Source organism: Pseudomonas gingeri (genome assembly GCF_013385635.1).
Classification (GTDB): domain Bacteria; phylum Pseudomonadota; class Gammaproteobacteria; order Pseudomonadales; family Pseudomonadaceae; genus Aquipseudomonas; species Aquipseudomonas gingeri_A.
The window spans coordinates 1-56,652 of the sequence record NZ_JACAPR010000010.1; the positions used below are offsets into that span (position 1 = coordinate 1).

The window sequence follows — 56,652 nt, forward strand, 5'->3', positions numbered from 1 at the left end:
CGGGCGCCCGTCACGGTCCAGCGGCAGCAACTGTGTACCACCAGTGCCTTTGCCGCCGTAGAGCTTCTGGGAAAAGGTGCCGAGCAGATCGAGACCGAAGCCGACCGTACCCTGGGTAAAACCGGATTTCGCATCGAGGATGAAGTTCTGGGTCCATTCCTCGGCCCGACCCTGGGCGTTCGCCGGGTTGGTGAAGTTGCGATTGAAGTAGGCGTTGCGCAGGTTCAGGTTGGCGCTGGCGTCATCGACGAAACCGGCGGCGGTGGTCAGGGAGGGTAGCGTGAGAGTGAGGCTTGCGATGCCGAACAGCAGCACGGATCGAGAGGGACGATTCATCATGAATAGGCAGCTCCAGGTGTTTTTATTGTTATTAGTGTCATACGTTGTCGTACAACATTGATCGGATTATCGACAGCAAAAAAGCGCGTTGTCAACGCTTTGGTCGGCTCGGGGTCTGCTGGAGTCCGGCGGAAAATCGGCTCTGGCGATGAGAGGAGGGCGTGAAGGCTCGATCTAGAGCTATCGGACGCTGGACGGGAGGAAGGTGATTTTTTTGATGTTGTGTGATGACGTTGGCACGTCGGGTAAACAGGGAGCCCGCCGGGCTCCCGTCTATTCTCAGAAGTGGTATTTGACCAGCAGGCTCGCGGTGTCCTGGTTGGTCTTGAAGGCGCCGGTGTCTTCGATACCGTACTTGTTCTTCCAGTAGTCGTACTCGATACCGACGTACAACTGCTTCTCGCTCCAGTGCAGGGCCTTGCCCAGGTCGTACTTGATCTGCGGGTTGAAGTGCAGGTTGGCGTGGTAGGTGCCGCGCGCGGTCTTGTCGTTATCGACCACCCAGTCCATGAAACCGTCGATCAGCACATTGGAGTCGCCCACGGGGATGGTGTAGGACCACACCGGAGTGATCTGCCAGACGTTGTCGCCGGGGCGGTTGCCTTCGGTCTGACGCTGATAGAAGTTCAGCTGGAAATAGTCGAAGCCGGGGATCGCCAGATCGAAACCCGGACCGACCAGGTAGGACTCGTTGTCGCCTTCGCCGAACTCATAGGTCAGGGCCAGCAGGACGTCCTTGATCGGGCCGAACTCGAGCTTCCGGTCGAGGATCTTGCCGAACGACAGGCGTGGGCTGAACTCGCCGTAGTAGGTGCTAGGGCCGACGTTGCCGTCTTCCTTGCCGTTGTAGAAGATCCGGTCGACGAACAGGAAGTTGTCGCCGTACCTCCAGGCATCGGCATGTTCGAAGGTCACGGTCTGCTGGATCTGCGGATTGACCGTGAAGTTCTTGCCCCACAGGTAAGTCAGGCTGTTGTTTTGCCACTGCAGCAGGTCATCGGCCATGGCCTGTCCCGCGCCCAGCAGTGTTCCCGCGAGCATCAGGCTCGTGCAAGTAGATTTCATCTGGTTGCTCCCAAAGTGAAATGATTCGACGGTGTTGTCGTTTTGGCGCTCTGGTGTGGCGCCTTTTTTTCATTGCGGTAAAACGATCCAATCGGTCAGCGTCATTGCTGTTGGCAAGTGCTGCGCCAAGGCCGGAAAAACCCCAAAGCACACCCGTCCTGCTGTTCGGGAACAGTTGGGCTGGGGGTGTTTCAGGGGGCCTCGAAGCCGCCAGTAACCGGGGGTAGGTTGGCTAAATGGTCAGCTCTTGAATCCGGTCTTGTTCAGACCGCAAGCGAGCGGGCGCGCAGGATACAGAGGCGCGTCCACTGTCTCAAGTGCTCCGCGGGGAGCTGGTCGGCAACGATGGCGCAGGCTGCCGGGCTATTCCTCCGAGATCACTCAGTGCTGGTGTACATGTCCGCTGAGGGTGGCCCGTTCGGCACCGCCGAGCACGTTGAACAGCAGGTTCAGGGACACCGCGCTGAGGGTCGCCATGGCAATCCCGCTGTGGGTGATGGGGCCCATCCACAGCGGCAGGTGGGCGAAGAACTCCGGGCGGACCACGGGGATCAGGCCCATGCCGATGCTCACCGCCACCAGCAACTGGTTGCGACGGTCGGAGATGTCGGCTTCCTGGAGGATCTTGATCCCGGTCGCGGCGACCATGCCGAACATGGCGATGGCCGCGCCGCCGAGTACCGCCGGTGGGATCGAGGCGACCAGGAACGCCGCCTTGGGCAGCAGGCTGAGGATGATCAGGAAACCGCCGGCGACCATGGTCACCGAACGGCAGCGCACGCCAGTCATCTGCACCAGGCCGATGTTCTGGGCGAACGAGGAGTGGGTGAAGGTGTTGAAGAAACCGGCCAGGAACGACGCGCCGGCATCACACAACAGGCCACGACGGAGCATGCGGGGGGTGACTTCCTGGCCGGTGATCTTGCCCAGTGCGAGGAACATGCCGGTGGACTCGACAAAGATGATCACCACTACCAGGCACATCGAAAGGATCGGGGCAAGGTGGAATTGCGGCATGCCGAAATGCAGCGGCGTGACCACCTTCACCCAGGGGGCCTGGGCCAGGCCGCCGAGGTCGACCATGCCGATGGCGCCGGATAGCACATAACCCAGCGCCATACCGATCAGCACCGAGATATTCACCCAGAAACCGCGCATGAAGCGGTTGATCAGCAGGATGGTCGCCAGCACCAGGGCGGCGACGCTGAGGTAGATCGGCGAGCCGAACTGCGCTGCGGCACTGCCACCGCCGGCCCAGTTCACCGCGACCGGAAACAACGAGAGCCCGATGGCGGTGATCACGGTGCCGGTGACCAGAGGGGGGAAGAACCGCACGACCTTGGACATGAAGGGCGCGATGAGCATGCCGAAGAAACCGGCGGCGATGGTGGCGCCGAAGATCCCGGTCATGCCGATACCGGGCATGCCGGCCATGGCCACCATGCTGCCGACGGCGGCGAAGCTGGCCCCCATCATCACCGGCATGCGGATGCCCAGGGGACCGATGCCGAAGGATTGCACCACGGTGGCGATACCGGCCACCAGCAGGTCGGCGTTGATCAGAAAGGCGATTTCTTCACGACTCAGGCCTGCGGCCTGTCCGATGATCAGCGGTACCGCGACGGCTCCGCCATACATCAGCAGAACGTGTTGCAGACCCACGAGGATCAGTTGCAACAGGGGCAGACGTTGAATAGTGGGTGCGGCGGGGATGCGCGGTTCGGATAACTCGGACATGCAACACCTCGGATCTTTTTATTCTTGTGGTTTTAGCGCTGTGTGGTTGCGGACAGCGTTTTTGAATCGGTTACATCCTTGTGGCGAACGGACCCCTTGTGGCGAGTGGGCTTGCCCACGCTGGGTTGCGAAGCAACCCTGAAACCGATAACTGCGGTGCTCCTGTCAGAACGCAATGACTGGTTTTGCGACTGCTGTGCAGTCGAGCGTGGGCAAGCCCACTCGCCACAAATAAAGCTCGTCACCCGCAGCTCAGTTGGTACGTGCTCCCTGGTTGATCCAGGCGCCGATCAGGTCTCGTTCCTGCTGGGTCATCTGGGTGATATTGCCCAGGGGCATGATCTGGCTCGCGACGGCCTGGGCCTGGATCCGCGGGGCCAGTTGCTGGATCTGTTGCGGGGTGTCGAACATCACGCCAGCCGGGGCGGTACTGAACAACGGGCTGGTGGGCTTGGCCGAATGACACACCGCGCAACGTTCTTGGATCACGCTGTGGACCTTGTCGAAGCCGATATCACCGGCCGTGCCGCTTGCCGCATGCTCCTGTGCCGGCGTCGGTGCTGGCGCAGCAGGTGTCGCCGGAGCGCTCGGTTCAGCCGCTGGCGCCGGCTTGAGCCCACCACCGAGGGCGGTTTCCGGTAGCGGCTGGTATTCGATCTGCGCCGGTGCCTTGGCCACTTCCGGTGCGCTCGGGCTCGACGCGGGACCGGTGACATAGGCCAGGCAGATCATGCCCAGCGCGGCGACCGGCAAGGTCCAGGCGAACCTGTGGCTGTCGTGGCGGGTGTTGAAATAGTGCCGAACCAGCACGGCCAGCACCGCGATCCCGGCCAGGATCAACCAGTTGTACTGGCTGCCATAGGTGCTCGGGAAATGGTTGCTGATCATGATGAACAGCACCGGCAGGGTGAAGTAGTTGTTGTGCCGTGAACGCAGCAGGCCCTTGGCCGGCAGCGCCGGATCCGGCGTGCGGTTCTCGGCGATCGCCGCCACCAGGGCGCGCTGGGCCGGCATGATGATGCGGAAGACGTTGCCGACCATGATGGTGCCGATGATCGCGCCGACGTGCAGGTACGCCCCGCGTCCGCTGAACACCTTGCTGAAACCGTACGCCGCGGCGATCAGCAGGACAAACAGGATAAAGCCGAGCAGGGCCGGGCGCTTGCCCAAAGCCGAGTCGCAGAGGAAGTCGTAGACGAACCAGCCGGCGATCAGCGCGCCGATGCCGATGGCGACGCCTTCGGGACCGCTCAGGCCGCTGCCGGGGGCCACGAGGTAGAGCACGGGGTTGGAGTAGAACACCACGCAGAGCAGCGCGATCCCCGACATCCAGGTGAAGTAGGCTTCCCATTTGAACCAGTGCAGGTTGTCCGGCATGGTCGGTGGGGCCAGCTTGTATTTTTCCAGGTGGTAGATACCGCCGCCGTGGATGGCCCAGAGGTCGCCGGCCAGGCCCTCCCTGGGGTTGGCCCGGTTGAGGTTGTTCTCCAGCCAGACGAAATAGAACGACGCACCGATCCAGGCGACGCCGGTGATCATGTGAACCCAGCGCACGCTCAGGTTCAGCCATTCCAACAGATGTGCTTCCACAGTCGTTACCTCTCGCCTGTCACTCTTTTTCGGGAGTGATCAGACCTTCTCTTATTGGTGGGGGGCGAGGATCAGGTATTCGTCCTCTTTGAAGAAATGCTCATCGCAGTTATTGCCGTTGCCACTGCGATCAACCACCAGGAAGTCATCCCGCTTTTCGATCGTCAGCACCGGGTGGTGCCAGACGCCGCGATGGTAATTGATGCCCTGCCTGCCATTGCTGACGAAGGCGCGGACCAGACCTGATACAGGTGCATCGCCAAGGGGCGCGACCACGATCAGAAAGGGGTTGCCGAGCAGCGGAATGAAAGCCTGGCTGCCCAGCGGATGGCGTTCGAGCATGCGCACGGTCAGCGGCATGTCCAGCGCGTCGGCGCGGAAAATGCTGATGATCGCCTTGTCGTCGGGCGTTGCGGTTTCTACCGTGGCCAGACGATGGAAGCGCTGGGTCGAACCGTTGTTGATCATGAAGTGATCGCTGCCGTCGGTTTCGATCACGTCACCGAAAGGGGCGAAGGCTTCTTTGCTCAGGGGTTCGATCATCAGTGTGCGCATGGCTGTCTTCTTATCCGGATGCTGTGTTGTTTGTTCTATCGTCATCGCTGGCAAGCCAGCTCCCACATCTGCAACGCGTTCTCCTGTGGGAGTGGGCTTGCCCGCGAAGCTTTGAAGCGGACGCGGAGCGTCCAGTGATTCATTCCCGCGCGGAGCGTGGGAACGATCAGTACGGGGTCGGTTCAGCGCTTATTTGGCGACCTTGCCCAAGACCCGCAGGCGACTCACGCCACCATCCGGGAACACATTCAGACGGATATGGGTGATCGGTCCCAGGGCCTTGATCTGCTCGGCGAAAGTGTGTTCGGCGTGCATTTCCAGTTTCTGGCTTGGCAGCAGCTCGCGCCAGAACAGGCTCTGGGTCTCGATCTGGCTGTCGGTGCCACCCTTGACGAAGGCCGCCTGGATCGAGCAACTGTCGGGGTAGTTGCCCTTGAAGTGCAGGGTGTCGACGATGATCTTCTCGATCTCGCCCGGATGACCCAGGGCGACGATCACCCAGTCATTGCCCGGGGTACGACGACGGGCGGTTTCCCAGCCGTCGCCCATGTTGATGCCGCGGCCCGGGTTGAGGATGTTGCTCATGCGCCCGAAGTGTTCGTCGGAGCAGGCCAGGGCACGCCCGCCGTTGAGGGCGGCGGCGAGGTCGACCTGTTCGTTGTCGCCCACGGCCGACCAGTCGCGGTACGGGATGCCGTAGACGCGCAGACGGGCTACGCCGCCATCCGGATAGATATTGAAACGCAAGTGGCTGAAGGCCTGGTCGTTGCCGATTTCATGGTAGTGATGGCTGTTGCCTTGCAGCTCGACAGCGGACAGCACTTCGACCCACTGGGTGTTTTCGTCCGGCTCGCCTGCGGCAAGGAAGCAGGCTTCCAGCGAGGCCGACGGCGGGTAGTTGCCGGTGAAGAATGAGGTGTCGATGTCCACGCCCTTGATCGCGCCGGGCACGCCCAGGCGGATCACCGCGCTGTCGTAGCCTTCGAAGCGCTTGCGGCGCGATTCCCAGCCGTCCATCCACTTGCCGTTGTCATCGAACACACCTTCCTTCCAGACAGCCGGGGTCGGCTGGAACAGGCGGTTGGCGTCGGCGAACCAGTCGTCGGTGACGGAAATGATTTTGGTACCCAGGCGGGCGTCGGCCAGGTTGACGAATTTCTCGAAAGGTACGGCGTAAGCTTTCATTCTTCTTGTCTGCCTTTGAATAAGTGGCTGGGGATGCTCGCAGGGCCCTGGGCACCTGCGGTGCTCGGGCCAAGGTCGCTATAGGGTCAGTAGTCGGAACAGGGCGATCTTGTTGATCTCCGCCAGGGCGCACTTGAACTCGGTGTCCACCGGGTTGTGGATGCGCGTTTCGAACGCTTTGATGATCTGATGCCGGTTGCTGCCTTTTACCGCCATGATGAAGGGAAACTTGAACTTGGCCTTGTAGGCCTCGTTCAGCTCGGTGAAGCGCTGGAACTCTTCGGCCGTGCATTGGTGGATACCGGCGCCCGCCTGTTCATGGGTGCTGGCTTCGGTAAGCTGGCCCTGGACGGCGGCTTTGCCTGCCAGGTCCGGGTGGGCGTTGATCAGTGCCAGCTGGCTGGCGTGATCGGCGCTCAACAGGATGTCGCTCATGCGCTGGTGCAGGGTTTCGATCTGGTCGATACCGCTGTCCTGGCCGAGCTCAAAGGCCTTTTCGGCGACCCATGGCGAATGTTCGTAGATATCGGCGAAGGCCTCGACAAAGGCCGCGCGGCCCAGGGTCGAGGGCTTGAGAGTCTGGAAAGCGCTCATTGCGCCGGCTCCTGGCAGGGCTGCTTGTAGGGCTGCTTGTCGGGATGAGCGGCGTGCCAGTGACGGGCGATATCGACCCTCCGCGTGAACCAGACCTGGTCGAAGCCCTTCACGTATTCGATGAAGCGCTGCAGCGAGGCTAGGCGCGCCGGGCGGCCGATCAGCCGGCAGTGCAGGCCGATGGAAAGCATTTTCGGCGCCTCGGCACCTTCGGCGTAGAGCACGTCGAAGGCGTCCTTGAGGTACTGGTAGAAATCGTCGCCCTGGTTGAAACCCTGCACCTGGGTGAAGCGCATGTCGTTGGTGTCGAGAGTGTACGGGATCACCAGGTGCGGCTTGCCGGTCGGGTTGTTCGGTTGCCAGTAGGGCAGGTCATCGTCGTAGGTGTCCGAGTCATAGAGGAAACCGCCTTCTTCCATCACCAGCCTGCGGGTGTTCGGCCCGGTACGGCCGGTGTACCAGCCCAGCGGCCGCTCGCCACTGACTTCGGTGAGGATGCGGATGGCTTCGAGCATATGCTCGCGTTCCTGCGCCTCGTCCATGTACTGGTAGTCGATCCAGCGGTAGCCGTGGCTGCAGATCTCGTGGCCGGCCTCGACCATGGCGCGGATGACGTCCGGATGACGCTGGGCGGCCATGGCCACGGCAAAGATCGTCAGCGGGATGTCGAAAGTCTTGAACAGTTTGAGAATCCGCCAGACGCCGGCACGGCTGCCATACTCGTAGAGCGACTCCATGCTCATGTTGCGTTCGCCTTGCAGTGGTTGCGCCGCGACCATCTCCGAGAGGAAGGATTCGGATTCCTTGTCGCCATGCAGGATGTTGCGCTCGCCACCTTCTTCGTAATTGAGCACGAAAGACAAGGCGATGCGGGCGTTGCCCGGCCAATGGGGGTGAGGAGGGTTACTGCCGTAACCGATCAGGTCGCGTGGATAGTCAGCGCTCACTGCAGTCTTCCTTCTTGTTCGTGGTGACGGTTGCGTGGCGTCCCGTCAAGGCGGGTGGCGTCACAGCGATGGAGAGATTGTATACAACTTTATAGTCACCTTGTAAGCCCGTTTTTTTCCATTTCTGCCAGAAAAAGCCCGTTGGATTCACTGCAAGAAACCTGCCTAGTCGGTCAGCTAATGGATGAAAGGTCTTCTGTTCACGGGCCTTCTGTCGAGATTAGCAGTGTTGGGGAAGTACCGCGGATAACGCCAAATTTATTGTGTACAATTTTAGTTAAAAATGTCTTAATCATTTCATCGTCGTACATCCTGGTGCTTTTCCGCACCGTACGGCATCTCCTTTATCCACTGACTCCGGGAGGCGCGAGGCCCGGTCTGCCAGCAGGGCAGGCGGGCACGCAGAAGCAATGGGACGTTTGACTACGCATGTTTTGGATGCCGCACATGGCTGCCCCGGCAGTTCGATCAAGGTCGAGCTGTATCGGGTCGAGGGCGCACGGCTGGAACGGGTCGCCAGCACCCTGACCAACAGCGACGGACGCTGCGATGCACCGCTGCTGCAGGGGGACGATTACCGTTCCGGGGTCTATCAGTTGCAGTTTCATGCCGGTGACTACTATCGGGCCCGTGGCGTGACGCTGCCGGAGCCGGCCTTTCTCGACGTGGTGGTGCTGCGCTTCGGCATCAGCGCCGAGCAGGAGCACTATCACGTCCCCTTGTTGATATCGCCCTACAGTTATTCGACCTACCGAGGAAGTTAGATCCCCCAAAGCGCTGCACAAAACTTCTTTGGTCTCCTTGCCCGCTCACACTGCGGGCTTTTTTATGTCTTGCCGAATGATCGTATCCCTGCGCCGCGTGGCAACGACCGATCAATGTTCTCCGGGGGCTGTGTCGCCAGTCCCGGCCCTTTCGCGGGCAAGCCCGCTCCCATAAGTGTGGCGCCAGGCACCTGTTCTGTGTGCATCGCGAACCTGTGGGAGCGGGCTTGCCCGCGAAGAGTCCGGTATCGTCTGCATCAATCTAACGGCTCAACAACGACGCCGCTCCCGCCCCGCTGAACAACCCGGCACTGATCCGGTTGAACCAGCTCTGTCCCCTGCCGCTGCGCAGATAACGCGCCGCGCCGTGGGCGCCAAGGCCGTAGGTCAGCTTGCAGAGCAGGTCGAGAACGGTCCAGGTGACGATCATCACCAGCAACTGGCCGAGAAACGGTTCATCCGCCTTGAGAAACTGCGGCAGGAATGCGGCAAAGAACAGGATGTCCTTGGGGTTGCTCGCACCCAGCACAAAAGCGCGCCCGAACAGGGCACGAAAGCGCGGTACTGGCGCGGTTTCGGGCACACTCGCCGCCTGGGCCGGCTGGCGCGACTGCTGCCAGCTCTGCCAGGCGAGGTAGAACAGGTACAGCGCGCCGATGATCTTCAGCGCGCTGAACAACTGTTCCGAGGCCAGCAACAAGGCACCGAGGCCCAGGGCCGAAGCACTCAACAGGCAGATCGAGGCGCTGACGCCGCCGAGAAAGGCCGGGTACGAACGACGCAATCCATAGTTCAGACTGTTGCTGATCATCAGCAGCGACAGCGGCCCTGGGATAAGGATTACCACCAGGGCGGCGGCGCTGAACAACAACCAGGTTTCCAGACTCATCAGGTTTCTCCCTCATGTACAAAAGCCCCGCCGAAGCAGGGCTGGCTACTATCGCCCGGGTCTTCCTAGAGGAAGATGAACTTGGCGATAAAAATGGCGCACAACACCCACAGGCTGATGGAAATATCCTTGAACTTTCCGGTTCCGGCCTTCAGCGCGACATAGGTGATAAACCCCAGGGCGATTCCGTCGGCGACCGAAAAAGTCAGTGGCATCATGATCGCGGTGACGATCGCCGGAATGCTGTCCGTCGCGTCGTCCCACTCGATATGCGCCATGCCACTCATCATCAGCATCGCTACGTAAATCAGTGCGCCCGCGGTCGCGTAGGCAGGGATCATGCCAGCCAGCGGGGCAAAGAACATGGCCGCCACAAACAGTATGCCTACAGTAACAGCGGTCAGACCAGTCCGACCACCCGCGGCGACACCGGCAGCACTTTCCACGTAGCTGGTGACGGGTGGAACACCGACTACCGCACCGAATACGCTGGAGACGCTGTCAGCCTTCATCGCCCGGGACAGGTTCTCGATACGACCGTCGGTGTTGACCAGGCCGGCACGCTGCGCGACCCCCATCAGGGTGCCGGCGGTATCGAACATATGGACGAAGAGAAAGGCCAGCACCACGCTGATCATGCTGACGTTGAACACGCCCGCCAGGTCCATGGCCATCCAGGTCGGGGCCAGGCTCGGCGGGGTGGAGAAGATGCCGTGGTACTCCACCAGGCCCAGGCCCCAGCCGGCGAGCGTCACGGTGATGATGCTGATCAGGATGGCGCCGAATACGCGGTGGTAGCTGAGGATCGCGATCATCAGGAAACAGATGGCGGCCAGCAGCGGGCCGGGCTCATGCAGGGCACCGAGCCTGATCAGTGTGGCGGGGCTGGCGACGACGATCCCGGCGGTTTTCAGGCCGATGACCCCGAGGAACAGGCCGACGCCGGCGCCCATCGCGTGGCGCAGGCTGACCGGAATGCTGTTGAGCAGCCATTCGCGGATCTTCGACAGTGTCAGCACCATGAACAGCACGCCTGAGATAAACACCGCGCCGAGGGCGGTCTCCCAGTGGTAACCCATGGTGCCGACCACGGTATAGGTGAAGAAGGCATTGAGCCCCATGCCCGGGGCCAGGCCTACCGGCCAGTTGGCGTAGAGCCCCATCAGCAGGCAGCCGAGGGCGGCGGCGATGCAGGTGGCGACAAAGGCCGCGCCGTGGTCGATGCCGGCGTCGGCCATGATGTTGGGGTTGACGAAGATGATGTAGGCCATGGTGATGAAGGTGGTCACACCGGCGATCAGCTCGGTTTTCACCGTGGTGCCATGGAGCCTGAGTTTGAACAGGCGTTCGAGCAGGCCAGTGCTCGTAGGCGGCGAGAGATCCAGCGTGGGGGCTTCGGATTTGCGGCTTTCCACAGCGAGTACTCCTCAAGAGTTTTATTGTTATTTCCAGAGCCGGACACGTGATCGTGGGCAGCGGCTCTTTGAGGCGGTACGGGTTTTGTTGACCGATAGGTCAAGAACTCGCACGAGGCGAATTATGCTTTTGTATACAAAGAAAGCAAATAATGTTTTTTAATTTGTGTTCGATACTTCGCGCGGACGTGCTGTTGTGACGAGCGGGCTTGCCCGCGCTGGGGTGCGAAGCGCCCCTGAAATCAGCGACTTCAATGGGTCAGGCAACGCAGTTGATCGTTCCCACGCTCTGCGTGGGAATGCCTCACTGGACGCTCTGCGTCCGCTGTTGTGGCGCGGAGCGTCACGGGCTGCATTCCCACGCGGGAGCGTGGGAACGATCGAGGTGGGTGCGTCCAAGGAAAGAGGGTGGGGCGGGCTTCAAGCCGAGCGGCTGTCACCCAGTGCCCGGTTGACCGCCAGCCAGCCATCCACGGCGGCTTCGCCGGCCTGGGCAAAGGCTTTCTGCAACAGCTTGACCTGCTCGCGGCGCAACGATTCTTCCAGGCTGATCCCATCGGCGGTCAGGCACAGCAGACGCTTGCGCTTGTCCGTGGGTGACGCGACGCTTTGCACCAGGTCCATTTCGGTCAACTGGCGCAGCGGCATGTTCAGCGCCTGCTTGCTCACCCCCAGTTGACCCAGCAGTTCCTTGACGCTGAGGTCCGGGTAGCGAGCGATGAAAAACACGATCCGTTGGTGCACCCGACTCAAACCACGGCGTTCGAGCATTTCGTCGGCTTTGGCGGTGAATGCCTGGTAGCCGAAGAAAAACGCTTCCATGGCATCTTGCTGGGTATTGGAATTTTTAAGGTCAAGCATATTGACGTATTGGCTCGCGGCGTCGTAATTTCGGTCAAGTAGTTTGACGTATTTGTCTCCCGCTTTGCTACTGGTGACTCTTCATGGCCTTCTCCGAACGTGTTACGCGCCTCAAAAGCTCCCTGATCCGGGAAATCCTCGCCGCCGCCCAGCGCCCTGAAGTGATGTCGTTCGCCGGCGGGCTTCCGGCCGAGGCGATGCTGCCGACGCTGGAGTGGGATGCAATGCCGCTGAGCATGGGGCAGTACGGCATGAGCGAGGGCGAGCCGGCCTTGCGTGAAGCGCTGGCGGTCGAGGCACGTGCGCTGGGGATCGACTGCCAGGCCAGCCAGGTACTGGTGGTCAGCGGTTCCCAGCAGACCCTCGACCTGGCGGCGAAGCTGCATATCGACAAGGGCACCGAGATCTTCCTGGAAGCGCCAACCTATCTGGCGGCCTTGCAGATTTTCCAGCTGTTCGGTGCCGACTGCCTGACCATCCCCCAGGAACAGGACGGGCCGGACCTGCTGCAATTGCGTGCCCGCCTGGAAAAACACCGTCCGGCGTTCATCTACCTGATCCCGACGTTCCAGAACCCGTCCGCGGTTTGCTACAGCGAGGCCAAGCGTGCCGGTGTCGCGGCGTTGCTGGACGAGTTCGGCGTGACCCTGATCGAAGACGAGCCCTATCGCGAACTCAGCTACGATGGCGTCAATGCCGTACCGATTGCCGGTCGCCTGCAACGGGCGAGCTGGATCTACACCGGCACCGTGTCCAAGACCCTGGCCCCGGGTCTGCGTATCGGCTACCTGATCGCCAGTCCGGACCTGTTCCCGCACCTGCTCAAACTCAAGCAGTCGGCGGACCTGCACAGCAATCGCGTCGGGCAATGGCAGGCGCTGCAATGGATCGGCACGGAAAAGTATCGGCGGCACCTGCTGGCGTTGCGCGACTTCTACCGGATCCGACGGGACGCCTTTGCCCTGGCCCTGGAAAAACACTTCGCCGATCTCGCCGATTGGCAGGTGCCCCAGGGCGGATTGTTCTTCTGGCTGACCCTCAAGCAGCCTTTGGACACCCGCACCTTGCTCGATGCGGCGCTGGCCCGGGATGTCGCCTTTATGCCCGGCGAACCTTTTTTTGCCGAACCGGAGCGTAATCCGGGTAATCTTCGTCTCAATTTCAGTCATATCGCGCCGGAGCGCCTGGACGAAGGTCTCAGGCGTCTGGCCGCTGTCGTACGTCACGCACAGGCCGCACAAGTGGCTTAAGGGGAGGGCCATGTACAAGGTTTATGGCGATTACCAGTCAGGCAATTGCTACAAGATCAAACTGATGCTGCACCTGCTGGGGCAGGAGTATCGCTGGCACCCGGTGGACATCCTCAAGGGTGACACCGAGACGCCGGAATTCCTGGCGATGAATCCCAATGGCAAGGTGCCGGTACTGGAGCTGGAAGACGGCACCTGCCTGTGGGAGTCCAATGCGATTCTCAACTTCCTCGCCGATGGCAGTGAATTCCTGCCGACGGAGCCGCGCCTGCGTACCCAGGTACTGCAATGGCAGTTTTTCGAGCAATACAGTCATGAACCCTATATCGCGGTGGCGCGCTTTATCGAGTTCTACCTGGGTTTGCCGGAGGAGCGTCGGGAGGAATATCTCAAGTTGCAGAAGCGTGGGCACAAGGCATTGAAGGTGATGGAGAAGCAACTGCAGCACACCCCGTACCTGGTGGGTGAGCACTACTCGATCGCCGATATTGCCCTGTATGCCTATACCCATGTCGCCCATCAGGGCGGCTTCGACCTGAGTCTCTATCCGGGTATCCAGGCCTGGTTGCAACGGGTGGCCAGTCATCCGAAGCATGTCGGCATGCTGGATTGACGATCTGGCGTATGGCGCACGTTTTTTTTGGGAGCCGGCTTGCCGGCGATAGCGGCCGATCAGATGATGCAAGACTGACTGGCCCATCGCCGGCAAGCCGGCTCCTACAGGACGTGCGCTCTCTGTTTATTCACCGAACAAGGAATACCGTATGAAGTATCCAGTCGTAGCGGTTTTGACTTTCGGCTTGTTGAGCCTGGCTGTCGGCGCGCAGGCGGCCGATGATTGCGATGCCAACCAGGCGTCGATGAATGAGTGTGCGGGCAAGGCATTCAAGAAGGCCGACGACGACCTGAACAAGTACTACAAGACCCAGATGGACTACCTGAAGACCCAGGCTTCCAGGGATGCGCTCAAGGATGCCCAGCGCAAGTGGCTGGCGTTCCGCGATGCCGACTGCCTGTACCAGACCGGCAAGCCGGAAGACGGCGGTTCGATGTGGCCGATGGTCAACCTGCAGTGCAAGGCCGAACTGACCAAGCAGCGCGCGGCGCAGTTGAAGGCCTACACCGAATGCCGGAGCGAATACGACCAGTGTCCGAATTGACCGGCGCGGTCGTCAGGCTGCGGCAAAGCGCTTGTCCAGGTAGTCGATGATGACCTTGGATTCATACATCCAGGTGGTCTGGCCGTTCTCTTCGATACGCAGGCACGGCACCTTGATCTTGCCGCCTTGTTCGAGCAGGGTCTGGCGATCCTGTTCGTTGTTCTTCGCGTCACGCAGCGCCACCGGCACGTTCAGGCGGCGCAGGGTACGGCGGGTCTTCACGCAGAACGGGCAGGCGTGGAACTGATACAGCGTCAGGTCCCGGGCGGCGGCATCGACCTTGGCCTGGTCGGCGGCGGAGCGCTGCTGCTTGCGTGGGCGGGTGAGGAAGTCGATGAAGATGATGAGCTGGCCGAGGCCGACTCGAAGTGCTTTGACGAACACGGTATAGCCTCGTGGGTGGATGAAAAAGATTACGGGTCAGGCCGCGCCCGGAGAGGAGCACTGTCTGTGGGAGCGGGCTTGCCCGCGAAGCTTCTAGCGGCCTCAGGGACCTCTTCGCGGCCAAGCCCGCACACACAAAGCACCGATCTCACGCAGCAGTGTTACTTGATCAGCGCCAGGAACTCGCTGCGGGTCGCGGCATTTTCGCGGAACTCACCGAGCATCACCGAGGTGATCATCGACGAGTTCTGCTTTTCCACACCGCGCATCATCATGCACATGTGCTTGGCTTCGATCACCACGGCCACGCCCAGGGCACCGGTCACCTGCTGGACGGCATCGGCGATCTGGCGGCTGAGGTTTTCCTGGATCTGCAGGCGCCGGGCATACATGTCGACGATCCGCGCGACCTTCGACAGGCCCAGTACCTTGCCACTCGGGATATAAGCGACATGGGCCTTGCCGATGAACGGCAGCAGGTGGTGTTCGCACAGCGAGTAGAGCTCGATGTCCTTGACCAGCACCATTTCGCTGTTGTCGGAACTGAACAAGGCACCGTTGGTGACTTCTTCCAGGGTCTGTTCGTAACCGCGGCAAAGGTACTGCATGGCTTTGGCGGCGCGCTTGGGCGTGTCCAGCAGGCCCTCGCGGGAGACGTCCTCGCCGAGTTGGCCGAGAATCGCCGTATAGTTTTGTTCCAGGGACATGAAGCTACCTGTGGGAGTCTGCGCAAAGGAGCAAGGATACGGCGGCTGGCAGCCGCCTGCAAATTCGATGACAGTCCGGTTACTCGTCGCGACCTTCCATCATGGTGCGCTTGAGCATCACATACACCGCGCCCGCACCGCCGTGCCTGGGCTGGCAGGAAGTGAAACCGAGCACCTGGGCATGCTGGCGCAGCCAGGTGTTGACGTGGCTCTTGATCATCGGGCGCTTGCCGTCCAGGCGCACGGCCTTGCCATGGGTGACGCGCACGCAACGGATTTCGAATTTTGTCGCTTCGGCAAGAAATGCCCAGAGGGTTTCCCGGGCTTTTTCCACGCTCATGCCGTGCAGGTCGAGGCTGCCTTCGAAAGGAATCTGCGCGGCCTTGAGCTTGCGCATCTGGCTTTCCTGCACGCCGTCGCGGGACCAGTGCAGGTCGTCTTCGGGGCCGACATCGATGACGAACTGATCGGACAGGCCATCCACCGTGGTGGATTCGCTGCGCACCGTCGCCGCCTGGCGTAGCTTGGCCAGTTGCGCGCGGTCGGACTTGGGTTTGCCGGTATCGGCACGATCGTGCTTGATCGGCTTTACACCGCGGATTTCGCTTTTGAACAGGGAAAAATCGTCGTCTTGCATGTCAGTCTCCGCAGGAACCGCCAGTTTACCCAAGTCACAGGGCTCAAGTCACAGGCAGATTCCCGGGGGCGCTTATCAGTCGTGCTCTGTCAGTCGTGCTTTTTCATCAGGTGCGGCGCCATGTTCAGCGCCTGGTTGCGGCGTGTCCGGCGACGGCTGCGACGCCAGAGCCAGACGCCGCAGTACAGCACCAGCAGGCCCACCACCAGGATCACCGCCGAACCGGTCGTGGTGGCGTTCAGGTCAGCCATCGCCGGTGCGTGTCCCAACAGGCTGGCGGCACCGGCCATGGCCAGCAGCACCCCGAAGGTTGCCAGGAGCGCCGCGAAACCGGCGCCCAAACGCGAACGCCAGGTGCTCTGGCCCTTGGGGCGCAGTCGGCGAGCGTCAAAACCATCGGATATCTTCATTCCGATTTCCTCTATGAGTATCGGCCCTTCGACCGGGAGATGATCGGCTTGTTCCTGACGCGGTTGGGAAATCGGCAAATGGTGGGTGGTTCGGCACCTGTAACAGATGGGCGGTCGCAAGGACGACCCATCCTGTGCGGGTTCAGATCAGGTCTTTGGTCAGGGCCAGGGTGGCGAAGTTGTCGGCCATGATCGCCATTTCAGTGCGCTGGACCTGCTCGGCACTGATGATCTCGCCCTTATAGGGCAGGTCGCGGGTGGCGCAGGCATCTTCCACCAGGGTGCAGCGAAAGCCCAGGTTCTTGGCGGCGCGCACGGTGGTGCTGACGCTGGAGTGGCTCATGAAACCGCAGACGATCAGGTCCAGCGAGCCAAGCTCCTGCAGGTGTTTCTCCAGGCCGGTGCCGTGGAAGGCGCTCGGCAGCAGCTTGCCGATCAGGGTTTCGTCGCCCTGGGGTTCGAGGCCGGGAATGAATTCGCCGCGTTCTCCCTGCGGGTCGAACAACCCGCCGACCGTGCCCAGGTGACGGATATGCACGATCGGCCGGCCGGCCGCGCGGGCGGCAGCGACCAACTGCTTGATGTTGTCGACGGCCGCCTGCATGCCGGACAGCGCGAGCGGGCCGCTGAGGTATTCTTTCTGGGCATCGATGATCAACAGGCTGGCATGGTTCAGATTGGCTGCTGCATAACCACGGCCGCTGAGTTGAAACATCGTCTTTGGAACGGACATTCTGGGGCTCCTTTGAGTGGGGCTTTTGCCGCATTGTCCTCCGGCTGAGCGCGTATGTGAATCGCTACCCGCGCAGGCGGCGTGGTTCCTGGCCTGTAGCCATGTCAAGGGGTGTTTGCCGGAGGTCGAAAAGGCCCTCCATGATGTCTTTTTGCCTTGTTTCCACCCGATGTCCGTTTGGCTGTTAGAATCGCCCGTCGTTTTTTCAGGAGTCTACCCGTGATCACTTCCCGCCTGCGCACCCTGCGCGACCACATCCGTTGGGCTGTCAGCCGTTTTCATGGCGCGGATCTGTTTTTCGGTCATGGCACCGACAACGCCTGGGACGAAGCTCGTCAACTGGTGCTGGGTGCGCTGCACCTGCCCTGGGAAATCGCCGACAGCTACCTCGACTGCCGCCTGGAGGACGACGAGCTGACGCATCTGCAGCATCTGCTCAAGCGTCGCATCGAGGATCGGGTGCCGACCGCCTATCTGTTGGGCGAGGCCTGGTTCTGCGGGATGTCGTTCATTGTCGACGAACGCGTGCTGATCCCGCGCTCGCCGATCGGCGAATTGATCGAAAGCCGCTTTGCACCCTGGCTGGGCGCGGAGCCTGCGCGAATACTCGACCTGTGTACCGGCTCGGGCTGTATCGGCATTGCCTGCGCCTACGAGTTCCAGCAGGCGGAAGTGGTGTTGGCCGACCTGTCCTTCGAAGCGCTGGAAGTGGCGAACCAGAATATCGAGCGCCATGGCGTCGATGAGCGGGTGTTCACGGTCCAGGGCGATGGTTTCGACGGCCTGCCGGGGCAGCGCTTCGACCTGATCGTGTCCAACCCGCCCTATGTCGATGCCGAGGATTTCGCCGACATGCCGGACGAATACCAGCATGAGCCGGAACTGGGCCTGGCCTGCGGTGAAGATGGTCTGAACCTGGTACGACGGATGCTCGCCGAAGCGGCCGATCACCTGACCGAGAAAGGTTTGCTGATCGTCGAGGTGGGCAACAGCCAGGTCCACGTCGAGGCCCTGTACCCGGAAGTGGACTTTGCCTGGCTGGACTTCGAGCGCGGTGGGCACGGGGTGTTCATGCTGACGGCGCCACAGTGCCGTGAACACCAGGCGCTGTTCGCCTCGCGGGTCTGATCGCGGAGCGCTTTGTGGGAGCCGGCTTGCTGGCGATAGCGGTGCTTCAGGCGCCGCTGATCTCATTGAATGGCCGCCTACGGCGGATCGCCGGCAAGCCGGCTCCCACGGGTTCGCTGGAAAACTTGTCTAGCGGTGCGTGGCGATCCAGATCAACAGCCCGGCCTGGAACATTGCAAAGGCCACCAGGCAGGTGATGGTGAAGCGCAGCCCGCTGTCTTCGCGCTTGAACTTGCTGACCCGTTCTTCCTGCTGGCGCAGCTTCACTTCCTGCTCCATCAGGTTCTGCTCGGCGTTCTGCAGCATCTGCGCGGCTTCGAGAATTTCCACGAATTGCAGCTTCTCGGTATTCCACTGTGCCAGCAGTTCGCCGACCTGCAGGTCCTTGTAGCTACCCTTGAGGTGTTGGGGATCGGCGTAGACCACGTCGAAACCCTGCACCCGCAGGAAGTGATCGCGGCGCAGGCGGGTGTCTTCGTTCAGCGCGTCCTTGTTCTGCAAGGCCGCGCCGTCGACCCGGTAGTGCGACCATTTCTTCTGCGCCCAGATCGCGGCCTGGGCCACCAGGAAGCGGCCGATGCCGCGGTTCCACGGCTCCACCTGCAAGCCGCTCTCGGGCCCGAAGTGCACGCGCTTGGTGGTGTGGTCGACCCACATGTCCAGCTGGTTCTGTTCCTTGCGTACCCGTTGCGCCGGCAACTGGATACTCATGCGCAGCAGGCTGCGCTCCTTGTTGTTGCGCTCGGCATAGCCGAACTGGACAAACCGCAGCGGCCGTCCGCCGGTGGCGCGGTCAGTGGTCAGCGGCGCCAGACGCAACATCTTGAAGTGCTCGGGCTGCACATCCGCCCACGGCAGATCCACCGGCGCGGGTTCGGCGGCTGCGGCGTTGCTTTCGGGTGACGCTTGGGTATCAGTCATTCGGCGAGATCCTGTCCGTGTCCAGCTTGCCGGCAACAATATCGATACCGGCAATGGCCTTATCGGCCGTTTCTGTCAGGACTGGAGGGCAAAATCATCTCAATGGCGAGCAAGTCCGTCGATAAAGGCGGTAATCCGTCCTTCCAGCTCGGCGGCCAATGGCAGTTGCGGGTCATTGTAGGAGGCCAGTTGGCGCTGGACATCGGCGGGCACGATGCGCAGGACGTGATTCATGCCATCAACCAGCACCAACTGTGCATCCGGCTTGGCCTTCTGCAGGTCCCGGGCGTCGGCGATGCTGACCTGGATATCGTTGCGACCCTGGATGATCAGTGCCGGCATTTTCAGTTTGCCGAAGGCTGCCGCCGGGTCCTGGCGGAACAGGCTGATCAGGTAGGGCTGGACGCTGGGGCGGAAGATCGGTTCCAGTGGTAGCGGGATATCGTTGTCCGGACGCCCGGCCTTGAGACTGTCGAGCAATTCGTTGCTGCGCAGCATCAGTGCCGGTGGCAGTCGGTTGGCCAGTTGCTGGCGGATCACCTGGTCGACCGGGCGACCGCTGCCGGCCAGGGAAATGACTCCGTCGGCATCCAGCTTCGGCGCGGCGAGGGCAGCGATCAACGCACCTTCGCTGTGACCGAGCAGGATCAGTGGTCCCAGGCGCGGGTCGGCCTTGAGCTTCTCGCCCCAGGCCACGGTGTCGGCGACGTAGCCTTCAATGCTCAGGTTGCGTTCATCGGGGGCGGCGGCCAGGCTCGCGGCCACGCCGCGCTTGTCGTAGCGAACGCTGGCGATATTGTGCCTGGCCAGCAGCCAGGCCAGGCGCTTGAGGCTGTCATTGCGCGCACCGTCCGGGTTGTTGCCGTCGCGATCGGTGGGGCCGGAGCCGGCCACGATCAGCACCACCGGTACTGGCTTGGCGGACTGGGGCAGCAGCAGAGAACCGAACAGTTCGCCGCTGCCGGTGTCCAGGCTGATGGGGCGTTGCAGCACTACGCCAGCCTGGGTGAAACCGCTGAACAGGGTCAAGGTAAGGAGCAAAACACGTAGCATCATCAAGCCATTATGGACAGGGTGTCGGTTGGACTCGCAACCGTCGATAAGGTTCGAGGATGAACTACTTGGACAGCCTGCGTATACTGGGCCGCTCGGTTATCTAGATCTGATTCGCGGAGCACCCTGCATGTCCGGCAATACCTACGGCAAGCTGTTCACTGTCACCACCGCTGGCGAAAGCCATGGCCCGGCGTTGGTCGCCATTGTCGATGGCTGCCCGCCGGGCCTGGAGCTGTCCCTGGAGGACCTGCAGCGTGACCTCGACCGCCGCAAGCCCGGCACCAGCCGGCACACCACCCAGCGTCAGGAAGCCGACGAAGTGGAGATCCTCTCGGGGGTTTTCGAAGGCCGCACCACCGGCTGTGCCATCGGCCTGCTGATCCGCAATACCGACCAGAAGTCCAAGGACTACTCGGCGATCAAGGACCTGTTCCGTCCGGCCCATGCCGATTACAGCTACCACCACAAGTACGGCGAACGCGACTACCGTGGCGGCGGCCGCAGTTCGGCCCGGGAAACCGCGATGCGCGTGGCGGCCGGTGCCATTGCGAAGAAATTCCTGGCGAGCCAGGGCATCGTCATCCGCGGCTACATGAGCCAGCTGGGCCCGATCGAAATCCCGTTCAAGACCTGGGACTCGGTGGAGCAGAACGCCTTTTTCAGCCCGGACCCGGACAAGGTGCCCGAGCTGGAAGCCTACATGGACCAGTTGCGTCGCGACCAGGATTCGGTCGGCGCGAAGATCACCGTGGTCGCCGAAGGGGTGATGCCGGGTCTCGGCGAGCCGATCTTCGACCGCCTCGACGCCGAGCTGGCCCATGCCCTGATGAGCATCAACGCGGTCAAGGGCGTGGAAATCGGTGCCGGTTTCGCCTGCGTGGCCCAGCGTGGCACCGAGCACCGTGACGAAATGACCCCGCAAGGATTCCTCAGCAACAATGCCGGCGGCATTCTCGGCGGTATCTCCTCCGGGCAGCCGATTGTTGCGCACCTGGCGCTCAAGCCGACCTCGAGCATCACCACGCCGGGCCGCTCCATCGATATCCATGGCAATCCGGTGGACGTGATCACCAAGGGCCGCCATGACCCGTGCGTCGGCATCCGTGCTACGCCGATCGCTGAAGCGATGATGGCGATTGTGCTGATGGATCACCTGCTGCGTCATCGCGGGCAGAATGCGGATGTGCGCGTGAGCACCCCGGTACTGGGCCAGCTGTAATGTTGGGAGCGCCGCTCCCTTACTGGCGGCTGTCCGGCTTCTACCTGTTCTACTTTGCCCTGTTGGGGGCGACGGCACCGTTCCTGGCGCTGTACTTCCATCACCTGGGTTTTGCCCCGGCGCGGATCGGTGAACTGGTGGCCATTCCCATGCTGATGCGCTGTGTGGCGCCGAACATCTGGGGCTGGCTGGGGGACTACACCGGCCGCCGCCTGGTGATCGTGCGCTTCGGTGCGGTCTGCACCCTGTTGGCGTTCTCGCTGATCTTCTTCGACAAAAGCTACGCCTGGCTGGCCCTGGTGATGGCCCTGCACGCCTTCTTCTGGCATGCGGTGCTGCCGCAGTTCGAAGTCATCACCCTGGCGCACCTGCAAGGCCAGGCCGCGCGCTACAGCCAGATCCGCCTGTGGGGCTCGATCGGTTTCATCCTCGCCGTGGTGGCTCTGGGGCGGTTGTTCGAGTGGCTGAGCCTGGATATCTATCCGGTGGCCATCGTGGTGATCATGAGCGGTATCGTCCTGAGCAGCGTCTGGGTGCCCAATGCCCAGCCGCTGAGCCAGGCCAACCGGCCGGCGGGCGAGGGCTTTCTCAGGCAGTTGCGCAGTCCCGGGGTGCTGGCGTTCTATGGCTGTGTCGCGCTGATGCAGATGAGCCATGGCCCTTATTACACTTTCCTGACCCTGCACCTCGAGAGCCTCGGCTACAGCCGTGGCCTGATCGGCCTGCTCTGGGCCCTGGGCGTGGTGGCGGAAGTCTTGATGTTCCTGGCCATGAGCCGGATTCTCACGCGCTTCTCCGTGCGCCGGGTGCTGCTGGTCAGTTTTCTCCTGGCGGCCTTGCGCTGGCTGCTGCTGGGTTCGTTCGCCGAGCACCTGTGGGTGCTGTTGTTCGCGCAACTGTTGCACGCCGCCACCTTCGGCAGCTTTCACGCCTCGGCCATCCATTTCGTGCAGCGTAGCTTCGGTGCGCGCCAGCAAGGGCAGGGCCAGGCGTTGTACGCGGCCCTGTCCGGCACCGGCGGAGCCTTGGGCGCCTTGTACGCCGGCTACAGCTGGAATGCCCTGGGGCCGACCCTGACGTTCAGTATCGCCAGCCTGGCGGCCCTGGCCGCCGCGATTATCATTGCCACACGCATGCAAGAGGATCGGCCCTGAGTCCGACCCGAGGAAAGAGAGCCCCATGAGCAGCCTGTCCGTTTACCCCGTTGCCACTCCGGACCTTCCCAACAAGGTCCTGACCCATGTTGACGATATTGCCTCGACCCTGGCGGACCACGGTGTCCGTTTCGAGCGGTTGTCAGCCGCGATACCGGTTCGTGCCGGTGCCAGTCATGAGGAGGTGATAGCTGCCTATCGTGGGCAGATCGACCAACTGATGAGCGAGCGCGGTGGTGTTGCCGTCGAGGTCATCAGCCTCGACAACGACCATCCGCAGAAGGCCGAGTTGTGTGCGGCACTCTTCGATGAACAACATCATGCGGCCAACGAAGTGCGCTTCTTCGTCGCCGGTCGCGGCTTGCTCAGCCTGCATATCGGCGACTACGTCTATGCCGTGCTGTGCGAGAGGAACGATCTGGTTTCGCTGCCGGCCGGTACACGTCACTGGTTCGACCTGGGCGAGAACCCGCGCTGCGTGGCGATTCGCCTGTTCGACAAGTCTGAAGGACGAGTAGTCAGTTTCACCGGCGAAGAGATCGCCGGCCACTTCCCGCGTCTTGACGACTGAATCTACAAGGAAGCGACATTAAACAAGTGTTGGCCGGCAGGAACGATTAAAGCTTGAGTCAGAGTTGCATGTTTCAAGTTGTAGGACGTTGCCTATTGAAATGTCGGCCATCCCTGTTTGTGTTTGTAGTTGGTTGTTAAATCCCGCTTCTGTGTAACTCTCTGTTTTTTGATAGTTGTTCATTTGTTGCCGGAAAACCCTGGCGGCGGTCGTGCGACTTATTGAAATTCACAGGGAGGAACAGACATGAGCATTCCCAAGATGCCGGGTGCCGCTATCGGGCATACGGTCCGGCACCGACCGGTCGACAGGGTGGATCTGGGGGAGCCGCTTAAACAGGATGTTGTCCAGGTGGTGCTCCTGCCGGGTTTGAACAAACCCAGGAGAAATCGTCTCTCCAAAGCCAAGACCCTGAGCGAAAAGGAACTGGAAGTACTCCGGTGGGCGAGGGCGGGCAAGACGGTCTGGGAAATCAGCGTGATTCGCAATGTGTCGGAAGCCACCGTGAAGTTTCACTTGCGCAACATCTATCACAAGCTGGGGGTGAGCAATCGTGCGCATGCGGTCGGCGAGGCGGTCAACCGTGGCCTGGTGTAATGGTTTTGTAGCGCGGGGATTGAAGGGGATGGGCCGCGGGTGGCAGGTCGGAGCGCCGGTCCCCATGATCACCACCCGCGGCTGAACCTCTGCCGAGACCTCAGTGATAGGTCGGCAGGGCAAAGCGGTTCTGGCTCTGCAGCAGGGAAATCGACGGCAGTTCGCTGGCCTCGCCGGCCAGGTCGCGACGAATCGCGCTGATCACCCAGGTCAGTTGTTCCGCGGTATGCAGTTGGGCATAGGAAATCGAGCGTTTGACCTGCTTGCCATCACTGCCACGCAAGGTCAGTAACACACCACCGTCAGGGCGCGGTTGGGTGGTCACTTCGTAGTTGGAGAACACAGAAGAGAATTTTTCCTGGATCAGGTTCATGTCGATCAGCTCCGTCAGCTCATGAATGGCTAGGCATGGACTGATAGGTGCAGTGATTGTGCCAGTATGTTTGTTTTTAAAAACTCATATTAATCAATTGCTTATGTTTATTTGAACTTTAGGGGATCGTGCAAATTGCAAGAATAGCCATCGTGCATCCTGCATTTTGCCCATTGCTTGCCAAGGCGTGCGGCAGCTGTGATCGAGGATACAAAACTTTTCAAAACCTTCGTGTACAGCCTCGCGCGGGGTGACGTATTTTTTGCGCTGAGGCAGGCCTCAAGGAACTGCTCGAGTCCTGCGGTTGTGACAAGGAAGGTTGGCGAGGTTGTCCTCCCAGGCGACGTTCGCTCGATAATAATAAAAGACAGGATGCGACCCATGAACGTTCGAACAGACGACGTGATCACCTGGGGCATGATGCTCCGCAAGCTGCCCACCGTTGCCAAGGCCCTGCCGCGGGTTATCCGCGGGCTCAAGCTGTCCAATGTGAAGAAACCCGACCAGCCTTGCGGGCTCGGCTGGAGTTTCGAGCAGGCTGTTGCGCGCAACCCGTCGGGGCCGGCGCTGCTGTACGGCAACCGCACCCTCACGTATCAACAGGCCAATCAATGGGCCAACCGTATCGCCCACTACCTGATCGCCCAGGGTATCGGCAAAGGCGATGTGGTAGGGATCCTGATCGAGAATCGCATCGAGTTGCTGGCGACGGTACTGGCGGTGGCCAAGGTCGGCGGCGTCTGCGCCATGCTCAATACCTCCCAGACCCAGCATGCCCTGGTCCACAGCATTACCCTGGTCTCGCCGGTGGCGATGGTGGTCGGCGCGGAACTGCTGGAAGCTTACGCGGCGGTGCGCGAGCAAGTGGCGATCGATCCGGCCCGGCATTATTTCGTGGCGGACCAGGACACTCTGGCCGACCCCGGCGAGGCACCGGCGGGTTGGAACAACCTGATGGCCGCGAGCGTCGGCGAGGCTGATGGCAATCCGGCCAGCAGCCAGCGGATCTTCAGCAATGACCCGTGCTTCTACATCTACACCTCCGGCACCACCGGCCTGCCCAAGGCAGGGATTTTCCGCCATGGCCGCTGGATGAAGACCTATGCCAGTTTTGGCCTGATCGCCCTCGACATGGGGCCGCAGGACGTCATCTATTGCACGCTGCCGCTGTACCACGCCACTGGCCTGTGCGTGTGCTGGGGCTCGGCGATTGCCGGGGCGTCGGGGTTCGCCTTCCGTCGCAAGTTCAGCGCCAGCCAGTTCTGGGACGAAGCGCGGCGTTTCAATGCCACGACCCTGGGCTATGTGGGGGAGTTGTGCCGCTACCTGCTCGACCAGCCGCCCAGCCCCGGGGACGCGCGCAACAAGGTCGCCAAGATGATCGGCAACGGCTTGCGGCCCGGTGTCTGGCGTGAGTTCAAGCAGCGTTTCGACATCGATCACATCAGCGAGTTCTATGCCGCCAGCGATGGCAATATCGGTTTTACCAACGCGCTCAATTTCAACAACACCATCGGTTTTTCCCTGATGTCCTGGGCCCTGGTGGAGTACGCGCCGGATTGCGGTACGCCGTTGCGCGATGCCGATGGTTTCATGCGCAAGGTGCCCAAGGGCGGTCAGGGCCTGCTGCTGGCCAGGATCGATGACAAGGCGCCGCTGGACGGTTATACCGAATCGGCCAAGACCCAGAAAGTGGTGCTGTGCGACGTTTTCGAAAAAGGTGACCGCTATTTCAACACCGGTGATCTGTTGCGCGATATCGGCTTCGGTCATGCCCAGTTCGTTGATCGCCTGGGGGATTCCTATCGGTGGAAGGGCGAGAACGTCTCCACCACCGAAGTGGAAAACATCCTTCTGCAACATCCGCATATCGCCGAAGTAGTGGCCTATGGAGTGGAAATCAGCAATACCAACGGGCGTGCCGGCATGGCCGCGATTACCCCCGCCGAATCACTGGCGACCCTGGATTTCACCGAACTGCTGAATTTTGCCCGTGAACAGATGCCGGCCTATGCGGTGCCGCTGTTCCTGCGGGTGAAACTGAAGATGGAAACCACCGGTACCTTCAAGTACCAGAAGGGCCGGCTCAGGGAGGAAGCGTTCGATCCCGGCAAAGTCGGCGAGGATCCGATCTATGCCTGGCTGCCAGGGTCCGACACCTATGTACAGGTGACGGGAGAAGTGCATGAGGATATTCATGCTGGCAAGTTCCGTTATTGATTATGACTATGGAAGCGCTTGAAAAATAAGGCATGACAAGGAAACCCAGGCTCGGGAAACTCACTCCAACAGTTATCCAGTTTCTCGTTGAGCCACAGGGAGTCCAGCATGTCCGATCAAGCCCGACAAATGACCGAAGAAGAAGCCGCCGAGTTTGCCGAACAGGTATTCGACGTGGCGCGCAAAGGCGATGCGGCCATGCTGGCAGCCCTGTTGAGCAAGGGCCTGCCGGCAAACCTGCGCAATCACAAGGGCGATACCCTGTTGATGCTTGCCAGTTACCACGGGCATGTCGATGCCGTACGGGTATTGCTCGAGCACAAGGCCGATCCGGAAATCCGTAACGACAACGGCCAGAGCCCGATTGCCGGGGCTGCGTTCAAGGGCGACCTGCCGATGGTCAAGCTGCTGATCGAAGGCGGTGCCCAGGTCGAAGGTGCTTCGGCGGACGGTCGTACGGCCTTGATGATGGCGGCGATGTTCAATCGCACCGGCATTGTCGAATACCTGCTCGGCCAGGGCGCCGATCCTCAGGCCAGGGACGCCAATGGCGTCACCGCGCTGGCGGCGGCCCATACCATGGGCGCGGCTGATACGGTGGCCCAGTTGCAACGACTCGGCGCCTGAGGTTTGTGTCGTGGCGCAGGCTTTGAGCCTGCGCCGCAGCGGCATTTGCGCTATCCTTCGCGACCCCGAACAGCCCCAGGTCGCAGGATCCCGTCATGAAAACCGCCCTTATCGAACTCATCAATAAAATCAGCTCCGGCTGCATGGGCGAGGCCGAGATCCAGCAGATCGCCGACGAGGCGGCCCAGGCCTACGCTGACGCAGCGGGGTTCCTGGCGGCCAATCCGGATATCAACTACGACGACAGCTTCCCGATTGCCCTGGGTGAATGGGTGGTGGTCGGCAGCCTGCCGGAAACCGTGCTGTTCCAGGCAGACACCTATATGGATCTGTTCGCGCAGATCGTCGATTCCTTCGGCAAGGATGTCCCGTTCAACATCAAGCCCAAGCAACTGGCCAAGGTCGAGGCGCTGACGGCACTCAACCGCATCCAGATCCAGCTCGGCAGCATGAATCCGGAAATGGGCGGCTACGTCCTGATGGATTTCAGCCAGCCGCTGGATGACGAATTGCAGGCAGTCCTGGTCTACGGCAACGACCTGCCACGGGTACTGGAGTTGTGCGAGCAGGTCGGCATCGCCGCCGCCCCGTCGCTGGAAGCCCTGCGGATCGCCTTGCACGTCTGAGCCCTGAGTTCTCCAGGCCGCAGAATAAACGGAACCCCTGTCCGGGCCGGCTATCCTAAGGAAGGCAAGTCCTCACTCGGGAGCAACACCATGGGTTCAACCTTCAACGGCCTCGTCGGCCTGATCATTCTAGCCCTGGACATCTGGGCCATTATCAATGTGCTGAAAAGCGGCGCTGAAACCGGGATGAAAATCCTCTGGATACTGCTGATCATCCTGTTGCCGGTGCTGGGCCTGATCATCTGGGCGATTGCCGGACCCAGGGGCAATGTGCGGTTCTAGACCGGGCCTCGACCACGACAGGTGACGATCGCTTGCCGGAGCAGGGAATACTGCTTCGGCAGGTCCTGGTTTTTTATGTGTCAAAACATGCGCCAGACGAAATTTTCACATTCCGTCGCAGACAATTCCTGCGCATGATTGACCTCTCGCTCCTTGCAATCCGCTGTTTCAGAACGGTTTTCGGCTTGGGCGAGGAAAGATTTCAACAGCGACCGGCAACGCATGGGTGGTAAACCATCGATGATCGTGCAACATTTGCCGGCTTCGCGCCCCTCTTGTGGTTCATCAAGGGCTGGGCGCCGCTGAACCCGACTTTTCAACTTGAATCCAACGAGTCCCAAACCGACATGGCAAACCCGGACGCCCTGAGCAAGCAGCGCCCCTCAACGCGCCTGCTGCAACCGACAGTTAAGTCTCATCTGGCCTACACGCTGTTGTGTGCATTGATCATGATGGTGATGTTCACCCTGCTGCGGGTTGCATTGCTGGTCTACAACCGCGAGATGATTCTCGACACCCCGGCTTCGACCTTCATCGAGGCGTTCGGCAACGGCCTGCGTTTCGATATCCGCATCGTGGTCTACCTCTGCATTCCATTGACCCTGGCCTTCCTCAGTGCCCGGGCGATGGCCGCTCGCGGCCTGTTCCGCCTCTGGCTGACGGCGGCGTCGAGCCTGGCGCTGTTCTGCGGGCTGATGGAGATGGACTTCTACCGCGAGTTCCACCAGCGTCTCAACGGCCTGGTGTTCCAGTACGTGAAGGAAGACCCGAAAACCGTCATGAGCATGCTCTGGTACGGTTTTCCGGTGGTCCGCTACCTGCTGGCCTGGGCCGTGGGCACCGTGGTGTTGAGCCTGCTGTTCAAGGGCGCCGATCGCATCACCCGTCCCCGCACTACCTTCAACGCAAGCGTCGGCGCACGCGCGGTCGCGCCATGGTATGCCCGGGCAGTAGTGTTCGTGGTGCTGTTGCTGATCTGCGTGGTTGCGGCTCGTGGCACACTGCGCCAGGGGCCGCCGCTGCGCTGGGGGGATGCCTACACCACCAACTCCAACTTCGCCAACCAACTGGGCCTCAATGGTTCGTTGACGCTGATCTCGGCGGCCCAGAGTCGCTTGTCCGATGATCGCGACAATATCTGGAAGGCCACCCTGCAGCAGCCTGTTGCCCAGCAGACCGTGCGCGACATGCTGCTGACCGGCGATGACAAACTGGTGGAAAGCGATATTGCCGCGATCCGTCGTGACACCACGCCGCCGGCGCAGAACACCCTGCCGATCAAGAACGTGGTGGTGATCCTGATGGAAAGCTTCGCCGGTCACTCGGTGGGCGCCCTGGGTCGTCCCGGCAACATCACCCCGTACTTTGACAAGTTGTCGAAGGAAGGCCTGTTGTTCGATCGCTTCTTTTCCAATGGCACCCATACCCACCAGGGCATGTTCGCGACCATGGCCTGTTTCCCGAACCTGCCGGGCTTCGAATACCTGATGCAGACGCCGGAGGGCAGTCACAAGCTGTCGGGCCTGCCGCAACTGCTCAGCGCTCGCAAGTATGACGACGTGTATGTCTACAACGGCGACTTCGCCTGGGACAACCAGTCGGGCTTCTTCGGCAGCCAGGGCATGACTACCTTTATCGGCCGTAACGACTTCGTCAACCCGGTGTTCTCCGATCCGACCTGGGGCGTTTCCGACCAGGACATGTTCGATCGCAGTCTGGAAGAGCTCAAGACCCGTGGTGAAGCCGGCAAGCCGTTCTACGCGCTGCTGCAGACCCTGTCCAACCACACCCCGTATGCGCTGCCGACACCCTTGCCGGTCGAGCGGGTGACCGACCGTGGTTCCCTCAATGAGCACCTGACGGCCATGCGTTATGCCGACTGGGCACTGGGGCAGTTCTTCGAGAAGGCCCGCAAGGAACCCTACTTCAAGGAAACCCTGTTCGTAGTGGTGGGTGACCATGGTTTTGGCAACGATGAGCAGATCACCGAAATGGACCTGGGTCGCTTCAACGTCCCGCTGCTGCTGATCGGTCCGGGCATCCAGGAGAAGTTCGGCGCGCGTCGCGACACCGTGGGCACCCAGATCGATATCGTGCCGACCATCATGGGCCGCCTGGGCGGCGAGTTCCGCCAGCAGTGCTGGGGGCGTGACCTGCTCAACCTGCCGGAAGGCGACAAGGGCATCGGCATGATCAAGCCGTCCGGTAACGAGCCGACCGTGGCGATCATCAATGGCGATCACATCCTGGTCCAGCCCAAGGATGTGCCGGCCAAGGTCTGGCGCTATCAGTTGGGCGCCAACCCGGGGGGCGAAGTGATCCCCAACTCGCCGGACGAGGCCGAGTTGAAGCAGAAGCTGGGTTCTTTCATCCAGACTGCGACCAAGAGCCTGCTGGATAACACGGCGGGTGTTGCTCCGACCAAGTAACGTCTTGCACGGATTATCCGTCGCATGAAAAACGCCCCGACTTGTCGGGGCGTTTTTTATTGCCAGGTATCAAGAGTAACCGCCATCAAGGCTGGGTCAATGGACGGCGCATTCATATCTTGCCAAGCAACAGCAGAATCAAGAGTACGACCAGCACCGTACCGATAATGCCCGATGGGCCGTAACCCCAACTTCTGGAGTGTGGAAAGACTGGCAGGCCGCCAATCAGCAGCAGTATCAGGATGACGATCAGAATAGTACCCATGGCGTTTTCCTTATCGGTTGTTCTGCCATTGCAGACTTTGATTCAGCATTTGATTCAGTCGTTAAATAGCCAACGGCTTAAAGTTTCCGACCCGGGCCCTGCGTGGAAAATTCAGTTTTTTATCAAGGTATTTTGCTCAGTCTTTTATTTCTTTTGATTATTGCCGTTTATTCACTCCAGCCGTTTTTACCGTTGAACTTGCCAGCACGCCGGCAGTCGCCCTCGGGTGTGACTTTGCCTGGGGCATTCAGCAATCTGATGGTGCATCGGCGGGCGATATTCCTTCGCTACACTGCGGCTCATCTTCTTCTGAACGCACAAGGCATCTCCTATGCAAAATCGCATCATGATCACTGGCGCCGGCTCCGGCCTTGGCCGCGAAATCGCACTGCGCTGGGCTCGCGAAGGCTGGCGGCTGGCCTTGTCCGATGTCAGTGAGGCGGGCCTGCAAGAAACCCTGAAGTTGGTGCGCGAGGCGGGCGGTGACGGCTTCACCCAGCGTTGCGATGTGCGTGACTACAGCCAGTTGACGGCCTTTGCCCAGGCCTGCGAGGTCAAGTTCGGCGGCATCGATGTGATCGTCAACAATGCCGGCGTGGCCTCCGGTGGGTTCTTCAGCGAATTGTCCCTGGAAGATTGGGAATGGCAGATAGCGATCAACCTGATGGGCGTGGTCAAGGGCTGCAAGGCCTTCCTGCCGCTGCTGGAGCAGAGCAAGGGCAAGATCATCAATATCGCGTCCATGGCGGCGCTGATGCAGGGCCCGGCCATGAGCAACTACAACGTTGCCAAGGCGGGTGTGGTGGCTTTGTCGGAAAGCTTGCTGGTCGAACTGGCGCAGCAGGAAATCGGCGTGCACGTGGTCTGCCCGTCGTTCTTCCAGACCAACCTGCTGGACTCGTTCCGTGGCCCGACCCCGGCGATGAAGGCCCAGGTCGGCAAGTTGCTGGAAAGCTCGCCGATTACCGCCAGCGATATCGCCGACTATATCTACCAGCATGTCGCACAGGGTGAGTTCATGATCCTGCCCCATGAACAGGGGCGCATGGCCTGGGCCCTGAAGCAGAAGAACCCGCAGTTGCTCTACGATGAAATGACCGTGATGGCCGACAAGATGCGCGCCAAGGCCAGACAGTCGGTGCAATAGGCTATCGAACGGGGCTGCGCTCGGGTATTGCCGCAGCGAAAGTTCCGATTGGCAGAAGTATGAAATCTGATTCTGTAGGGCGAATCGGCCGTGTCGGTAAGGGCGGGCTGATTTGCCGCGCCTGCATTGAAGGCCGTGGTCGGGCCGGGCAGTCTTGGCCGCTCATAAACCCTTGAGGATGAGTGCCATGCTTGTATTGAGCCGCGTCGTGGGCGAGATGATTTCCATCGGCGATAACATCACCGTGCGAATTCTCGCCGTCAACGGCAACCATGTACGTTTTGGTGTGGAAGCACCGAAACACGTCAATGTGCATCGTGCCGAGATCTACCGGCGAATCCTGACAAAGGTCGAGCCGGGTGTCCCCTCTCATGACATCCGCGATCCGGTGGCCTGAGCTCAGTCGAAGAATTCCTTGGGCACCGCGTGCTTGGGCAACAGTTGGCACTGCTGGCTTTCCAGGTCGAAGAAAATCACCGCCTGGCCTTTGCTCAGCGCCTGCCGTACTCGCAGAACACGGGTTTCCTGGGGGGTATCGTCGCCGTTGTCGGTGCCGTCGCGGCTGACGAAATCTTCGATCAATCGGGTCAGGGTGTCGGGTTCGAGTTGGTCGTAGGGAATCAGCATGGAAAGTTCTCTTCAGGAATCAGCGGCATGCTACTGCCACCGGCCGGCTCCGGCTACCGGCAATGCAGCGGGTAACCGGAACGGCGGGCGACGGGGCCTGGCGTGGAAACCTTCAGTCGAGCGGGTTGCGCTGGCCGATCAGGCTGTCCACTGACGGCACCCGGGTATCGCTTTCCATCTGGGTCTCGTGTTCCAGTTGGTGGCTGAAACGGTCGAGGGAGCCGGTGGCCGGCTGGGCATCGCTGGCGAACACCGGCGGGCTGAGCATATAGGCGCCGAGCAGGCGACTCAACGCCGCCAGGCTGTCGATATGGGTGCGCTCGTAGCCATGGGTGGCATCGCAACCGAATGCCAGCAGCGCCATGCGACTATCGTGCCCCGCGGTAGCGGCCGAATGGGCATCGCTGAAGTAGTAGCGAAACAGGTCGCGGCGCACCGGCAGCTCGTTAGCAGCCGCCAGGCTCAGCAGATGGCGTGACAGATGATAGTCATAGGGACCACCGGAGTCCTGCATCGCCACGCTCACCGCGTGCTCGTTCGAATGCTGGCCCGGCGCGACCGGGGCGATGTCGATGCCGACGAATTCGCTGACGTCCCAGGGCAAGGCCGCCGCCGTGCCGCTCCCGGTTTCCTCGGTAATGGTGAACAGCGGATGGCAGTCGATCGGCGGCTGCGCATCACTTTCGACGATGGCCTTGAGCGCCGCGAGCAGGGCGGCTACCCCGGCCTTGTCGTCGAGGTGGCGGGCACTGATATGCCCGCTGTCGGTGAACTCCGGCAGTGGGTCGAAGGCGACGAAATCGCCCACGCTGATGCCCAGCGAGTCGCAGTCGGCGCGGGTGGTGCAGTAGGCGTCCAGGCGCAGTTCGACATGATCCCAACTGACTGGCAGTTCATCCACCGCCGTGTTGAAGGCGTGGCCGGAGGCCAGCAGAGGCAATACGCTGCCGCGGATCACTCCGGTGTCGGTGAACAGGCTGACCCGGCTGCCTTCGGCAAAGCGGCTCGACCAGCAACCGACAGGTGCCAGGGTCAGGCGACCGTTGTCCTTGATCGCCCGTACAGCGGCGCCGATGGTATCGAGGTGGGCTGAAACGGCACGATCGGGACTGCTCTGACGACCCTTGAGGGTGGCGCGTATGGTGCCGCGGCGGGTCAGTTCGAAGGGAATGCCCAGCTCTTCCAGGCGTTCGGCGACATAACGCACGATGGTGTCGGTGAACCCCGTCGGGCTGGGAATGGCGAGCATTTCCAGAAGGACCCGTTGCAGGTAGTCGAGGTCGGGTTGCGCGATGTTAGTGTTCATGGCTGCTCCTTGTTGCAGGAGAATTCTTGCAGGAAAAATTCTTGCAGAAAAAAGGAAACGATCCGTGCTGATTCATCACGCCGGCAGGCTGTGGGGAAACAGTAGATCGATAAAGCGCTCGGCCGTGGGTTGTGGCTCATGGTTGGCCAGCCCGCAGCGTTCATTGGCTTCGATGAAGACATACTCTGGCCGGTCCGCCGCGGGGACCATCAGGTCGAGCCCGACCACCGGGATATCCAGTGCTCGGGCCGCGCGTACGGCAGCCTCGGCGAGTGTCGGATGGAGGATCGCCGTCACGTCCTCCAGGCAGCCGCCGGTGTGCAGGTTGGCAGTGCGCCGAACCGCCAGTTGTTCACCGCGGGCCAGTACCGTGTTGTAGTCATGGCCGGCCGCATGCAGGGTGCGCTGGGTTTCCGCGTCGAGGGGAATCCGGCTCTCACCGCCGGTGGCGGCCTGGCGGCGACGGCTCTGGGCTTCGATCAGCGCACCTATACTGTGGTGGCCGTCGCCAACCACCTGGGCCGGATGGCGAAGGGCGGCAGCCACCACCTCGAAACCGATCACCACGATGCGCAGGTCCAGACCTTCGTGAAAGCTTTCCAGCAGCACCCGGCTGTCGAAAGCGCGGGCGGCCTCGATGGCGTTCGCCACTTCGTCGGCGCTGCGCAGGTCCACGGCCACGCCCTGGCCCTGTTCGCCATCGAGGGGCTTGACGACAATGCGCCCGTGCCTTTCCAGAAAGGCACGGTTGTCCGTGGCCGTTCCGGCGCGTTGCTGGGTGGGCACGTTCAGGCCTGCTTCGAGGAGCACACGATGGGTCAGGCTCTTGTCCTGGCACAGGCTCATGCTGATGGCGCTGGTCAGGTCGGTCAACGATTCCCGACAACGTACCCGGCGTCCGCCATGGCTGAGGGTGAACATCCCGGCCGCGGCGTCGTCGACCTGTACATCGATGCCGCGCCGATGGGCTTCATCCACCAGGATTCGCGCGTAGGGATTGAACTCGGCCTGGGGCCCCGGCCCGAGAAACAGTGGCTGGTTGATGCCGTTCTTGCGCTTGATGGCGAAGGTGCTGAGGGTGCGCAAGCCGAGCTTGGCGTAGAGGCTCTTGGCCTGGCGATTGTCATGCAGCACCGACAGGTCCAAGTGGTTCAGGCCACGGCTCATGAAGTGCTCGATCAGATGGCGCACCAGCACTTCACCGACCCCCGGCCGGCTGCACTGCGGATCAACCGCCAGGCACCAGAGGCTGCAACCGTGCTCCGGATCGTGGAAGGCCTTCTGGTGATTGAGGCCCATGACGCTGCCGATCAGGGCGCCGCTGTCCTCGTCTTCCGCCAGCCAGTACACCGGACCGCCCTGATGGCGCGGGGTGAGCAACAGCGGGTTGATGGGCAGCATGCCACGGGCGATATAGAGCTGATTGATCGCCCGCCAGTCCTCGGCACTCTGCGCCCGGCGAATGCGGAAGCCGCGAAATACCCGGGTGGCCGGGCGGTAATCGCTGAACCACAGGCGCAGGGTATCCGACGGGTCGAGAAACAACTGTTGCGGGGCCTGGGCGAGCACCTGCTGGGGGGCCGCGACATACAGGGCGATATCGCGTTCGCCGGACTGTTCGTTCAACAGCTCTTCGGCCAGTCCGGCGGGATCGGCGAAGGTGTGCCCGATCAGCAGTCGGCCCCAGCCGCAATGCAGCGCCACCGGTTGGGTGGCCGGTTCGTTGCCGTCTTCGGCCAGACGCGCCTGCAGGCGTTCGTAGGATGGCGGCTGACCGCGCAGCAGGCGTTGGCTGTAAGCCGAGGCATGAGCTTTCATCGCATCAGATTCCTTGTTCGCTGAGCCACAGGTTCAGGGCCGCCAGTTGCCACAGCTTCGAACCGCGCAGCGGGGTCAGTTGGCCGTGTGGGTCGGTCAGCAGGCGATCGAGGGTTGCCGGATTGAACAGGCCACGGTCCTGGCTCGGGTCGAGCAGCAGCTCGCGTACCCACTCCAGCGTGTCGCCCTGCAGATGCTTGAGGCCGGGGACCGGGAAATAGCCTTTCTTGCGGTCGATGACGGCGCTGGGAATGACCAGCCGCGCGGCTTCCTTGAGCACCTGCTTGCCGCCGTCCGGCAGCTTGAACCTGGCCGGTACGCGGGCCGACAGTTCCACCAGCCGGTAGTCGAGAAACGGCGTGCGGGCTTCCAGTCCCCAGGCCATGGTCATGTTGTCGACGCGCTTGACCGGGTCGTCCACCAGCATCACCGTGCTGTCCAGGCGCAACGCCTTGTCCACCGCCGCGCTGGCACCAGGCAGGGCGAAATGTTCGCGGACAAAATCGCCGGCGGCATCCTGCTCGACGAGCCATTGCGGCTGCACGGTGTCGGCGTAGTCGGCGTAGCTGCGGTCGAAGAAGGCTGCGCGGTAGGCGGCAAGTGGATCGGCGGCACCGTCCACCTGCGGGTACCAATGGTAGCCGGCGAACAGTTCGTCGGCGCCCTGGCCGCTTTGCACCACCTTGCAGTGTTTCGCGACTTCCCGGGACAACAGGTAGAAGGCAATGCAGTCATGGCTGACCATCGGCTCGCTCATGGCGCGGAAGGCCGCCGGCAACTGTTCGATGATTTCCCGTTCGTCGATGCGCAATTGATGGTGCTGCGTACCATAGTGGCGGGCGATCAGGTCCGAGTACCGGAATTCGTCGCCGCGCTCGCCGCCGGCATCCTGGAAGCCGATGGAGAAGGTCGACAACTGCTCGACCCCGGCTTCGCGCAACAGGCCGACCAGCAGACTCGAGTCAACGCCGCCGGACAGCAGCACGCCGACATCGACCGCGGCCCGTTGGCGAATCGCCACGGCTTCGCGGGTGCTGTCGAGCACGCGGTCGCGCCAGTCTTCCAGGCTCAAGTGGGTTTCATCGGCAAGCGGGCCGTAGGGTAGCGTCCACCAGGTTTTCTGCTCGCCGCGGCCATCGGCGCCGATGCGCATCCAGGTGGCCGGCGGCAGTTTCTCGACCCCGGCCAGCAACGTGCGCGGGGCAGGGACCACGGCGTGGAAGTTCAGGTAGTGATTGAGCGCCACCGGGTCCAGCAGCGGGTTGATATCGCCGCCCTGCAGCAGCGCCGGCAGGCTTGAGGCGAAGCGCAGGCGCTGGGCGGTACGCGACAGGTACAGCGGCTTGACCCCGAGGCGGTCGCGGGCGATGAACAGCCGTTGGGCGTCGCGTTCCCAGATGGCGAAGGCGAACATGCCGTTGAGCTTGGGCAGCAGCGCTTCGCCCCAGGCGTGGTAACCCTTGAGCAGCACTTCGGTATCACCGCCGGAGTGGAAGACGTAGCCCAGTTGTTCCAGTTCGCGGCGCAGTTCGGGAAAGTTGTAGATCGCGCCATTGAAAGCCAGGGACAAGCCCAGGTCCGGGTCGATCATCGGCTGCGCCGAGGCATCCGACAGGTCCATGATTTTCAGCCGCCGATGGCCGAGGGCGATCGGCCCCTGGCCGTAAAAACCCCAGGCATCGGGGCCGCGCGGGGCCATATGGTGGGTGATCCGCTCAAGCGCGGCGAGGTCCGCGGGGTGTCGATCGAAACGTAATTCTCCAGCTAATCCGCACATAAGTTCCTTACCGGTTATCCGTTGGGGAGGGTGGGTGACTCTGAAACTGACCCGCTACGAACAAGGGAGTTTTATATCGATCGGTTATAAGTCGTATCGGGGCCAGAGAATTCCAAGGAAGGGCGATGCGGCGGGACGTTGTCGGAAAGGGTGCTATCCGGCTACCCAATTGATTTGAATTTATGATTTAACTTATTGTTTATTAGCAATTTTTTGAGATTTTAATGACTGGCTGCACTGTTACCATCGCGGCGGCGAACTTTAAAAAAGGAAATTTTAAATGTCAGCCGTTACCCCTTCTGTTCCGTCCGTTCTGAATGAACAGAGCGAAAACGAAGAAGTGATCAATGCCCATGTTCCGTCCTGGTTACTCGCAGCCCGGCCGGAAGATATCGCGAGACTGAGTGAGCATTTGCGCCGCAGTCAGTTTTTCAAGGAAGAAGTCTCCGCCTGGCTCGATGAGCTGAAGAGCGTCGAGGATTTTTGCGCGCCCTTGCTGGAGAACGCATTACGTGTCAGGTTCGGCCGGGAGCTGGATGTTCATCGGACCCAACTGAATATTGCTGATCGATGGTCCACGCTGCCGTTGTCCGTCGGGGCGAACTACTTCTTTTCGATGACCTATACCAGTCGCAGCGTTCTGGAGGCTGCACTGCAGAATTTCGGGCCGGACGAGCACTTCCCGCCCCAATCCCATATCAGCCTCGGCAGCGACCCTCAGCCTGTTTCGACGATCACCGCGCAGGCCTTCGTCAAACTGGTGCGTGAACTCGACCTGGGAAAACGCTACCAGCAACACTTGTGCCGGGTTTTTCATCTCCCGGAGCCTGAAGGGCAAGTCAATAACGTGGAGTTCCGGATTCAGTCGGCGATCATGCAGCAAAAGAAGGCTGACATGCTGGCGGACGCCTGTATCGCCTGCATGAAAAAAGACATCGATGAGATTACCCGCCAGCAGGTGTGCAGGCTGATCGAGTTGAACGTCGCTGTAGCGCCGGATGGCTCGAAGATGATTGCCAACGAATTGCGGATGCTCGGCGTGACCTTGTCGAGCATTTACCTGTTCACCTTGCAGGAGGTACCGCAGGCCGAGAACGCGGGTATGAAAAACCGCGTGCTGGTGCATATTCCCAATGATCCGCTGACGCCATTCAAGCTCTATGCCTCGCTTGAGGCATTCCAGGCCGAATTGCGCAACCGCCTCTGGCTGCCGGCATATGAGCGGTTTTTCAGCGGTTTTGTCAGCCAGCATGACCTGCCGGGTTTCCTGTCGCGGTTGAGGAAACTGCTGACCCTGGAAAGCCGGGACACCGCCGGCAAGGTTACGACGTCCCTGAATCAGGCAGCCGATTTACGCTTGAAGCCTGAGCCGCTGAGCGGTGATCTGTTTTTCCACCTCTATCGACAACGGATCCTGCGGCTCCAGGCGGATGCGCGGAGCGTGGCGGTGCCGACCGAAGACGTCGACCAGGATGCCCGCCAGGCCCGCTATTTGTCTGTACTGGGGCTGGGCATGACGTTCTTGAACCTGGCCTCCTTCGCCAACCCCTGGCTGGGTTTGCTGATGATGGGGGTGGCGGTGGGGCAACTGCTGTCAGAAGTCTATGAGGGGTATCAGGATTGGCAGCGTGGCGAGCGTGACGAGGCGATTACCCACATGATGTCGGTGGTCGAGGACATTGCGACGATGGTCGCCCTGGGTGTGGCGATGCACTGGGGGAGCAAGGCCATCAAGGGCTTTTTCCGGCGCACCTCGGACTTTTTTGACGACCTGGTGCCGGTCAGATCGAGTGATGGTCGCTATCGGTTGTGGCGGGCCGACCTGCGCAGCTACCGCCATGATAGCCTCGACCTTGCGGACAGGAGGTTGGACCAGGAGGGGTTCTACCAGGGTGATGATGCGGGTGAGGGACATCGTTACCTGGATATTGCCGGCGAGTCTTACCGGGCCTGCCGGGATCCGTCCACGGCGGACTGGCGCCTGCGCCATCCGCTGCGGGAGTCGGCCTACGAGCCCTTGCTGGAGCACAACGGTGCCGGAGCCTGGAGGCTGGTCCACGAGTGGCCCTTGCAATGGCACGACCCGGTTTACCTGTTTCGTCGCCTGGGGCCGGATGTCCGTTTGCTGAACGATGAAAATATCGAGCAGATCCTGTCGATTCATCGACTCGACGCGTCGCTGCTGCGGCGAATACACATGAACAATGCAAGGATCCCAGCCCCCTTGCTCGACTCGATACAGCGTTTCAGGTTGGACAACGAACTTAGCTGGCTGCTCGCACCCGCCGAGGCGCCCGCGTCGGCCACGGCCCACCTGCTCGATGTGAAGCTGCAGGTTTTGCCAAGCCTCAAGGGTTGGCCTCGTGATCACACGCTTATGCTGCTGGACTCGGCGAACAGACCGCTGCGTGAGTACGGGGCCGATCTGGTAACGCAACCGCAACGGCTGATGGTTCGGGCCGCCGACATCGAGGCGGGTGGCCTGATGGTGATCGTGAAAAAACTGAAGATGCCGGACCAGCAGTTGCTACTCGGTCCGGAGGCGCTCACCGACCAGGCGCCGGCGCTTCTGGAAGAGGCCATGCGCACGTATGTACGCGAGCAGCGCGGCGTGCTTTTCCAGCGTCTCTACCGCCTGTGCTGCCTGACCGATGTCGGGTTACCGCAGAATTTCAGGCAGGGTTTTACCGATCTACCGGATGGGGTCTTGCGTGAAGTCCTGGGACAGACGAACGATGTCGTGAAAGAACAGTTGGACTTGCATGACCGGCTGCCTTTGTCGCTGATCGAAGAGGCGAACGAAGGGCTGCGTGAAATTCGTGTCAGCCACGCGCTGGACGGCGGTTTTCTCAAGAGTACACAGAGCCTGGATAGCGCCAGGTTGCAGTTGCCCATTCTGAAAACGATGGGTGGATGGCCGTTGGATATACGCTGGGATATTCGTGACGAGCGCGTCAATGGACCGCTTTTGTTCAGGATGGGGGCTGACGATTTACCCCGGCACCGGATTCTGGTCAGGACTGCGCAGGGATACCAGGCCTTTGATGGCGAGGGCTTGAACCTGGGGCCGCTGCATCGGGGCGGCGATGCCCTGAGCAGTGCAGTACTGAGTGGTTTGCGCTTGAGTGAACGAGAGGCCATGGGGGTCAAGCTGGATGAGGCCGACTTGCTGCGCAAACTGCTGATGGCCAAGTTGCTGGCGCGTCCACGGGTCATGCTCGAAGAGGCTCTCGATCTGCCAACGCGCAAGCCCGGCTACCGTTCGCCGGCCTGGCGCGATGGCGATACCCGGGGCTGCCTGCGGGTCAGGCGTGGTGGCGTCTATGGATCGCGACGCGGAATGCGGCGGGTGGCTCGCCTGTATCCCGATCTGTGCGAGCCGGAAGCGCGCAACTTCCTTTTTTCCCTGGGCGACGATCCGATCCAGGTCAGAGGACGACTGCTGGAGCTGGAGGAGGAACTGGACCAACTGCGTTCGACGCTGCTCGGCTGGCGAGGGGAGCAGGCGAGTACCAGGGCGCATGCCTGGCTGGGAGGCATGGCCGAAAGTCGTGAACAGGCTGCCTCGATCATCGAGCGTTGCTGGCGCTGGCAAACCCCCAGGACCTACGACGAGAGCGGTGTGGTCATCGGTCGCAGCCTGAGCCTGGCCGGCTTGCGGGTCGGCAGTCTGCCGAGCTTGCCCACTGGGATCAATTTCGATCATGTCACCGAGCTTTCGTTGAAAAGCATGGGGCTGAACCGTATTCCCGAAGATTTTCTCGAACATTTTCCCAATCTGCGCAGACTGGAGTTGAACAACAATCGACTGGAGTTTTTGCCCAGCGCGATTGTCGAGATGAGCCAGCTCAAGGAGCTATCCCTGCAGGACAACCGGATCACGCTGACCCCGGGCTCGGTCAGCGTGCTGTCTCGTTTGCACAACCTGGAGGTGCTGAACCTCAATGGTAATTTCGATGTCGGCTTGCTGGATGTCGGCCAGATGCCGCACCTACGCCGACTGCTTCTGCGTGGGACCGGGATTGACGGCTTGCCCCAGGGACTGCTGACACGGGTTCGCCTGTACGAGGCGGATCTTCGCGACAACCGGATCCAGGCTGTGTCGAGCGCTCTCTACACGGCACCTTCGCCGATCAATCGGCGGATCATCCTGCGTAACAATCCCTTCAATGTAGACAACCAGAATCTGTTGGCGGCCTACCGGGTACGCACGGGCATCACGTTCGGTATCCCGGATATGGAACTGGCGCTGGATGACTACAGCGCGCGCCAGCGTTGGTTGGCCGATATTGCAGATGGGGAGCGTCGGGATACCCTGCGGGACCTGTGGCACGACTTGCGGCACGAGGAAGGATCCGAGGAATTTTTCGTGCTGCTGGCGCGTCTGAGCGGCAGTGCGGAATATCAGAAGATTCGTGCGGACCTGACACGACGCGTCTGGGCGGTGCTGGAGGCCGCGGCCAGGGACACGGTATTGCGCACCGAACTGTTCGACCTGGCGGCCAATCCGCTGACTTGCGTCGACAGTGCCGCGCGAAATTTCAGTCATCTGGAAGTCCGGGTGTTGCTGACCAGGGCACGGGTCCTGGCGGTCAGGAGCGATGAGCCGACCGAGTTGCTGAAGCTGGCGCGCGGTCTGTTTCGCCTGGAACGCATCGATGACATTGCCCGGGACCACATCAGGATGATGTCCGAGAGGCCCGAGGTGCCCTCACCGAGTGCGGTCGACGAGGTTGAAGTGAACCTGGCCTATCGGGTTGGCCTGGGACGCTCGCTGTATCTGCCCGGGCAACCGCAGGAAATGTTCTTCAGAACCATTGCCAATGTCACCGAGGAGCAGATCCTGAACGCTCGAAGTCGTGTCCGTCAGGCTGAGGGCACCGCGAAGATGAAGACCTTCATTGCCTCGCGTGATTTTTGGATCGACTACCTGAAGAAGAAATACTCCCGTGATTTCGCCCGTTTCAACCAGCCGTTTCATGAGCAGGAGGAACAGTTGCTGAGCAATTCCCCGGAGATGCTCAGCGACAAATATGCCCGGCGACTGTCGGTGCTGATGGAGACGCGTATCGCCGAGGAGCGCAACTTTCTTGAAGCGCTCACCCAGTACGAACTGGATGAGCATCCCGCTCCGCTCTGATGCACCATGGACGCCGCCTATTCAGACGCTCGGCCGAGATTTACCCTGGCCGCGGATCAGGGCGCGCAGGGAAAAACGGTTCGGATGACAGGCCTCGGCAACGCTGCGTGGCAGCGGCAGCGGTTCATTCTCCAGCCAGGCGGCCAGCAACTCGCCGGAGAGCGGCGCGGTGATCAGACCACGGGAGCCATGGCCACTGTTGATATACAGGCCTTCGAGCCAGGGGCAGGGCACCTGCGGTATCTGCCGGGCATCCCGTGCCAGCACGCCATAGGCCTCGGAGAATGACCGCGGGTCGGCCAGCGGACCGACTATCGGCAGATAATCGGCACTGGTGCAGCGAAAGGCGGCGCGCCCTTGCAACTGCTCCGGGGCCTGCCCGGCGGCGTTCAGGCGTGTCGCCAGATCGGGCGAGATGTCCTGCAACAAGGCCAGGTTGCCGATGTGCTCGGCGGTGGTCGGAGCCAGGTCGTCACTCTTGAAGTCGAAGCTGGCACCCAGGGTATGCTCGCCGAGGCGTGCCGGTGCGACATAACCTTCGGCGCAGACCACGGTGTTCAGTGCGGCGCTGTCGGCGGTCTGTACCAGGCGGGTGATCTGCCCGCGAATGCGTTTGAGCGGCAATGCCGCCGCGGCCGCGAAACGCTTCACCTCGGCAGCGCCGGCGAGGACCGCCACCGGCGCGCTGCCCAGCAGGGTATCGGCATCCCAGGCCTGCCATTGGCCGTCGACCCGACGCAGTTCGACGGCATCGCTGTGGGGCTGTACGGCAATATTCGGGTGGCCGGCCTGCCAGGCACACAGGGCCGGCGGGTGGACCCAGCCGCCCTCCGGGAAGAACAGTCCACCGTGCTCCAGGGTCACGCCGGCCCGGGCCTCGGCCTGAGTCCGATCCAGCACCTGCAGCAACCCGGGGCTGAAGGCGGCGGCCAATTGCGTCTGGCGCTCGGCTTCCTTCTCGTCGAAGGCCAGTTGCAGAACGCCGCAACCGTCCCAATCGACACCTCTGTGCAACTGTTCGAGCAAGCGCCGGGTATGGCCGAAACCGCTGAGAATCAGTTGCGACAGCGCGGTGCCATGGGCCGACAGCTTGAGGTACAGCACGCCCTGGGGGTTGCCCGAGGCTTCCCGGGCCAGGGCCTCGTGGCGTTCCAACAGGCAGACCTGCCAGCCACGGGCGGCCAGGCTCGCGGCGCTGGCGCAACCGGCCAGGCCGCCGCCGATCACCAGGACGCGGCGTTCGCTGACCTGGGGTTCCGGGCGGGCAAACCAGGGTTTGGCCGATAATGGCGCCGGCACATCCGCCGGCCAGGCGACGAACTCACCCCGCAGGATCTCCCACTTGTGGCCGATGCCCGGCGTGCGTTTCATCTTGAAACCGGCCGCGTTCAGCGAGCGGCGGACCCAACCGGTACTGGTAAAGGTGCTGATGGTCGAGCCGGGGGCCGCCAGTCGCGCCAGTTCCGCGAACAGCTCGGGGGTCCACATCTCGGGGTTTTTCGCCGGGGCGAAACCGTCGAGGAACCAGGCGTCGACCTGGGCGTCCAGTTGTGGCAGTTGCTCCAGCACATCGCCGATCAGCAGGGTAAGGGTGACCCGACCGTTATCCAGCAGCATGCGCTGGAAGCCGGGGTGAATCGCCACGTATTGCTTGAGCAGCGGCGCGCAGAATTCTGCCAGTTCGGGCCAGAGGGCCAGGGCCCGTTGCAGGTCGGCGTGGCTCAATGGGTACTTCTCGACGCTGACGAAATGCAGCCGCGCACCCGGCGCCGCGCATTGTTCGAAGAGTTGCCAGGCACAGAGAAAATTCAGCCCGGTGCCGAAGCCGGTCTCACCGATCACCAGCCGTTCGTTCGGCTGCAGGGCTTCGAAGCGTTCCTTCAGGCGATTCTGTTCGATAAAGACATAACGGGTTTCTTCCAGGCCCGAGGCATCGGAAAAATACACATCGTCGAACACCCGGGAGTGGGGCAATCCCTGGTCGTCCCAGTCGATCTGGGCGTGTGGCGCTACGCGGCTCATGGTGCAACTCGTGAACAGACAGTCGGCCATTCTAGCCGATTGGCCGACACCGCATTGATCCAGGGCAAATGCCGGGGACTTACCGACCCACAGCACGGTCTGATCCGCTAACCTTGCTCAATTCTGGAAGGAGCCCTCCATGTTCGAATCCGCTGAAATCGGTCACGCCATCGACAAAGAAACCTTCGACGCCGAAGTGCCCGCCTTGCGCGAAGCCCTGCTCGAAGTCCAGTTCGAATTGCAGCAGCAGAAGCGTTTCCCGGTGATTGTCCTGATCAACGGTATTGAAGGCGCCGGCAAGGGCGAAACCGTCAAGTTGCTCAACGAATGGATGGACCCGCGGTTGATCGAGGTGCGCACCTTCGACCAGCAGACCGATGAAGAACTGGCCCATCCGCCGGCCTGGCGCTACTGGCGGATGCTGCCGGCCAAGGGGCGGATGGGGGTGTTCTTCGGCAACTGGTACAGCCAGATGCTGCAAGGGCGGGTGCACGGCCTGTTCAAGGATGCGGTACTCGACCAGGCCATTGCCGGGGCCGAGCGCCTGGAGAAGATGCTCTGCGACGAAGGTGCGCTGATCTTCAAGTTCTGGTTCCACCTGTCCAAGAAGCAGATGAAGGCCCGGCTCAAGGCCTTGCAGGATGATCCGCTGCACAGCTGGCGCATCAGCCCGCTGGACTGGCAGCAGTCGCAAACCTACGACACTTTCGTGCATTTCGGCGAACGGGTGCTGCGCCGGACCAGTCGCGACTATGCGCCCTGGCATGTGATCGAAGGCGTCGATCCGCACTACCGCAGCCTGACGGTAGGGAAAATCCTCCTCGAAGGTCTGCAGGCGGCGCTGAAGTCCTCCCGGGTCGAGCCGCGGCCGAACAATGCCGCCCCGCTGCCGGCGAGCGTCGACCAGATGAGCCTGCTCGACAGCCTGGACATGACTCTGAGCCTGGAGAAGGCCGACTACGAAGAGCAACTGGTCACCGAGCAGGCGCGGCTGTCGGGCCTGATGCGCGATAAACGCATGCGCAAGCACGCGCTGGTCGCGGTGTTCGAAGGCAATGATGCGGCGGGCAAGGGCGGCGCTATCCGTCGCCTGGCCGCGGCCCTCGACCCCCGCCAGTACAGCATCGTACCGATTGCCGCGCCCAGCGAGGACGAGCGGGCCCAGCCCTATCTGTGGCGCTTCTGGCGACAGATTCCGGCACGGGGCAAGTTCACCGTGTTCGATCGTTCCTGGTATGGCCGGGTGCTGGTGGAGCGGGTCGAGGGATTCTGCAGCACCAGCGACTGGCTGCGTGCCTACGGCGAGATCAACGATTTCGAGGAGCAACTGAGCGATGCCGGGGTGATCGTGGTGAAGTTCTGGCTGGCCATTGACAAGCAGACCCAACTGGAGCGTTTCCAGCAGCGTGAAGAGATTCCGTTCAAGCGCTTCAAGATCACCGAGGACGATTGGCGCAATCGCGAGAAGTGGGACCTCTACCGAGCGGCGGTAGGCGACATGGTCGACCGCACCAGTACAGAGATATCGCCCTGGACCCTGGTGGAGGCCAACGACAAGCGCTGGGCCCGGGTCAAGGTCCTGCGCACGGTCAACCAGGCGATCGAGGAGGCCTTCGCCACGCACGACAAACAGGACAGGAAGGGCAAGAAGTCGAAGTAAGACGATGACGACGCATACACCCAGTGAATGATCGTCGCAGTCCCGGATTGGGCGAGCTTATGCTCGTCTTCTCCTGGACCGACAATAACAATGAGGTGTTCCCATGCGTGAAGTGGTGATCGTCGATAGCGTGCGTACTGGCCTGGCCAAGTCGTTTCGCGGCAAGTTCAACCAGACCCGGCCCGATGATATGGCCGCCCATTGTGTCAACGCCCTGTTGCTGCGCAACGGCATCGATCCGGCGAGTGTCGAGGATTGCGTCGTCGGTGCCGGCTCCAACGAAGGTGCCCAGGGCTACAACATCGGGCGTAACGTCGCGGTGCTGTCACAGCTGGGCACCGGCACGGCGGGCATGACCCTCAACCGGTTCTGCTCTTCTGGCCTGCAGGCGATTGCCATTGCCGCCAACCAGATCGCTTCCGGTTGCAGCGATATCATCGTCGCCGGGGGGGTCGAGTCCATCAGCCTGACGATGAAAAGCGTCAATACCGAGAACCTGATCAACCCGCTGCTCAAGGAGCAGGTGCCGGGTATCTACTTTCCCATGGGGCAGACGGCGGAGGTCGTGGCCCGGCGTTATAACGTCAGTCGCGAGCAGCAGGACCTCTATGCGTTGCAAAGCCAGCAGCGCACCGCCGCCGCCCAGGACGCCGGCCTGTTCGACGATGAAATCGTGCCGATGACGGTGACCTACGCGGTCGAGGACAAGGCCAGCGGGCAGATCCAACGCCTGCAAGGCGTGGTCGATCGGGATGATTGCAACCGTCCGGACACCACCCTGGAAAGCCTGGCCGGGCTCAAGCCGGTGTTTGCCGAAGACGGTTCGGTGACGGCGGGGAACTCGTCGCAGTTGTCCGATGGCGCGTCGATGACCCTGGTCATGAGCCTGGAGAAGGCGCTGGAACTGGGGCTCAAGCCCAAGGCGTTTTTTCGCGGCTTCACCGTGGCCGGTTGCGAGCCGGACGAGATGGGTATCGGCCCGGTGTTCTCGGTGCCGAAGCTGCTCAAGGCCAAGGGATTGACGGTGGCGGATATCGACCTGTGGGAGCTCAACGAGGCCTTCGCTTCGCAATGCCTGTACAGCCGCGACCGGCTGGAGATCGACAATGCGAAGTACAACGTCAACGGTGGCTCGATTTCCATTGGCCATCCGTTTGGCATGACCGGTTCACGCCAGGTCGGGCATCTGGTCCGCGAGCTGCAACGGCGTAACCTGCGCTACGGCATCGTGACCATGTGCGTGGGGGGCGGGATGGGCGCGACGGGGTTGTTCGAAGCGTCCTAGAGACCGGCCTGGATATCCTTCGCCAGTTGCATCCGCTGTATATAGAGCCGGGTTCCCCGCTCGGCATCGTCGCGTGTGAAAAACGGCCCTTCGAGGGTGTTCTCACGGGTGCTGAAAAAGTACTGGCCATTGATTGCACTGACACGGTCACTGCGAAAGCGCGTGGCCTCGGTGTTGTCCTGGGCGCGTTTGACGAACATGGAGAAAAATTCCGTGAATAGGGATGATTGTCAGAAAACCAGCATAAAACTTATAGAGATACGTCACCTGATCATCCGATCAACGGCTTGGGTCAATTTGTTGGCGGCGCCCAGGCGTCGGTCGATGTCGTTTTTGTCTGCCGTAGCGGCTGTGGGGCAGGTCGTGGGCCGCATAGAATGGCGGCTTGAATTCCTCGGCCTACAGGACTGTCCATGCATATTTCATCCGGCCGTTGGGGCTATGGGATGTTTCTCGCCCTGCTGACCGCCGTGCTTTGGGGCATCCTGCCCATCAAGCTCAAACAGGTCTTGCTGGTGATGGACCCGGTGAGCGTGACTTGGTGTCGACTGATTGTCTCGGGTGGTTTTCTGTTCTTCTACCTCGCGGCCACGCGCCGCCTGCCGAGCTGGCGCGCGCTGGGCCCAAGGGGTGGCTGGCTGGTACTGCTGGCGGTGTTCGGTCTGACCGGCAACTACGTGCTGTACCTGATGGGCCTGAACCTGCTCAGTCCCGGCACCGCGCAACTGGTGGTGCAGATGGGGCCGATCTTCCTGCTGATCGCCAGCCTGTTCGTGTTCAAGGAACGCTTCAGCCTGGGGCAGGGCATCGGGCTGCTGGTACTGCTGGTCGGCTTCGGGTTGTTCTTCAACCAGCGCTTGAGCGAGTTGCTGACCTCCCTGGGCAACTACACCGCCGGCGTGCTGATGGTGTTGCTGGCTTCCACGGTCTGGACCTTTTATGCCCTGAGCCAGAAGCAGTTGCTGACGGTGTGGAATTCGTTGCAGGTGATGATGGTGATCTACCTGTTCTGCGCCTTGTTACTGACCCCTTGGGCGCATCCTGCCGAAGTCTTGCGGTTGAGTCCGCTGCAGGGCTGGTTGCTGCTGGGCTGCTGCCTGAATACCTTGGTGGCCTATGGCGCATTCGCCGAGGCGCTGGCGCATTGGGAGGCATCACGGGTCAGTGCGACCCTGGCGATCACACCGCTGGTGACCTTCGGTTCGGTGGCGCTGGCGGCCTGGATCTGGCCGGAGTACGTGCATGCCGAAGAGATCAACGGCCTGGGGTATGGCGGGGCGGTACTGGTGGTGCTCGGTTCGGCGCTGGTGGCCCTGGGCCCTTCGCTGATTGCCGGGCTCAAGGCCAGGCGCATGCGAATGGCGTAGGCATGATGAGCGGGCTTGATGATCGTTCCCACGCTCCGCGTGGGAACGCCTCCCTGGACGCTCTGCATCTGCTGCGGTAGGTGCTGTGCAAATCAGCCGTTCTTGCCCGATTCCAGCATGTTCTCCGGGCGGACCCAGGCGTCGAACTCTTCATCGGTGAGGTAGCCCAGTTCCAGCGCCGCTTCGCGCAGGGTGAGGTTCTCGCCGTAGGCTTTCTTGGCGATTTCCGCCGCCTTGTCGTAGCCGATATGCGGGTTCAGGGCGGTCACCAGCATCAGTCCACGTTCCAGGTGTGCGGCCATCTGCACCGGGTCCGGTTCCAGCCCGGCGATGCAATGGGCCTGGAAGTTGCTGCAGCCGTCCGCCAGCAGGTGGATCGATTGCAGCAGGTTGTGAATGATCACCGGTTTGTACACGTTCAACTGCAGGTGGCCCTGGCTCGCGGCAAAGCCGATGGTCACATCGTTGCCCATGACCTGGCAGGCCAGCATCGACAGCGCTTCGCACTGGGTCGGGTTGACCTTGCCGGGCATGATCGAGCTGCCCGGTTCATTGGCCGGCAACTTGACCTCGGCGAACCCGGCACGGGGCCCGGAGCCCAGCAGGCGCAGGTCGTTGGCGATCTTCATCAGGGCCACGGCCAGGGTCTTGAGGGCACCGGACAGGCTGGTCAGCGGTTCATGGCCGGCCAGGGCGGCGAATTTGTTCGGCGCGCTGACAAACGGCAGGCCCGCCAGGGCCGCCAGTTCGGCGGCGATCGCTTCGGAAAAGCCGTGGGGCGCATTGAGCCCGGTACCCACCGCCGTCCCGCCCTGGGCCAGCTCGCACACCGCCGGCAATGTCGCGCGGATGGCCCGCTCGGCATAGTCGAGTTGCGCTATGTAGGCCGAGACTTCCTGGCCGAAGGTGATCGGCGTGGCATCCATCATGTGGGTGCGCCCGGTCTTGACCAGTTTCATATGGCGCGCGGCCAGTTCCGCCAGGCCGCCGGACAGCTCGGCAATCGCCGGCAGCAACTGCCGCTGTACCGCCTGGACCGCGGCGATATGCATGGCGGTGGGGAAACAGTCATTGGAGCTTTGCGAACGGTTGACGTGATCGTTCGGGTGTACCGGCGACTTGCCGCCACGGCCCTTGCCGGCCAGTTCGTTGGCCCGCCCGGCGATGACTTCGTTGGCATTCATGTTGCTCTGGGTGCCGCTGCCGGTCTGCCAGACCGCGAGGGGGAACTGACTGTCATGCTCACCGGCCAGCACTTCGTCGGCGGCCTGTTCGATCAGCCGGGCGACATCGGCAGGCAAATCGCCATTGCGGTCGTTGACCCGCGCCGCGGCCTTCTTGATCAGGGCCAGGGCATGCATCACCGCCAGCGGCATCTTTTCGTTGCCAATGGCGAAGTTGATCAGCGAACGCTGGGTCTGGGCGCCCCAGTAGGCCTCTTCCGGGACACTCACCTGGCCAAGGCTGTCGGTTTCGATACGGCTCATCGGGCACACTCCTCAAGGTCTGATAGCGCAGTTTAGGCCCTGATCGGCCTGGTAGGTTCCTTGCCCTGGTTTTTACCACCATCGGTTCGACTCGACAGTGTCACAAACGGTGTCGGGGTTGAGTGACACACTTTGTTAGGCGCAGAATGGTCGCCCTTGGGGTTTTACCTCGCCTGTTAGTTAAAGGAAACTCGATGACCCGTCTTCGTGCCATCTGTACCGCGGTTGCTCTGGTATGCGCCAGCGGCCAGGTTTTCGCCGATACCGCCAGCCACAACGCCAGTGCCGAAGCTTTCCTGACGCTGGCCCACGCCGACAAGCTCGGAACCCCGGTCTACTCGCAAGTGCAGCAGATGTTCGCCCAGCGCTTCGCCCAGACCCAGGCGCCGGACTCGAAAAAGCCGCTGCTCGATACCTACCAGGCCAAGGCCAACGCCGCCCTGGACCAGGCCATCGGCTGGGACAAGCTCAAGCCTGACATGGTCAAGCTCTACACCAGCAACTTCAGCGAATCCGAGCTCAAGGACCTGGTCGCGTTCTACCAGTCGCCACTGGGCAAGAAAGTCCTGGAAAAAATGCCGCAACTGACCCAGCAATCGGCCCAGATGACCCAGGCCAAGCTGGAAAGCGCGGTACCGGTGGTCAACAAGCTGCTGGAAGACATGACCAACGAGCTGGCGCCGGCCAAGCCTGCGGCACCGGCGAAGAAGAAGTAAGCGGAGCCCGCGATGACCATGCAACAACGTATCGAAACCGCCTTGGGCGCCTTGCACCCCGAGCACCTGCAGGTACTGGATGAAAGCCACATGCACAGCCGCGGGTTGCAGACCCATTTCAAGGCGGTGCTGGTCAGCGAGCAGTTTGCCGGGTTGAACAGTGTCAAGCGCCACCAGAAGGTCTACGCCACCCTGGGTGACCTGATGGGGCAGTTCCATGCGTTGGCCTTGCATACCTACACCCCTGAAGAGTGGGTGAAAATCGGTGCGGCACCGGCTTCGCCGACCTGCGCCGGCGGACACTAGCCCGTAGGAGCAGCCGGTCGACGCTCGATTGCTCGCGATGAGGCCATCCGGCCAGCCGAAGCGCTGACGGAACAACGCTGGTTACAGTCCCATCGCAGTCTGCTTTTTGCTAGAATCCGCAACGCGCCGCTCAGTCGGCGCGTTTTTTTTGCGTCCGGTTCGCCCTTTGCGAGGGCAGCCACCTGGAGAGAAATACCCATGACTCAACCTATCGTCGTGGCGGCACTGTACAAGTTCGTCACCCTCGAAGATTACGTCGCCCTGCGCGAGCCCCTGTTGCAGGCGATGGTCGACAACGGCATCAAGGGCACCCTGCTGATCGCCGAGGAAGGCATCAACGGCACCGTGTCCGGTAGCCGCGAGGGCATCGACGGGCTGATGGCCTGGCTGAAGAACGATCCGCGCATGGTGGATATCGACCACAAGGAGTCCTACTGCGACGACCAGCCGTTCTATCGAACCAAGGTCAAGTTGAAGAAGGAAATCGTGACCCTGGGTGTCGAAGGCGTGGACCCGAACAAACAGGTCGGCACCTATGTCGATCCACAGGACTGGAATGCCCTCATCGCGGACCCTGAGGTGCTGCTGATCGATACCCGCAACGACTACGAGGTCTCGATCGGTACCTTCGAAGGCGCCATCGACCCGAAAACCACCAGTTTTCGCGAGTTTCCCGACTACATCAAGGCCAACTTCGACCCGTCCCGGCACAAGAAAGTCGCTATGTTCTGCACCGGCGGCATTCGTTGCGAGAAGGCCTCGAGCTATATGCTCGGCCAGGGTTTCGACGAGGTCTACCACCTCAAGGGCGGGATCCTGAAGTACCTCGAAGAGGTGCCCCAGGAAGAAAGCCAATGGCGCGGCGACTGCTTTGTGTTCGACAACCGCGTGACCGTTCGCCACGACCTGAGCGAAGGCGACTACGACCAGTGCCACGCCTGTCGGACACCGGTCAGCATCGAAGACCGTGCGTCGGAACACTATGTGGCCGGCATCAGTTGCCCGCATTGCTGGGACACACTGAGCGAGAAGACTCGCCGCAGTGCCACTGATCGGCAGAAGCAGATCGAACTGGCCAAGGCGCGCAACCAACCGCACCCGATCGGCTACAACTATCGCCAACCTTCCGAGGCCTGAACCATGTCCGCGCGCCTGCTCTATGTGATGGATCCGATGTGCTCCTGGTGCTGGGGCTTTGCCCCGGTGGCCGAGGCCCTGGTCAAGCAGGCGCAGGCAGCGGGCGTCGAACTGCACCTGGTGATGGGCGGCTTGCGCACCGGCAGTGGCACGGCCCTGGAGCCGACCACCCGGCGCTACATCCTCGAGCACTGGCAGGCGGTCACCGAGGCCACCGGCCAGCCCTTCACGTTTGAAGGCGCCTTGCCCGAGGGCTTTGTCTATGACACCGAACCGGCATGCCGTGCGGTGATCACCGCACGCAGCCTGGCGGCGGACTGTGCCTGGCGTCTGGTGGGGCTGATCCAGCGGGCTTTCTACGTTGAAGGACGGGACGTCACCCAGGCCGGTGTGCTGGTGGAACTGGCCGAAGCGGCCGGCGTGCCGCGCATCGAGTTTGCCGAAGCCTTCGACAAGGCCGAACAGCATGCGGCCACGGCGGCCGACTTTACCTGGGTCCAGGACCTGGGCATCGCCGGTTTCCCGACCCTGCTGGCCGAGCGTAATGGCCAACTGGCGCTGCTGACCAATGGCTACCAGCCCCTTGCCGAGTTGTCACCGCTGCTCGGCCGTTGGCTGGAGCGTGCGGCCTGTGCCTGATCCCGAATCCTCGCTACCACCCACTGATCGCCTGAGCTGGGCGGAGATCCGCCGCCTGGCCCTGCAGCACAGAAAGGCCCTGTGGATTGCCAATGGCGTCGCGGTCATGGCGACCTTGTGCAGTGTGCCGATCCCGCTGTTGCTGCCGCTGCTGGTGGATGAGGTGCTGCTCAAGCACGGCGACGCGGCGTTGCAGGTGATGAACCACGTGTTGCCCGGTGGCTGGCAAAGCGCGGTCGGTTATATCGGCCTGATGTTGCTGATCACCCTGTGCCTGCGTTGCGGCGCGCTGCTCTTCAACGTCCTCCAGGCCCGGCTGTTCGCCGGGCTGGCCAAGGATATCGTCTATCGCATCCGCACCCGCCTGATCGAACGTCTGAAGCGGATTTCCCTGGGCGAATATGAAAGCCTCGGCAGTGGCACGGTGACCACACACCTGGTCACCGACCTGGATACCCTCGACAAGTTTGTCGGGGAAACCCTGAGCCGTTTCCTGGTGGCGATGCTGACGCTGGTCGGCACCTCCGGCATCCTGGTGTGGATGCACTGGAAGCTGGCGTTGCTGATCCTGTTGTTCAACCCGCTGGTGATCTACTTCACGGTGCAGTTGGGCAAACGCGTCAAACACCTGAAGAAACTGGAAAACGACAGCACCTCGCGGTTTACCCAGGCACTGACGGAAACCCTCGACGCCATCCAGGAAGTGCGTGCCGGCAATCGCCAGGGCTTTTTCCTCGGGCGCCTCGGGCAGCGGGCCCGGGAAGTGCGCGACTATGCCGTGGCCTCCCAATGGAAAAGCGATGCGTCGAGCCGGGCCAGCGGCCTGCTGTTCCAGTTCGGCATCGATATCTTTCGCGCGGCGGCCATGCTCACGGTGTTGTTCTCGGACCTGTCGATCGGCCAGATGCTCGCCGTGTTCAGCTACCTGTGGTTCATGATCGGTCCGGTGGAGCAACTGCTCAACCTGCAATACGCCTACTATGCGGCAGGCGGCGCGCTGACGCGGATCAATGAATTGCTGGCACGTGCCGACGAGCCGCAATATCCGGGTGGTGTCGACCCATTTGTCGGGCGCGAAACAGTCGGGATCGAGGTGCGCGGGCTGAGCTTTGCCTATGGCGAGGAGCCGGTTCTCGATCAGTTGGACCTGTCCATCGCCCCCGGTGAAAAGGTCGCGATCGTCGGTGCCAGCGGGGGCGGCAAGAGCACCCTGGTGCAATTGCTGCTTGGCCTCTACACACCGCAGTCCGGCACCATCCGTTTTGGTGGTTCGTCCCAGGCCGAGATCGGCCTGGAGACGGTGCGCGAGCATGTCGCCGTGGTGCTGCAGCATCCGGCGCTGTTCAACGATACGGTGCGCGCCAATCTCACCATGGGCCGCGACCGCAGTGACGAAGCCTGCTGGCGGGCCCTGGAAATCGCCCAGCTCGACAGCACCATCAGCGTTCTGCCCCAGGGGTTGGACAGCATTGTCGGGCGTTCCGGTGTGCGCCTGTCCGGCGGCCAGCGGCAGCGCCTGGCGATTGCCCGGATGGTGCTGGCCGAACCCAAGGTGGTCATTCTCGACGAAGCGACCTCGGCACTGGACGCCGCCACCGAATACAACCTGCATCAGGCCTTGAGCCGGTTTCTCAGCGGTCGCACGACCTTGATCATTGCTCATCGCCTGTCGGCGGTAAAACAGGCCGATCGGGTGCTGGTGTTCGATGGCGGCCGGATTGCCGAAGATGGCGACCATCAACAGCTGATTGCCGAAGGTGGCCTGTACGCCAAGCTTTACGGGCACCTGCAGAAAATTTGACGCTCTTGAATTTTTCTCGAAATTCTGTGCTTAGTGGTTGAATTGACTGGAAGAAATATTTTTCCCTTGCTGTCGGTGGGTGCTTGGCCAGAATCGGTTGTTTCGAGTCGATCAACGATCCGTTCGAGGTTGCTGAAATTAGCCTAGGCTGTGCTATCAGGGGTGAAATTCTCTCGGCTGTCCATCTGGCTGTGCTGATGCAAGGGAACTCATGAAGCGCAAGCAAACTCTCGGAACGCCACGGCTGCTGGGCATTGTCTGGCCCTTTATCGCCGTCGTGCTGTTCCAGGCATTGCTGGGTTGTCTCAGCCTCTATGTGCTTTCAGCCGTGCGTGGCTACGTGGCTGGCGAGAGTCTCTGGTCAAAGGGCCAGAAGGACGCGATCTACTATCTCAACCTGTATGCCGACAGTCGCGACGAGGCGATTTTCCTCAAGTATCAGCAGGCGATTGCCGTGCCCCAGGGCGGGCATGAGCTGCGTATTGCCCTGGACGCCGCGACGCCTGACCTGGAGGCGGCGCGCCGAGGTATCCTGCAGGGCGGCAATCACCCGGCCGACGTCTCCAGCCTTATCTGGCTGTACCTCAATTTTCGCCATTTCAGCTACCTCGAGCAGGCCATCGAAAAGTGGACGGTGGGTGATGGCTACCTGGTACAACTGGATGAAGTCGCCCAGCAGATGCACCGGGCGATTTCCACCAATGTGGCAACGGCCATCGACATCCAGCACTGGAAAAGCCGGATCTTCGCCATCAATGATGGGGTGACACCGGCTGCCAAGGCGTTCAGCGATGCCCTGGGCGAAGGCTCGCGAGTCATCCTGCGCCTGCTGCTGATCACCAACCTCGCCACGGCACTGGGGCTGATCGTCCTGGCCTTGCTGCGCACGCACAAGCTGCTGGCCCAACGCCATGCCTTTGCCGACGCCTTGCAGCTGGAAAAGGAGCGGGCGCAGATCACCCTGGAGTCCATCGGCGACGGGGTGATCACCACCGATGTCGAGGGGGCGATTGCCTATATGAACCCCGCGGCGGAGCACCTGACCCACTGGAAGGCCGGACAGGCCTACGGGTTGCCCCTGGCGGCGCTGTTCAACCTGTTGGACGAAAATGCCCAGGAGGAAGGTTTTACGCTGATCGAACATATCCTTGGCGGACAACTGGGCGGCGGCAGCGAGCACTCCAAGCTGATCCAGCGACTGGACGGCAGTACCGTGTCGGTAACCCTGGTCGGTGCGCCGATCCGCAATGCCGGCAAGGTCAGTGGCGCGGTGCTGGTGCTGCACGATATGACCCAGGAGCGGCAATACATCGCCAACCTGTCCTGGCAGGCCACCCATGATGCCCTGACCGGCCTGGCCAACCGCCGCGAGTTCGAATACCGACTGGAACAGGCGCTGCATAACCTGGGTCGTCAGCCCGCTCGTCACGCGCTGATGTTCCTCGACCTGGATCAGTTCAAGCTGGTCAATGACACCTGCGGGCATGCCGCCGGTGACGAGTTGCTCCGGCATATCTGCGCGCTGTTGCAATCCGGCCTGCGCGAAGGCGATACCCTGGCGCGGCTGGGCGGGGATGAGTTCGGGATTTTGCTGGAGAATTGCCCTTCAGACGTTTCTGAAAAAATCGCGGAAGGATTACGCCAGACTGTGCAGAACCTGCACTTTGTCTGGAAAGGGCGGCCTTTTGTCACCACGGTCAGTATCGGCCTGGTGCATATCCACCAGA

Annotated in this window: 52 protein-coding genes and 1 pseudogene (1 of these 53 only partly in view); 26 read left to right on the forward strand and 27 right to left on the reverse strand. The window is 61.6% G+C overall.

The window, feature by feature from the left end; translation table 11 throughout:
• The 8 genes from HX851_RS10365 to puuE form a co-directional block, all read right to left on the reverse strand.
• Positions 1–339 (reverse strand): OprD family outer membrane porin (locus HX851_RS10365; RefSeq protein WP_177065303.1); only part of this gene is annotated, 339 nt, incomplete at its 3' end.
• Between the two features lie 279 nt (positions 340–618).
• The gene (locus HX851_RS10370) at positions 619–1,404 is read right to left on the reverse strand and encodes an outer membrane protein OmpK (protein WP_177056634.1); all 786 of its coding nucleotides are present in this window, start codon (positions 1,402–1,404) and stop codon (positions 619–621) included.
• 381 nt (positions 1,405–1,785) lie between these two features.
• Complete coding sequence (locus HX851_RS10375; RefSeq protein WP_177065305.1) at positions 1,786–3,141, reverse strand: nucleobase:cation symporter-2 family protein; 1,356 nt, start codon at positions 3,139–3,141, stop codon at positions 1,786–1,788.
• Positions 3,142–3,393: 252 nt separating this feature from the next.
• On the reverse strand, positions 3,394–4,731 hold the full coding sequence (locus tag HX851_RS10380) for a urate hydroxylase PuuD (RefSeq protein WP_177056632.1): 1,338 nt from the start codon (positions 4,729–4,731) through the stop codon (positions 3,394–3,396).
• Between the two features lie 51 nt (positions 4,732–4,782).
• Positions 4,783–5,286, reverse strand: coding sequence for an ureidoglycolate lyase (locus tag HX851_RS10385; RefSeq protein ID WP_177056631.1), 504 nt, complete (start codon positions 5,284–5,286; stop codon positions 4,783–4,785).
• Positions 5,287–5,475: 189 nt separating this feature from the next.
• Positions 5,476–6,471: an allantoicase gene (gene alc, locus HX851_RS10390; protein ID WP_177056630.1), complete on the reverse strand. Its 996-nt coding sequence runs from the start codon at positions 6,469–6,471 to the stop codon at positions 5,476–5,478.
• Positions 6,472–6,549: 78 nt separating this feature from the next.
• Positions 6,550–7,065, reverse strand: a complete 516-nt coding sequence (gene uraD / locus HX851_RS10395; RefSeq protein ID WP_177056629.1) for a 2-oxo-4-hydroxy-4-carboxy-5-ureidoimidazoline decarboxylase — start codon at positions 7,063–7,065, stop codon at positions 6,550–6,552.
• Entirely contained in the window at positions 7,062–8,012 is a 951-nt protein-coding gene (gene puuE, locus HX851_RS10400) for an allantoinase PuuE (protein ID WP_177056628.1), read from the reverse strand. Before puuE ends, uraD begins: the two co-directional genes overlap by 4 nt.
• A gap of 410 nt (positions 8,013–8,422) precedes the next feature.
• On the opposite strand from puuE, the gene uraH reads away from it, so the two are divergent.
• Positions 8,423–8,776, forward strand: a complete 354-nt coding sequence (gene uraH / locus HX851_RS10405) for a hydroxyisourate hydrolase (protein WP_042937186.1) — start codon at positions 8,423–8,425, stop codon at positions 8,774–8,776.
• 262 nt (positions 8,777–9,038) lie between these two features.
• On the opposite strand, the gene HX851_RS10410 is transcribed toward uraH, so the two are convergent.
• From HX851_RS10410 to HX851_RS10420, 3 genes are all read right to left on the reverse strand, one after another.
• Positions 9,039–9,665 (reverse strand): LysE family translocator, encoded by a 627-nt coding sequence (locus tag HX851_RS10410; protein ID WP_177056627.1) that lies wholly within the window; start codon positions 9,663–9,665, stop codon positions 9,039–9,041.
• A gap of 65 nt (positions 9,666–9,730) precedes the next feature.
• Positions 9,731–11,080, reverse strand: coding sequence for an NCS2 family permease (locus tag HX851_RS10415; RefSeq protein ID WP_177065307.1), 1,350 nt, complete (start codon positions 11,078–11,080; stop codon positions 9,731–9,733).
• 420 nt (positions 11,081–11,500) lie between these two features.
• Positions 11,501–11,941: a MarR family winged helix-turn-helix transcriptional regulator gene (locus HX851_RS10420; RefSeq protein ID WP_177056625.1), complete on the reverse strand. Its 441-nt coding sequence runs from the start codon at positions 11,939–11,941 to the stop codon at positions 11,501–11,503.
• An 83-nt stretch (positions 11,942–12,024) separates the two neighbouring features.
• Here HX851_RS10420 and HX851_RS10425 point away from each other — a divergent pair, with 83 nt between their 5' ends.
• The 3 genes from HX851_RS10425 to HX851_RS10435 all read left to right on the forward strand — a co-directional run bounded on the left by HX851_RS10425 (position 12,025) and on the right by HX851_RS10435 (position 14,351).
• Positions 12,025–13,191, forward strand: coding sequence for an aminotransferase-like domain-containing protein (locus HX851_RS10425; RefSeq protein WP_177065309.1), 1,167 nt, complete (start codon positions 12,025–12,027; stop codon positions 13,189–13,191).
• A 10-nt stretch (positions 13,192–13,201) separates the two neighbouring features.
• A complete protein-coding gene (locus HX851_RS10430) occupies positions 13,202–13,804 on the forward strand; it encodes a glutathione S-transferase family protein (RefSeq protein ID WP_017129712.1) in 603 nt (200 codons plus the stop codon).
• Between the two features lie 151 nt (positions 13,805–13,955).
• Positions 13,956–14,351 (forward strand): lysozyme inhibitor LprI family protein, encoded by a 396-nt coding sequence (locus HX851_RS10435; RefSeq protein WP_177056623.1) that lies wholly within the window; start codon positions 13,956–13,958, stop codon positions 14,349–14,351.
• A gap of 12 nt (positions 14,352–14,363) precedes the next feature.
• On the opposite strand, the gene HX851_RS10440 is transcribed toward HX851_RS10435, so the two are convergent.
• The 5 genes from HX851_RS10440 to HX851_RS10460 form a co-directional block, all read right to left on the reverse strand.
• Complete coding sequence (locus tag HX851_RS10440; RefSeq protein WP_177056622.1) at positions 14,364–14,735, reverse strand: glutathione S-transferase N-terminal domain-containing protein; 372 nt, start codon at positions 14,733–14,735, stop codon at positions 14,364–14,366.
• Positions 14,736–14,896: 161 nt separating this feature from the next.
• Positions 14,897–15,442: a GTP cyclohydrolase I FolE gene (gene folE / locus HX851_RS10445; RefSeq protein WP_017129709.1), complete on the reverse strand. Its 546-nt coding sequence runs from the start codon at positions 15,440–15,442 to the stop codon at positions 14,897–14,899.
• Between the two features lie 79 nt (positions 15,443–15,521).
• A complete protein-coding gene (locus tag HX851_RS10450; RefSeq protein ID WP_177056621.1) occupies positions 15,522–16,079 on the reverse strand; it encodes a Smr/MutS family protein in 558 nt (185 codons plus the stop codon).
• 89 nt (positions 16,080–16,168) lie between these two features.
• The gene (locus HX851_RS10455) at positions 16,169–16,489 is read right to left on the reverse strand and encodes a hypothetical protein (RefSeq protein WP_177065311.1); all 321 of its coding nucleotides are present in this window, start codon (positions 16,487–16,489) and stop codon (positions 16,169–16,171) included.
• Between the two features lie 142 nt (positions 16,490–16,631).
• A complete protein-coding gene (locus tag HX851_RS10460; RefSeq protein WP_177056619.1) occupies positions 16,632–17,222 on the reverse strand; it encodes a cysteine hydrolase family protein in 591 nt (196 codons plus the stop codon).
• Positions 17,223–17,441: 219 nt separating this feature from the next.
• Here HX851_RS10460 and prmB point away from each other — a divergent pair, with 219 nt between their 5' ends.
• On the forward strand, positions 17,442–18,350 hold the full coding sequence (gene prmB / locus HX851_RS10465; RefSeq protein WP_177065313.1) for a 50S ribosomal protein L3 N(5)-glutamine methyltransferase: 909 nt from the start codon (positions 17,442–17,444) through the stop codon (positions 18,348–18,350).
• Between the two features lie 129 nt (positions 18,351–18,479).
• Here the strand turns inward: prmB and HX851_RS10470 are convergent, their stop codons facing one another.
• Both HX851_RS10470 and HX851_RS10475 read right to left on the reverse strand, forming a co-directional pair.
• Positions 18,480–19,271, reverse strand: coding sequence for a hypothetical protein (locus HX851_RS10470; protein ID WP_177056617.1), 792 nt, complete (start codon positions 19,269–19,271; stop codon positions 18,480–18,482).
• A 99-nt stretch (positions 19,272–19,370) separates the two neighbouring features.
• Positions 19,371–20,372 (reverse strand): alpha/beta hydrolase, encoded by a 1,002-nt coding sequence (locus tag HX851_RS10475; RefSeq protein WP_177065746.1) that lies wholly within the window; start codon positions 20,370–20,372, stop codon positions 19,371–19,373.
• An 82-nt stretch (positions 20,373–20,454) separates the two neighbouring features.
• Between HX851_RS10475 and aroC the strand changes: the two genes are divergently transcribed.
• From aroC to HX851_RS45340, 4 genes and pseudogenes are all read left to right on the forward strand, one after another.
• Positions 20,455–21,546: a chorismate synthase gene (gene aroC, locus HX851_RS10480; protein ID WP_177056616.1), complete on the forward strand. Its 1,092-nt coding sequence runs from the start codon at positions 20,455–20,457 to the stop codon at positions 21,544–21,546.
• Positions 21,546–22,700: an MFS transporter gene (locus HX851_RS10485; protein ID WP_439899216.1), complete on the forward strand. Its 1,155-nt coding sequence runs from the start codon at positions 21,546–21,548 to the stop codon at positions 22,698–22,700. The genes aroC and HX851_RS10485 overlap by 1 nt, the downstream gene beginning before the upstream one ends.
• Before the next feature lie 25 nt (positions 22,701–22,725).
• Positions 22,726–23,271 carry a 1,2-dihydroxy-3-keto-5-methylthiopentene dioxygenase gene (locus tag HX851_RS10490; protein WP_177056614.1) on the forward strand — a complete coding sequence of 182 codons (546 nt, stop codon included), beginning with the start codon at positions 22,726–22,728 and terminating at the stop codon, positions 23,269–23,271.
• Between the two features lie 417 nt (positions 23,272–23,688).
• Positions 23,689–23,868: pseudogene (locus HX851_RS45340) on the forward strand (response regulator transcription factor); the annotation flags it as partial.
• A gap of 100 nt (positions 23,869–23,968) precedes the next feature.
• On the opposite strand, the gene HX851_RS10500 reads toward HX851_RS45340, so the two are convergent.
• Positions 23,969–24,241: a DUF3509 domain-containing protein gene (locus HX851_RS10500; RefSeq protein ID WP_017129698.1), complete on the reverse strand. Its 273-nt coding sequence runs from the start codon at positions 24,239–24,241 to the stop codon at positions 23,969–23,971.
• Positions 24,242–24,622: 381 nt separating this feature from the next.
• On the opposite strand from HX851_RS10500, the gene HX851_RS10505 reads away from it, so the two are divergent.
• From HX851_RS10505 to HX851_RS10525, 5 genes are all read left to right on the forward strand, one after another.
• Positions 24,623–26,461: a long-chain-acyl-CoA synthetase gene (locus HX851_RS10505; protein ID WP_177065315.1), complete on the forward strand. Its 1,839-nt coding sequence runs from the start codon at positions 24,623–24,625 to the stop codon at positions 26,459–26,461.
• A gap of 108 nt (positions 26,462–26,569) precedes the next feature.
• The gene (locus tag HX851_RS10510) at positions 26,570–27,088 is read left to right on the forward strand and encodes an ankyrin repeat domain-containing protein (RefSeq protein ID WP_177065317.1); all 519 of its coding nucleotides are present in this window, start codon (positions 26,570–26,572) and stop codon (positions 27,086–27,088) included.
• Between the two features lie 95 nt (positions 27,089–27,183).
• A complete protein-coding gene (locus HX851_RS10515; RefSeq protein ID WP_177056610.1) occupies positions 27,184–27,714 on the forward strand; it encodes a hypothetical protein in 531 nt (176 codons plus the stop codon).
• Between the two features lie 90 nt (positions 27,715–27,804).
• Complete coding sequence (locus HX851_RS10520) at positions 27,805–27,996, forward strand: PLDc N-terminal domain-containing protein (RefSeq protein WP_177056609.1); 192 nt, start codon at positions 27,805–27,807, stop codon at positions 27,994–27,996.
• Positions 27,997–28,343: 347 nt separating this feature from the next.
• Positions 28,344–30,425 carry an LTA synthase family protein gene (locus HX851_RS10525; protein WP_177056608.1) on the forward strand — a complete coding sequence of 694 codons (2,082 nt, stop codon included), beginning with the start codon at positions 28,344–28,346 and terminating at the stop codon, positions 30,423–30,425.
• 112 nt (positions 30,426–30,537) lie between these two features.
• Here the strand turns inward: HX851_RS10525 and HX851_RS10530 are convergent, their stop codons facing one another.
• Positions 30,538–30,690, reverse strand: a complete 153-nt coding sequence (locus HX851_RS10530) for a DUF3309 family protein (protein WP_017129692.1) — start codon at positions 30,688–30,690, stop codon at positions 30,538–30,540.
• Positions 30,691–31,021: 331 nt separating this feature from the next.
• On the opposite strand from HX851_RS10530, the gene HX851_RS10535 reads away from it, so the two are divergent.
• Both HX851_RS10535 and csrA read left to right on the forward strand, forming a co-directional pair.
• The gene (locus HX851_RS10535; RefSeq protein ID WP_177056607.1) at positions 31,022–31,837 is read left to right on the forward strand and encodes an SDR family oxidoreductase; all 816 of its coding nucleotides are present in this window, start codon (positions 31,022–31,024) and stop codon (positions 31,835–31,837) included.
• 187 nt (positions 31,838–32,024) lie between these two features.
• Entirely contained in the window at positions 32,025–32,234 is a 210-nt protein-coding gene (gene csrA, locus HX851_RS10540; RefSeq protein ID WP_177056606.1) for a carbon storage regulator CsrA, read from the forward strand.
• Positions 32,235–32,236: 2 nt separating this feature from the next.
• Here the strand turns inward: csrA and HX851_RS10545 are convergent, their stop codons facing one another.
• The 4 genes from HX851_RS10545 to HX851_RS10560 all read right to left on the reverse strand — a co-directional run bounded on the left by HX851_RS10545 (position 32,237) and on the right by HX851_RS10560 (position 37,365).
• Entirely contained in the window at positions 32,237–32,464 is a 228-nt protein-coding gene (locus tag HX851_RS10545; RefSeq protein WP_010449781.1) for a YheU family protein, read from the reverse strand.
• A 112-nt stretch (positions 32,465–32,576) separates the two neighbouring features.
• The gene (locus tag HX851_RS10550; RefSeq protein ID WP_177065319.1) at positions 32,577–33,770 is read right to left on the reverse strand and encodes an osmoprotectant NAGGN system M42 family peptidase; all 1,194 of its coding nucleotides are present in this window, start codon (positions 33,768–33,770) and stop codon (positions 32,577–32,579) included.
• A 75-nt stretch (positions 33,771–33,845) separates the two neighbouring features.
• Complete coding sequence (gene ngg, locus HX851_RS10555) at positions 33,846–35,588, reverse strand: N-acetylglutaminylglutamine synthetase (protein ID WP_177065321.1); 1,743 nt, start codon at positions 35,586–35,588, stop codon at positions 33,846–33,848.
• Positions 35,589–35,592: 4 nt separating this feature from the next.
• Entirely contained in the window at positions 35,593–37,365 is a 1,773-nt protein-coding gene (locus tag HX851_RS10560; RefSeq protein WP_177065323.1) for an N-acetylglutaminylglutamine amidotransferase, read from the reverse strand.
• Between the two features lie 280 nt (positions 37,366–37,645).
• Between HX851_RS10560 and HX851_RS10565 the strand changes: the two genes are divergently transcribed.
• A complete protein-coding gene (locus tag HX851_RS10565) occupies positions 37,646–42,505 on the forward strand; it encodes an NEL-type E3 ubiquitin ligase domain-containing protein (RefSeq protein WP_177065324.1) in 4,860 nt (1,619 codons plus the stop codon).
• A 21-nt stretch (positions 42,506–42,526) separates the two neighbouring features.
• On the opposite strand, the gene mnmC is transcribed toward HX851_RS10565, so the two are convergent.
• On the reverse strand, positions 42,527–44,527 hold the full coding sequence (gene mnmC, locus HX851_RS10570; RefSeq protein ID WP_177065326.1) for a bifunctional tRNA (5-methylaminomethyl-2-thiouridine)(34)-methyltransferase MnmC2/FAD-dependent 5-carboxymethylaminomethyl-2-thiouridine(34) oxidoreductase MnmC1: 2,001 nt from the start codon (positions 44,525–44,527) through the stop codon (positions 42,527–42,529).
• Between the two features lie 139 nt (positions 44,528–44,666).
• Here mnmC and pap point away from each other — a divergent pair, with 139 nt between their 5' ends.
• Both pap and HX851_RS10580 read left to right on the forward strand, forming a co-directional pair.
• A complete protein-coding gene (pap, locus tag HX851_RS10575; RefSeq protein ID WP_177065328.1) occupies positions 44,667–46,187 on the forward strand; it encodes a polyphosphate:AMP phosphotransferase in 1,521 nt (506 codons plus the stop codon).
• A gap of 103 nt (positions 46,188–46,290) precedes the next feature.
• Positions 46,291–47,472 carry a thiolase family protein gene (locus HX851_RS10580; protein WP_177065329.1) on the forward strand — a complete coding sequence of 394 codons (1,182 nt, stop codon included), beginning with the start codon at positions 46,291–46,293 and terminating at the stop codon, positions 47,470–47,472.
• Here the strand turns inward: HX851_RS10580 and HX851_RS10585 are convergent.
• The gene (locus HX851_RS10585) at positions 47,469–47,672 is read right to left on the reverse strand and encodes a DUF6316 family protein (protein ID WP_177056598.1); all 204 of its coding nucleotides are present in this window, start codon (positions 47,670–47,672) and stop codon (positions 47,469–47,471) included. The two genes, HX851_RS10580 and HX851_RS10585, sit on opposite strands and share 4 nt — an antisense overlap.
• A 213-nt stretch (positions 47,673–47,885) precedes the next feature.
• Here HX851_RS10585 and HX851_RS10590 point away from each other — a divergent pair, with 213 nt between their 5' ends.
• Positions 47,886–48,839: a DMT family transporter gene (locus HX851_RS10590; RefSeq protein ID WP_177056597.1), complete on the forward strand. Its 954-nt coding sequence runs from the start codon at positions 47,886–47,888 to the stop codon at positions 48,837–48,839.
• 92 nt (positions 48,840–48,931) lie between these two features.
• On the opposite strand, the gene HX851_RS10595 is transcribed toward HX851_RS10590, so the two are convergent.
• Entirely contained in the window at positions 48,932–50,326 is a 1,395-nt protein-coding gene (locus HX851_RS10595) for a class II fumarate hydratase (RefSeq protein ID WP_177056596.1), read from the reverse strand.
• A gap of 194 nt (positions 50,327–50,520) precedes the next feature.
• Between HX851_RS10595 and HX851_RS10600 the strand changes: the two genes are divergently transcribed.
• The 6 genes from HX851_RS10600 to HX851_RS10625 form a co-directional block, all read left to right on the forward strand.
• Entirely contained in the window at positions 50,521–51,042 is a 522-nt protein-coding gene (locus HX851_RS10600; protein ID WP_177056595.1) for a DUF2059 domain-containing protein, read from the forward strand.
• Between the two features lie 12 nt (positions 51,043–51,054).
• Entirely contained in the window at positions 51,055–51,348 is a 294-nt protein-coding gene (locus HX851_RS10605; protein ID WP_177056594.1) for a BolA family protein, read from the forward strand.
• Positions 51,349–51,546: 198 nt separating this feature from the next.
• On the forward strand, positions 51,547–52,485 hold the full coding sequence (gene trhO, locus HX851_RS10610; protein WP_177065330.1) for an oxygen-dependent tRNA uridine(34) hydroxylase TrhO: 939 nt from the start codon (positions 51,547–51,549) through the stop codon (positions 52,483–52,485).
• 36 nt (positions 52,486–52,521) lie between these two features.
• Positions 52,522–53,124 carry a DsbA family protein gene (locus HX851_RS10615; protein ID WP_177056649.1) on the forward strand — a complete coding sequence of 201 codons (603 nt, stop codon included), beginning with the start codon at positions 52,522–52,524 and terminating at the stop codon, positions 53,122–53,124.
• Positions 53,108–54,925 carry an ABC transporter ATP-binding protein gene (locus HX851_RS10620; RefSeq protein WP_370590535.1) on the forward strand — a complete coding sequence of 606 codons (1,818 nt, stop codon included), beginning with the start codon at positions 53,108–53,110 and terminating at the stop codon, positions 54,923–54,925. The genes HX851_RS10615 and HX851_RS10620 overlap by 17 nt, the downstream gene beginning before the upstream one ends.
• 211 nt (positions 54,926–55,136) lie before the next feature.
• Positions 55,137–56,652: the 5' portion of an EAL domain-containing protein gene (locus tag HX851_RS10625; protein ID WP_177056592.1), read on the forward strand. The gene runs 944 nt beyond the window's last position; only the first 1,516 of its 2,460 coding nucleotides appear in the window; its start codon is at positions 55,137–55,139; the stop codon falls past the right edge of the window.

Excerpts from the sequence above, each read along its gene's own strand:
- mnmC (WP_177065326.1), bottom strand. The coding sequence starts at position 44,527 with ATGAGCCGCGTAGCGCCACACGCCCAGATCGACTGGGACGACCAGGGA.
- ngg (WP_177065321.1), bottom strand. The coding sequence starts at position 35,588 with ATGAAAGCTCATGCCTCGGCTTACAGCCAACGCCTGCTGCGCGGTCAG.
- HX851_RS10385 (WP_177056631.1), bottom strand. The coding sequence starts at position 5,286 with ATGCGCACACTGATGATCGAACCCCTGAGCAAAGAAGCCTTCGCCCCT.
- HX851_RS10585 (WP_177056598.1), bottom strand. The coding sequence starts at position 47,672 with ATGTTCGTCAAACGCGCCCAGGACAACACCGAGGCCACGCGCTTTCGC.
- HX851_RS10560 (WP_177065323.1), bottom strand. The coding sequence starts at position 37,365 with ATGTGCGGATTAGCTGGAGAATTACGTTTCGATCGACACCCCGCGGAC.
- HX851_RS10455 (WP_177065311.1), bottom strand. The coding sequence starts at position 16,489 with ATGAAGATATCCGATGGTTTTGACGCTCGCCGACTGCGCCCCAAGGGC.
- pap (WP_177065328.1), top strand. The coding sequence starts at position 44,667 with ATGTTCGAATCCGCTGAAATCGGTCACGCCATCGACAAAGAAACCTTC.
- csrA (WP_177056606.1), top strand. The coding sequence starts at position 32,025 with ATGCTTGTATTGAGCCGCGTCGTGGGCGAGATGATTTCCATCGGCGAT.
- HX851_RS10460 (WP_177056619.1), bottom strand. The coding sequence starts at position 17,222 with ATGTCCGTTCCAAAGACGATGTTTCAACTCAGCGGCCGTGGTTATGCA.
- HX851_RS10595 (WP_177056596.1), bottom strand. The coding sequence starts at position 50,326 with ATGAGCCGTATCGAAACCGACAGCCTTGGCCAGGTGAGTGTCCCGGAA.
- HX851_RS10470 (WP_177056617.1), bottom strand. The coding sequence starts at position 19,271 with ATGACTGATACCCAAGCGTCACCCGAAAGCAACGCCGCAGCCGCCGAA.
- HX851_RS10530 (WP_017129692.1), bottom strand. The coding sequence starts at position 30,690 with ATGGGTACTATTCTGATCGTCATCCTGATACTGCTGCTGATTGGCGGC.
- HX851_RS10550 (WP_177065319.1), bottom strand. The coding sequence starts at position 33,770 with ATGAACACTAACATCGCGCAACCCGACCTCGACTACCTGCAACGGGTC.
- HX851_RS10485 (WP_439899216.1), top strand. The coding sequence starts at position 21,546 with ATGTTGGGAGCGCCGCTCCCTTACTGGCGGCTGTCCGGCTTCTACCTG.
- uraD (WP_177056629.1), bottom strand. The coding sequence starts at position 7,065 with ATGAGCGCTTTCCAGACTCTCAAGCCCTCGACCCTGGGCCGCGCGGCC.
- folE (WP_017129709.1), bottom strand. The coding sequence starts at position 15,442 with ATGTCCCTGGAACAAAACTATACGGCGATTCTCGGCCAACTCGGCGAG.
- HX851_RS10420 (WP_177056625.1), bottom strand. The coding sequence starts at position 11,941 with ATGCTTGACCTTAAAAATTCCAATACCCAGCAAGATGCCATGGAAGCG.
- HX851_RS10490 (WP_177056614.1), top strand. The coding sequence starts at position 22,726 with ATGAGCAGCCTGTCCGTTTACCCCGTTGCCACTCCGGACCTTCCCAAC.
- HX851_RS10535 (WP_177056607.1), top strand. The coding sequence starts at position 31,022 with ATGCAAAATCGCATCATGATCACTGGCGCCGGCTCCGGCCTTGGCCGC.
- HX851_RS10525 (WP_177056608.1), top strand. The coding sequence starts at position 28,344 with ATGGCAAACCCGGACGCCCTGAGCAAGCAGCGCCCCTCAACGCGCCTG.
- HX851_RS10435 (WP_177056623.1), top strand. The coding sequence starts at position 13,956 with ATGAAGTATCCAGTCGTAGCGGTTTTGACTTTCGGCTTGTTGAGCCTG.
- HX851_RS10590 (WP_177056597.1), top strand. The coding sequence starts at position 47,886 with ATGCATATTTCATCCGGCCGTTGGGGCTATGGGATGTTTCTCGCCCTG.
- HX851_RS10500 (WP_017129698.1), bottom strand. The coding sequence starts at position 24,241 with ATGAACCTGATCCAGGAAAAATTCTCTTCTGTGTTCTCCAACTACGAA.
- alc (WP_177056630.1), bottom strand. The coding sequence starts at position 6,471 with ATGAAAGCTTACGCCGTACCTTTCGAGAAATTCGTCAACCTGGCCGAC.
- aroC (WP_177056616.1), top strand. The coding sequence starts at position 20,455 with ATGTCCGGCAATACCTACGGCAAGCTGTTCACTGTCACCACCGCTGGC.
- uraH (WP_042937186.1), top strand. The coding sequence starts at position 8,423 with ATGGGACGTTTGACTACGCATGTTTTGGATGCCGCACATGGCTGCCCC.
- HX851_RS10430 (WP_017129712.1), top strand. The coding sequence starts at position 13,202 with ATGTACAAGGTTTATGGCGATTACCAGTCAGGCAATTGCTACAAGATC.
- HX851_RS10520 (WP_177056609.1), top strand. The coding sequence starts at position 27,805 with ATGGGTTCAACCTTCAACGGCCTCGTCGGCCTGATCATTCTAGCCCTG.
- trhO (WP_177065330.1), top strand. The coding sequence starts at position 51,547 with ATGACTCAACCTATCGTCGTGGCGGCACTGTACAAGTTCGTCACCCTC.
- HX851_RS10545 (WP_010449781.1), bottom strand. The coding sequence starts at position 32,464 with ATGCTGATTCCCTACGACCAACTCGAACCCGACACCCTGACCCGATTG.
- HX851_RS10505 (WP_177065315.1), top strand. The coding sequence starts at position 24,623 with ATGAACGTTCGAACAGACGACGTGATCACCTGGGGCATGATGCTCCGC.
- HX851_RS10515 (WP_177056610.1), top strand. The coding sequence starts at position 27,184 with ATGAAAACCGCCCTTATCGAACTCATCAATAAAATCAGCTCCGGCTGC.
- HX851_RS10600 (WP_177056595.1), top strand. The coding sequence starts at position 50,521 with ATGACCCGTCTTCGTGCCATCTGTACCGCGGTTGCTCTGGTATGCGCC.
- HX851_RS10565 (WP_177065324.1), top strand. The coding sequence starts at position 37,646 with ATGTCAGCCGTTACCCCTTCTGTTCCGTCCGTTCTGAATGAACAGAGC.
- HX851_RS10615 (WP_177056649.1), top strand. The coding sequence starts at position 52,522 with ATGTGCTCCTGGTGCTGGGGCTTTGCCCCGGTGGCCGAGGCCCTGGTC.
- HX851_RS10425 (WP_177065309.1), top strand. The coding sequence starts at position 12,025 with ATGGCCTTCTCCGAACGTGTTACGCGCCTCAAAAGCTCCCTGATCCGG.
- HX851_RS10370 (WP_177056634.1), bottom strand. The coding sequence starts at position 1,404 with ATGAAATCTACTTGCACGAGCCTGATGCTCGCGGGAACACTGCTGGGC.
- HX851_RS10410 (WP_177056627.1), bottom strand. The coding sequence starts at position 9,665 with ATGAGTCTGGAAACCTGGTTGTTGTTCAGCGCCGCCGCCCTGGTGGTA.
- HX851_RS10510 (WP_177065317.1), top strand. The coding sequence starts at position 26,570 with ATGTCCGATCAAGCCCGACAAATGACCGAAGAAGAAGCCGCCGAGTTT.
- HX851_RS10605 (WP_177056594.1), top strand. The coding sequence starts at position 51,055 with ATGACCATGCAACAACGTATCGAAACCGCCTTGGGCGCCTTGCACCCC.
- HX851_RS10450 (WP_177056621.1), bottom strand. The coding sequence starts at position 16,079 with ATGCAAGACGACGATTTTTCCCTGTTCAAAAGCGAAATCCGCGGTGTA.
- HX851_RS10375 (WP_177065305.1), bottom strand. The coding sequence starts at position 3,141 with ATGTCCGAGTTATCCGAACCGCGCATCCCCGCCGCACCCACTATTCAA.
- HX851_RS10580 (WP_177065329.1), top strand. The coding sequence starts at position 46,291 with ATGCGTGAAGTGGTGATCGTCGATAGCGTGCGTACTGGCCTGGCCAAG.